Raw genomic sequence first — 57,671 nt, 5'->3', positions numbered from 1 at the left:
GGCCGGCCGGCAGACTCCGGTGTTCTTCGGCTCGGCCGTGAACAATTTCGGCGTGCAGTTGCTGCTGGATTTCTTCGTCGAAAACGCGCCCTCGCCGCGTCCACGCGACACGCTCACCCGCATCGTGCAGCCGGAGGAGGAAAAACTCACCGGCTTCGTGTTCAAGATCCAGGCCAACATGGATCCGGCCCATCGCGACCGCGTGGCCTTCATGCGGGTGTGCTCGGGCACCTACAACGCCGGCATGAAGATGCAGCAGACCCGTACCAACAAGGAAGTGCGCATCGCCAACGCGCTGACCTTCATGGCCAGCGACCGCGAGATCGTGGAAACGGCCTACCCCGGCGACGTCATCGGCTTGCACAATCACGGCACCATCACCATCGGCGACACCTTCACCGAAGGCGAGGCGGTGCGCTTCACCGGCATCCCGAATTTCGCGCCGGAATTGTTCCGTCGTGCCCGCCTGCGTGACCCGCTGAAGATGAAGGCGCTGCAGAAGGGCCTCGCCCAGCTTTCCGAAGAAGGCGCCACCCAGTTCTTCCGGCCGCTGATGTCGAACGACCTGATTCTTGGCGCGGTCGGCGTGCTGCAATTCGACGTGGTGGCCTACCGGCTGAAGGACGAATACAACGTCGACGCCACGTTCGAACCGGTAACGGTGTCGACGGCACGCTGGGTGCACTGTGACGACGAGAAGACGCTGGAAGAGTTCACCGAAAAGAATGCCATGAACCTGGCCATCGACGGCGCCGGCGAGCTGGTCTACATCGCGCCGACCCGCGTCAACCTGCAGCTGACCCAGGAGCGCTGGCCACAGGTGCGTTTCGCCAACACGCGGGAACACGCGGCGGCAGTGGACGCTTAGCCGGTAGCTTGCACAGACGCGGAACGGTCGGCAGGCAGACAGAGCCCGCCCTACGATTGCCGCGCCGTAGGGCGGGCTCTGCCCGCCGGCTTGTCCGGATTCCGCCTTCTTCGTGCTGTGCATCGACGCTGGTCGCTGCTACGTTTGCGACTCTGCTTCAGGGGAATCCGCATGCCCGCCAGCACCATCGCCTTTACCACCCCACCCGACGCGCCGCGCTGGCAGCGCTGGCTGGTGTTGTCGCCGGCAGCACGCATCGTGTTCTTCGCCGCGATGTTGATCGGCTTCGGAGTCGTGGTCGACGGGTCGGTGGCGATGCTGGGATGGACCGGAAAGTCGGCCAACCCGCTGCTGCATGCCGTGGCCGGCCTGGGCACGCGGTTGCTGCCCGCGCTAATTGCCTACTTGATCCTGGTGAAGCTGATCGAGCGGCGTCGCGTTCTTGAATTGTCGCCACGCGACATCCCCGGGTTCGGGGGCGCTGGCCTGGTCTCCGGCGCCGTACTTTTCAGCGTGGTGGTGGCCGTACTGTGGCTGGTCGGCAGCTACCACGTCAGCGGTACCAACCCGCAGGTGGACTGGTTGCCCGCGGTGCTGGTGGCCGGCATCGGCGCGGGCATTGGCGAGGAGATCGTGGTCCGCGGCGTGTTGTTCCGCATCGTCGAGGAAGGCCTCGGCAGCTGGTGGGCCTTGTTGATCTCAGCGCTGTTTTTCGGCGCCGCGCACATCGCCAACCCGGCCGCCACCCTGTGGAGCTCGGCTGCCATCGCGATCGAGGCTGGCATCTTGCTCGGCTTGCTTTACGCTGTCACCCGTTCGCTGTGGACCTGCATCGGACTGCATGCAGCATGGAACATCATGCAGGGCACCGTGTACGGCATCCCGGTGTCAGGCGGGAAGGTTGACGGCTGGCTGGTTTCGCACCGCACCGGACCGGACTGGCTCAGCGGTGGCGCGTTCGGTGCCGAAGCATCGGTGATCGCGCTCGCGACGTGCCTGGCGCTTTCGGCAGGGCTGCTGACTTTGGCATTGCGGCGTGGCTCGCTGGTGCGCTTCAGGTTCGGTCGACGCAGCCGATAAACCCGGGATGGGTGCTGAACCAAACCGGCTGGCGATTGCGGTCTGATCCTTGCGTCAATCATCCTGTTGGCGCGGTGTCGCAACCGGGCGTTCCCATCCATCCGGCACAGGTTTCCCCATGGCCACCACCAACCGACAATCGAGCGCCCCTCCGAGGAGGAATCTGTGGCTGGCCAACCAGCCCTTGCAGCGCAAGGTGATGCTGGCCGTCGGTTTGCTGCTGGTCCTTTTCCTTACCGCCAACATCATCATCATGAGTTCGCTGCGCCAGCAGGAAACCAACCGGAAATGGTCCATCCACACTTATCGCGTGCTGCTGCAGATCGACAACGTACTGCGCGCGGCACAGACCCGTCAGGTCGCCGCACGCGGCTTCCTGCTCACTCCGTCCGCAAGCGAACTTGAACGGTTCACGCAATCCGGACACGATCTTGAACGTCGTATCGGCGATCTGCGCAAACTGGTGTCCGACAATCCGTTGCAGCAGGCACGGCTGGACACCATCGAATCACTTGCCGCGCAGTTGCAGAACGAGGTACTGGAGCGCGGCATCCGCCCGATGCAGCGACTGGACCCCGCCGATCCGGCAACCGGTGCGGAGCGACTGCGAGTCCAGGCCAACTACATCCAGCATCGCACCGTGCGCGTCCGCGATCTGGAAGCCACGCTGAATCAAATGGCGGCCGAGGAAGACCGGCTGCTGGCGGAACGCAACCAGGCGCTGGACCAGAACCTCGATCGGGTCAAGATCATCAATGCGGTGGCCATCGTGCTGGGCATCCTGCTCGCCCTTGCCGTGATACGCCTGACCACGCAACTCGTGGTGCGTCCGCTGCGACGTCTCACCGACAAGATGACCCGGCTGGCCAACCACGATCACGATTTCGACATCCACCGATTGAACCGGCTCGACGAAGTCGGCGAGATCGCGCGGGCGCTGCAGGTATTCAAGCAGATGTCGCTGGACAGCGAGGCGCAGAGCTGGGTGCGCTCCACTGTATCGGATATTTCGCGCGTGCTGCTTCAGGCCACCACACACCGCGAGTTCGCACAATGGTTGATCAATGAGCTGGTGCCCCTTTGCGGTGCGGGCATCGGGCTGTTCTACGCATTCGACGATGCAAGCCAGCGACTGGATCTGCTCGGCAGCTACGGCCTTCGCCTCAGCAACCGCTCGGCCGAGCACTACATGCCGGGCGAGGGTCTGGTCGGTCAGTGCGCGGTGGACCACAAGCCCGTGTTCCTGGAAGACGTGCCGACGGACTACCTGCGCATCGATTCCGGCAGCCTCGATGCGTTGCCCCGCCATATCGCGATCCTGCCGGTGCTCTATCGCGACACGCTGATCGGCGTACTCGAACTGGCCAGCCTCGCCCCGCTGACGTCATTGCAGCGGAAGCTGCTGGACGAACTGCTGCCGCTGGTCGCGCTGACCCTGGAAAACCTCAACCAGGCCGTGCACACACAGGGACTGCTGGCGCAGACGAAGGAGCAGGCAGACGAGCTGCGCGTCTCCGAGCTGGTGATGCGCCAGCAGAAGGAAGTATTGCGCGACCGCAACGAAACCCTGCAGACCAAGACCACCGAGCTTGAAGAGCAGTCGCGCAAACTGATCGCCTCGGAAGACGAACTGCGCGAGCAAGCCGAAGAGCTGCGTTCGTCCAACGAAGAGCTGCGCGAGATGACCGACAGCCTCAATCGGCAGCGTTACGTGCTCGAGGATCTTCAACAGGAAACTGCCGACAAGGCCGCCGAACTGGCCCGTGCCAGCCAGTACAAGTCCGAATTCCTGGCCAACATGTCGCACGAACTGCGCACGCCACTGAACAGCCTGTTGATCCTTTCGCGCAGCCTTGCGGAGAATGAAACCGGCAACCTCGACGAGGAACAAATCGAGTCGGCACGTATCATTCACGACGCCGGCAACAGTCTGCTGCACCTGATCAACGACATCCTCGATCTGTCCAAGGTCGAGGCGGGCAAGATGGAGCTGGTGATCGCGGATTTGACCATCGCCGATCTCGGCAAGCGGCTGCAGCGCACGTTTGCCCATGTTGCCGTCGACAAGAAGCTGGATTTCAGCGTGTCGATCGATCCCGGCCTGCCCGCGGTGCTCGCCACCGACAGCGGCAAGCTGGAGCAGATCGCCAACAACCTGCTCAGCAATGCGTTCAAATTCACTGCGCGTGGCTCGGTGACAGTCCACATCGGGCGACCACCGGACGATCTCGAGCTTCCCGCGGAACTGTCCGGCCGGCGCGTGCTGGCGCTGACCGTGGCCGATACCGGCATCGGCATCCCCGAAGACAAGCTCGGTCGCATCTTCAGCGCCTTCGAGCAGGCTGACGCCAGCACCAGCCGCCAGTTTGGCGGCACCGGCCTGGGTCTTGCGCTTTCGCGGCGGATGGCGCAGCTGCTGGGCGGCGACGTGGTGCTGCAAAGCGAACCCGGTCGCGGCAGTCGTTTCACCCTGCTGCTGCCGGAAGCTCCGCCCAGTCAGGGTCCGCGCGCAGCACGGCTCGAGCACGACGCCAGCGAAAGCGCCCGGCCGCAGCCGTCGCCACATCTGGTGGAGCTCCCCATTCCGGACGATCGTGATTCACTGCAGGCGGGCCAGGTAACCATCCTGGTGATCGAGGACGACCCCGCCTTCGTGCGCATCCTGCTGGACATGATCCACCGCCGCGGCTATCGCGCGCTGGCCGCGATGGATGGAGAATCCGGGCTGCAACTGGCGCGTATCCATCGCCCCAACGGCATCCTGCTCGATGTCGGGCTGCCTGTGATGGACGGCTGGACGGTGCTGGACCGGCTCAAGGCCGACGAGGCCACCCGCTCGATTCCGGTCCACTTCGTCTCCGTCAGTGACGACAGTAGTCAAAGCGTGGAGCGGGGCGCCGTCGGCTTTCTGACCAAGCCGGTCAGTCGCGAATCGATCGCCGCCGCACTGGATCGCCTGTTGTCGCTCGACGAGGGCACGCAGCGACACGTTCTGGTGGTCGACGACGATGCCGATTCGCGCAAGGCGGTGCGCTTCGCGCTGAAGGCGGATCACGTAGGCATCGACGAAGCGGAAAGCGCAGAAGAGGCCTTGCCGAAAATCGCCGCCACGCATTACGACTGCATCGTGCTCGACCTGGGCCTGCCCGGCTTGTCCGGCCTGGAGCTGTTGCAGCAGCTGGGCTCCACCCCGAACGCGACGCCACCGGTCGTGGTGTATTCGGGCCGTGACCTGAGCGAGCAGGAGAGGCGGGAATTGCAGCGCTATGCCGAAGCCATCGTGGCCAAGGGAGCCCGATCCACCGGGCAGCTGCTGGAGGAAGTCGGCCGCTTCCTGCGTGACATCCACGCGCCCGCGACGGTCGAACCGAGCCGTCCGTCCATCGAGGCGCTGGCGGGGCACCGCGTGTTGCTGGTGGATGACGACATGCGCAACCTGTTCGCCTTGTCCAAGGTACTGCGCGGCTGGGGCATGCACGTCAGCATGGCGCAGGACGGCCCCAAGGCGCTCGGCGCCCTGGAAACCGAGCCAGCGCCCGACGTGGTGTTGATGGACATCATGATGCCGGGCATGGACGGCTACGCGACGATCCACGCCATACGCGAAAAACCCCGTTTCGCCACGCTGCCGATCATCGCCATCACCGCCAAGGCGATGGCGGGAGATCGCGAAGTGTGCCTGGACAAGGGTGCCAACGACTATCTGTCAAAGCCGATCGATATCGACAAGCTGGCCGCGACGATCCAGGCCTGGCTGGCGCCGACGGCGTGATTCCGGCCCCATCCACCAGGCCTCATCAACATCGGCTGCCGCTGCACGGACACGTCTTCGGTGGCGGGCCACGCCTCCGTTCAGGTCAGCGAGAGTCGGCAAGCGCTAAGGTGACGTGCTGAAACCTTGAGTCGCGCGGAGACAAGGCTGACGGTGGAACCGAAGATCCTCATTGTCGACGATACGCCCGCCAACCTGGTGGCGATGCGCCGTCTGCTTGCCCGCAGCGGCGCTCAACTGTTCGAGGCCAGTAGCGGCAACCGGGCGCTGGCGCTGTGCCTGGACCACGATTTCGCGCTAATCCTGCTCGACGTGCAGATGCCCGACATGGACGGATTCGAGGTGGCCAGTCTGCTCGGTGAAACGGAACACCTGCGCGACACACCCATCATCTTCGTCACCGCCGCCCACGCCGACGACATCAACCAGCTCAAGGGCTACCGCTCCGGTGCGGTGGATTACATCGCCAAGCCGATCAACGACGTGATCCTGCAGTCCAAGGTCAAGGTGTTTCTGGAGCTGTATGCGGCACGCGCCAAGCTGCAGCAGGCGCTGGCCGACCTGGCCGAGCGCAACCAGCAACTGACGCACGAAATCGACGAGCGCAAGCGGGTGGAGGCGCTGGTGCGCCATCAGGCCACCCACGACCCGCTGACCGGCCTGCCGAACCGCACGCTGTTTCACGACCGCCTGCGTGGCGCCATCCAGCGCGCAAGTCGGCACCAGAATCGCTTCGCGCTGGCCTATATCGACATCGATGGCTTCAAGGCCGTCAACGACCAGCACGGTCATGCCACCGGCGACGCGCTGCTGCAGGAAATCGCCAGGCGGTTGTCCTCGCACCTGCGCGCCAACGATACCGTCGCCCGCCTGGGTGGCGACGAGTTCGCGCTGGTGCTGGAGGAAATCGACAGCCCGCAGATGGCGCTGAAGTTGTGCGAGAAGCTGGGCGCCTCGCTCGGCGAACCTTATGTCCTTGTCGTCGACAACGAGCCCGTCGAGGTACGGGTCGGCGCCAGCACCGGCATCGCCCCGTTCGTGCCGAACAAGCATGCCGATGCCGCTGAAGGGCTCATGCATGCCGCCGATGACGCCATGTACAAGGCCAAGCGAACTGGCAAGAACCGCTGCGTGCTGGCGCCGGACTGAGTCGGCCGGCGCCGTCTGCGCGGATTACGACTCGGCGGAATTGGCCGGGCGCACCTTGAACGCACGCATCTCGTCGGTCTCGAAATCATCCACCGAGATGAACTCGAACACACCCTCGCGCACGCGCCTGAGCAGCGCGGCCTCACTGGCGTCGAGCACGCCGGCCTGCTCGGCCTCGGCCAGTTGGTCCATGTAGTCGTGCGACTTGAACTGGCCCGCCTTGAGCGCCTTGCCGAACTTGCGGTCGACCGGCTCGGCAGCGATCACCTCCGGCAGCAAGGCGTTCATGCGACCCACGGCGTTGTTCGGCGTGGGCGTGCGATACACCCATTCGACCAGCCTGTCGCGCGCTTCGTTCGGCGCGGTGAGCAAGGCGGCGACGCGGCGACCCAGGCGATCCGACGGCGGTACCTCGCGACGACCCAGCGGGAACACCAGTACGCGCAGCAACCACGCCACCGGGCGTACCGGGAAGTTGCGGATCGCGCCGTCCAGCGCGTTCTGGGTCAACCACATGCACTCGTGGAAACCCCAGGCCAGGAACGGACGATCCGCCTCGGGGCGGCCATTGTCCTCGTACTGCTTGAGCATGCTGCTGGCGATGTACAGATAGCTGAGCACGTCACCCAGCCGCGCGGACAGTTTCTCCTTGAACTTCAGCTTGCCGCCCAGCACGCCCATGAACACGTCGGCGCACAACGCCAGCGAGGCGGAATAGCGATCGAGTTTGCGGTAGTAGCGGCGGGTATAGGCGTCGCCGGCGCTCTCGCCGATGCCCGATCCGGTGAGGCTGATCGCGAAGCTGCGCACCGCGTTGGAGATGCCAAAGCCGATGTGGCTGAATAGCAGGCGGTCGAAGGTCTTCAGCTGTTCGCTGCGATCGGTGATCGCCAGCGTCTGCATTTCCTTCAGCACGTAGGGATGGCAGCGAATCGCGCCCTGGCCGAAGATCATCAGGCTGCGCGTCATGATGTTCGCGCCTTCCACCGTGATCGCGATCGGCACGCTGGACCAGCCACGCGCGGCGTAATTTTTCGGGCCCAGTTGCACCGCCTTGCCGCCGTGCACGTCCATCGTGTCGCTGGCCACTTGCCGCGCCCAGTTGGTGGCGTGGTATTTGGCGATCGCCGAGGTGACCGCCGGTTTCTCGCCGCGGTCGACCGCCGCCGCCGTGGCGCGCGACAGCGCGGTAGTGGCGTAGGCCAGGCCACCGATGCGCGCCAGCGCTTCCTCGACGCCTTCGAAACGGGCCACGGCCAGGCCGAACTGCTTGCGCATGCGCGCGTAAGTGCCGGTTGCCAGCGCCGAGGCGCGCATCGCGCCGGTGGCATTGGACGGCAGCGAGATCGCGCGGCCGACCGACAACACTTCCACCAGCATGCGCCAGCCGTGGCCGGCCATCTTCGGCCCGCCAATCAGCACCGACAGCGGCGCGAACACGTCCTTGCCATGCACCGGACCGTTCTGGAACGGGATGTTCAACGGGAAGTGGCGGCGACCGATTTCCATGCCGGGCGTCGAGCGCGGCAGCAGCGCCAGGGTGATGCCGAGATCCTCCACGTCGCCCAGCAGGTGCTCCGGGTCGTACATGCGGAAGGCCAGCCCGACCACCGTGGCGACCGGGGCCAGCGTGATGTAGCGCTTGTCGAAGGTGAGCTTGAGGCCCAGCGTCTCGACGCCGTCGACCATCTGCTTGCATACGATGCCGATGTCGGGAATCGAGGTGGCATCGGAGCCCGCGTAGGGCCCGGTCAGCGCAAAACAGGGAATCTCCTCGCCCACCGCCAGCTTGGGCAGGTAATAGTCCTTCTGCTCGTCGCTGCCGTAATGCAGCAGCAATTCGGCTGGCCCGAGCGAGTTCGGCACGGCCACGGTGGAGGAGACGGTAGCCGACATCGTGGACAGCTTCTGCAGCACCGCCGAATGCGCCAGCGCGGAGAATTGCAGGCCACCGTATTTTTTCGGAATGATCATGCCGAAGAACTTGTTCTTCTTGATGAACTCCCACACGTCCGGCGGCAGATCGGCCAGCTCATGGGTGATCTGCCAGTCGTCGATCATGGCGCAGAGTTCTTCGACCGGACCATCGAGGAAGGCCTGCTCTTCCACGCTCAGTTCCGGCTTCGGCTGCTTCAACAGCTCGTGCCAGTCCGGCTTGCCGGAAAACAGCTCGCCCTCGAAACCGACCGTGCCGGCCTCCAGCGCCGTCTGCTCGGTCTCGGAGAGTTTGGGCGTGACCTTGGCGAACAGCTTCAGCAGCGGCGCGCTGATCTGGTGCCGGCGGAAATCCACCAGCAGCAAAGGCACCGCGATCAGCAACTCGATGATCAGCAGGATCACCATGGTCACCGGCGCACCCGCCAGCAGACCGACCACCAGGGTAGTGGTGATGGTGACGATCGCCCAGGTTCGCAGGCTGCTGCGGTGGTAGGCACAGGCACCGGAGGCAATCAGCGCCGCCAGCAGGGTCAGGATCACGGACATCTGAAACACCTCGTCACGGTTGAACGACGCCGGCTTGTCGCGGCGTCGCGGGGAAATCAAGGCTTTGCACGTAGTGGATCACTTCGCGCGTAAATGCATCGTTGGCGTCGCCGGCCAGCATGTGCGTGGCCTGCGGCAATTCGACATGCCGTGCGTGCGGCACCAGGCGCAGGAACTCGTCGACGGTGGCGCGCGACACCACGTCGCTGCGGGCACCGGACAGCAGCAGCACCGGAATCTCGATGTTCGCGGCAGCGGCGAGCAGTCGCGGCTGATAGCGCTCGCTCTCGTCGACCATGCCGCCGGCCAGCAAGGCCGGATCCCAGTGCCAGCGCAAGCGGCCGTCGCTACCCTCGCGCAGCAACGGGCGCAGTTGCTGCTCGCTCTTGCGTTCGCGCCGCTGTGGCAGATAGGCGGCAATCTGGTCCGCTGCCTCCGCGTAATCGGCGAAACCGTCGGGATGCGCCTGCATGAAACCGAGAATGCGTTCGACCCCGGCGGTTTCCCAACGCGGCGTGATATCGACCAGCACCAGCGCGCGAAACGGTACCGGGCGAACTTCGCCGGCGATCACCATGCCGAGCAAGCCACCCATCGACGCACCCACCAGGATCGGCAACTGCGGTTGTACGGCAGCCAGTCGCAACATGTCGTCGGCGAACTGGTCCATGTGATAGTCGCCCTGTGCCACCCAATCGCTTTCGCCGTGGCCGCGCGCGTCGAAGCTCACGCAGCGGCAACCTGCTGACGCGAGCGACGACGCCGCGCCATTCCATGCACCACGCGTCTGCCCGAAGCCATGCGCGAACAACAGGCACGGGTTGCCGCCTGGATTGCGGGTTTGTATCGCCAGGTCCAGATCGGCGACGCGAAATCGCTCGCCGCTCACGTTGGGAGGGTTGCCGTTTACCATACGGATGAGTATGGATTGACGTGACGCTTGCCGTCAACCGTCGTGGCCAGCGCATTCCGCCATTGGATTCCGGGGACCCGGACCGGCCACATTACAAAATGCACGGCGTATCGCTACCATACGCACATGAATGTGAGCAGCAAGCCGGAACGTACCCGCCTGTCGGCGGAGGATTGGGAAGTTGCCGCCCTCGAACTGATTGCCGAACACGGCGTCGGTGCGCTGGCCGTCGAGGCCTTGGCGCGTCAGCTCGGCGTTACCAAGGGCAGCTTCTATTGGCATTTCCGCACCCGCGAAGCGCTTCTGAATGCCGCATTGGAGCGCTGGGAGCAATTCGGCGAGCGCGAGATCATCGGCCAGATCGAGCAGATGCCCGATCCGCGCCAGCGCCTGCCCGAGCTGTTCCGTCGCGTGGCGCACGAGCTGCAGGCTCATCGCGTGTACGCCGCCCTGCTGAAGGCCCTCGATCACCCCCAGGTCGTGCCGGTCATGGCGCGCGTCTCGCAGCGACGCATGGAGTTTCTCACTACCGTCTATCGTGAAGCGGGGCTGCCGCCGATGGAGGCGCTCAACCGCGCCAGGCTGACCTACGCCGCCTATGTCGGCTTCCTGCAACTCAACTTCACGCTGGGGCTGCCGCGGCTCAACCACGACGAGTTCGATGCCTACGTCGAGCACATGATCGCCACGCTCACGCCCGCCTGAGCCACCCCGGACATCAACGAACGGCGCCTGGTGGCGCCGTTTTTGTTGCGACGTGCCTTGCAATACCAGTGCACGCAAACTACCGTGCCGCTTCCTTTTTTCAATAAACCTTTCGAGGAACACGATGAGCAGCAAGCTGGAAGCGCTTACGCAGTGGGTCGATCAGGTGGCGGCATTGACCCGCCCGGCGAAGATTCACTGGTGCGATGGTACGGACGCCGAGTACCAGTCACTGGTACAGCAAATGCTGGCCGACGGCACCCTGATCGAGCTCAACCAGCAAACTCATCCGGGCTGCTACCTGCACCGCTCCGATCCGAAGGATGTGGCGCGGGTCGAGCAGCTCACCCTGGTCTGCCACCCGAAGCGCGAGGACGCCGGCCCCAACAACCACTGGATGGACCCGGCCGAGGCCCACGCCAAGATCGATGCGCTGTTCGACGGCTGCATGGAAGGGCGCACCCTGTACGTGATCCCGTACTGCATGGGCCCGATCGATTCGCCGCTGTCGCGCTGCGGCGTGGAGATCACCGACAGCCCGTACGTTGTCGCCAACATGAAGATCATGACGCGCATGGGCGCCGCAGCACTGGCGCGCATCGAGCGCGAGGGATTCTTCGTCAAAGGCCTGCATTCCAAGGGCGAGCTCGACCCCGAACGCCGCTGGATCATGCACTTCCCGGCCGAGCTGTCGATCAAGTCCTACGGCTCCGGCTACGGCGGCAACGCGCTGCTGGGCAAGAAATGCCACGCCTTGCGCATCGCCAGCAACCAGGCCCGCAACGAGGGCTGGCTGGCCGAGCACATGTTGATCGTGGGGATCGAGAATCCCCAGGGTGAAACGCATTACATCGCGGCCGCCTTCCCCTCCGCCTGCGGCAAGACCAACCTGGCCATGCTGATTCCGCCGGAAGGCTACCGCCAGGCCGGCTGGAAGGTCTGGACCGTCGGCGACGACATCTGCTGGATGCGTCCCGGTGAGGATGGACGCCTTTACGCGATCAACCCGGAGGCCGGTTTCTTCGGCGTGGCGCCGGGCACCAGCAACAGCACCAACCCGAATGCGCTGAAGAGCATTTCGCACGACACCATCTTCACCAACGTCGCCGTCACCGCCGACAACCAGCCCTGGTGGGAAGGCCTGCCCGGCACGCCGGTCACCGACTGGCAGGGACGTCCATACGACCCCGCCAACGGCCCGGCTGCGCACCCCAACTCGCGCTTCACGGTCAGCGCAAGGCAGTGCCCGACCTGGTCGGAAAAGGCGGAGGCCGCGCAGGGCGTGCCGATCAGCGCCATCGTGTTCGGCGGCCGCCGGCCGTCCCTGCTGCCGCTGGTGATGGAAGCACGCGACTGGAACCACGGCGTGCTGATGGGCGCGGCGATGGGCTCGGAAACCACCGCCGCCGCCACCGGTGCGGTCGGCGTGCTGCGCCGTGACTCGATGGCGATGAAACCGTTCTGCGGCTATCACTACGGCGACTACTTCGCGCACTGGCTGTCGTTCGACCAGCCCGGCGCGAAGCTGCCGAAGGTCTTCCACGTCAACTGGTTCCGCAAGGGCGCCGACGGCAAGTTCCTGTGGCCCGGCTTCGGCGAGAACCTGCGCGTGCTGGAGTGGATGATCGACCGAGCCGAAGGCCGCGTCAGCGGCGTGGAAACGCCCATCGGCATCCTGCCCGCTGCCAGCGAGCTGAAGCTGGACGGTCTCAAGCTTGATCGCGCCAGTCTCGACGAGCTGCTCGCCGTGGACTTTGCCGGCTGGCAGGCGGAACTCGATGCCATCGGCGAGTATCTGCAAAGCTTCGCCCCACGGCTGCCCGAACGCCTGCGCAAGGAACAGCAGCGCGTCGCCCGGGCGCTGCGCGATGACGCGATCCAGTCGCCGCCGCGTGCCGCCTCCGCGTTCTGAAACTCGCGGCATGGGCAGGTCAGGCTGACCTGCCCATGCCGCTGCGGGCCCGGTTTCAAACCCTTTCGGGCGATGCCGCATCCAAGCTGGCAAGATGACTGCCGCCTGCCCTGTCTCCGGAACCCCGATGCCGCCTGTCACGACAGCCGCGCATGACCACGACGACGTGCGCGCCGCGGCCGCCGGCGACCGGCACGCGTTCCAGCGACTGTACGTGTTGCACGCAGGCCGGGTGTACGGAGCGCTGCACCGGCTCGCCGGCTATGACCACGCCCGCGCCGAAGACCTGACCCAGGAGGCGTTCATCCGCGCCTGGCAGAAGTTGCCCGGGTTCCGCCACGAAAGCGCCTTCGGCACGTGGCTCTACCGGTTGGCGATCAATGTGGCCTTGATGGACATCCGTGCCCGTGGCGCCGATCCGGTGCGCATGATGGACGAGGAACACTTGCCCGATTTCGGTGAAACACCGTTCTGCGCCGCCGAACGCGAGGAACTCGAACAGGCGATCGGCCAACTGCCCCCGCGCGCCCGCGCCGTGCTGGTACTGCACGACATCGAAGGCTGGCGACATGAAGACATCGCCGACGAACTGGGCATGGCCACCGGCACGTCCAAGGCACAACTGCACCGTGCGCGCGGCCTGCTGCGCAAGACACTGGGAGAACGCTCATGAACGAATTCCAATGGCGTCGGCAACTGCGCGACCTGCGCCAGCCGCGGATGCCGGATCGCGACCTTTGGCCGGCGATCGAGGCTGCTCTGGACAGCACGGTAGCCGCGGACGAACCCGCCAGCCCGGTACGCGCGCCTGCTCGGCGGCGCTGGATGCTGGGTGCCGGACTCGCGGCCTCGCTGGTCCTGGCGTGCGGCGCAGGTTGGCACATGCTGCAGTCGCCGACCGCGCAGGCCGACCGGATGGCGAACTCGACCTGGAAGCCCGCCGATCCACGCTTGGCAGGCGCCGCCATCGAGCTGGATGCCGCACGCATGGAACTGGAGCTGGCGATCCAGCAAGCGCCCGACTCCGCCGCGCTGCAACGCCTGCTCCATCGTACTGAACGACAACAGACGCAACTGCGCCATCTGGCCGACCGGGCCAGCTGACAACCACGGGAATCACCATGAAAATCACCCGCTACCTTCCGCTGCTGCTTTGCCTGGGCATCGGCCATGCATTGGCCGGCACCCCGATCCAGCTGCAACACGCGGCCAGCGCCAACGCGAAGATCAGCATCAGCAACGTCGCCGGCTCAGTGAATGTCACCGCCTGGGACCGCAACGAGGTACAGGTCAGCGGCGAACTGGGCGAAGGCGCCAAACCGCTGGAGATCACCGGCGACAACGACCACCTGTCGATCGAGGTCGAGTCGCGTGGCAGTTCCGGCTGGTTCAATTTCGGCGGTAGCAGCAAGATGGCGCCGAGCACGCTGGAGCTGCACGTGCCGCGTGGCGCCTCGCTGGATGTGAACGTGATCAGCGCACCGCTGGTGATCGACGGCCTTGCCGGTGGCGCCGTGGAGATCAATACGATCAGCGGCAACGTTCGCATTCATGCGCGCACCCCGTCGCTGCAAGTGGACAGCGTGAGCGGCGCCATCGAGTTTTCCGGCCACGCCGAGCAGGCCTCGCTGCAAACCGTGAGCGGCGAGATCCTGGCGCCGGCCCTGGGCAGCAAGGTCAAGCTGCAGACCATTTCCGGCCGCATCCAGGCCGGCGGCGGCCCGTGGCAGAAATTCTCGTTGAGCACTGTGTCAGGCGACGTGCAACTGAGCGGTGGATTGACCAGCGGCGGCGACGCCGACATCGACAGCATGAGCGGCGATGTTCAATGGCGGTTGCCGGCAGCGACTTCCGCCGTGCTGCATGCCAGCAGCTTCAGTGGCGACCTGCACAGCGACTTTGGTTCGCCCACCCAGGCCAGGCGCGGCCCCGGCAGCTCGCTGGACGCGCGTCTGGGCGCAGGCGACGGCAAGATCCACATCGAGACCTTCAGCGGCGACCTGCGCCTGCGCAAGCAGGACTGAGCCCGGTCCGACGCCACGGGGCAACGACCCGGATAGCAAAACGCCATCGCGTTGGCGATGGCGTTGGCGTTGGCGTCGAGACTCGGGCAACCCCGGGCGTGACGGACCCGAGCTGGCGTCAGAGATCCTGGTGATACTGCACGTAGGGCGTGCGCGACTGGTCCGGTTCCGGGCCGACCGGTGTATTCGCCGGTGTCCCGGACGACCACAGGTTCTGTGCACCGACACTCAACGAACCGCGCCACGGCAGGCGCCAGGTCACGCCCAAGTCGATGCTGTTCCAGCGCCGGTCCGTGTACAGGCTGCCCGGAATGCCCGCCTCCGGCTGCATGGTCCGACCGGTCAACATGCCGCTCAATGGACCGTGATCGACACCAAAGCTCAATGCCTTCTGATCCATCACGCTGACACCGAGAAGGTTGCCCGGCAGCAGATAGACACGTCCGAAACTGGCGCCGAGATCGATACCGGTCTTGTTGCCAAGCGCCAACCGGCCTTTGGCGCTGAGCTGGTTGCTGCTGTCGAAACTGGACAGGCCATCCACCCCGGGCGCCACATTGGGCAGTACGCGCGGCAGCACCACGTTGTGATGAGGCGTCGTGGTCGAGCCGACGCTCACGCCGACGCTGTAATCACCAGCATCGTAGGTGGCACCCACTTCGCTGCCGTATACCTTCAAACCCTGGTTGAGCCACGAGCGCTGGCTGATTTCGGCATGCGCCTGCAGCGGTCCGATGCCATACTGCAAGCCGGTTGCCACGGTGCTGCCGACATGGCCGGGATGCACCAGCAACGGCGACTCCAGTGCCGACCCCTGATTGACCGCATGGCTGCGGCTGGTCTTGAGTATCAGCATGCGACCGCTGTCGTCGTGCCACAGCGGCGTGCTCGTCGCCGAGGCCGCGCCATTCGACTGCACTTGCGGCTGCGCCAGCAGATGCCTGGCCTGCGCTGCATCGCTGCCCACAGTCTGCCCGGCCGCAGCGAGCGGCAACAACAGAATCGACAACAGGGCAGGCAGGCGACGCATGAGCTTCTTCCGGTCACTCCATACAAGATGGGACGACTTCCCCCCGGGAAAGGCGTTCGGGGTGATTGTAGCGCGCTTTACGTTTTACTAACAGCTCAAAACCCGTACCAGCGCACAGTTGTTCGTGGGCATGTGTCAAGCTTTGACACATTCGGTCGGTCCAGGTTCCCGCTATGATCCGGCTGGCAAGATCGCCAATCGACCCTGTATAAATGCCTTTTGACGTTCATTCGTCAAATTGTCCCGGAATCCACCATCCTCAGCATGAGCGCCACACCGACGATCCGATCCTCCCAGCCGCCACACGTGGCAAAGGATCTCGCGACTGTGAACGGAGGCATCGAACGATTGTTCGAGGCCGCCGACGTGGCCAGTGTGGTGGAAATCTGCGAGTTCATGCTGCGTGAATTCGGTATCCACGGACGATTGCACTGGCGAAACCGGGACGATCCCGCCTCCGAGACGGCCGAAACCTGGCTGGATCTGGCCGAAGATCCCCAATCCGCGCGCGTGCTGTCGCTCGGGTCGACGGACAAGGTGCTGTCGGGCGCGGCGCGGGAGTCGCTGGCGCGACTCGGACGCCTGGTCGATATCCGCCTCGCGCAGCTGGCCGAGACCAGCCGCTTGTACGAGGCGATCTCGCGGCTGGCGCTGGCCGAGCGGTTGCAGCGCGCACTGTATGCCATTGCCGACCAGGCAAGCGCCGAGCACGACATGCCGCAGATGATGCGCTCGCTGCATTCCATCGTCAGCAGCCTGATGTACGCGGAGAATTTCTACATCGTCCTGTATGACGCCACCACCGAACATATCCGCTTTCCCTTCTATGTCGACATCGCCGATCCCGACACCCCCGCACTCAACCAGCCGATGCCTCTGCAGGACTGGCTGCACAGCCTGACCTGGAACCTGCTGCAGACCGGCCAGCCGCTGATCGGTTCGATCGACGAGCTGCGGCTGCAGCTGGGCGATCGTTTCAAGCTGTTCGGCCCCAGTTGCGAGCACTGGCTGGGGGTCCCCATGCTGCGCGAGGGGCATGTCGTGGGCGGGATCGTGGTGCAGAGCTACCGGCCTGACACGCATTACTCGCGCAACGACATGGAGCTGCTCAACTACGTGGCGCAGCATGTGCAAACCGCGCTGGAGCGGCGCGAGGCGCACCTGGAGCTGAGTCGCCGGGTCACCGACCGTACTGCCGCACTGCGCGAAGCCAATCGCGTGCTGCGGCAACAGGTGTTGCAACGCCAGCGGGGCGAACGCCTGCAGGCCGCATTGTTCCGCATTGCCGAACTGGCCAGCACTTCCGAAAGCCCGGACAAGTTCTACGCGGCCGTGCACCAGGTGATCAGCGGCTTGCTGTACGCGCGCAACTTCTACATCGCGCTGCAGGACGAGGACACCGACCAGCTGACCTTCCCTTATTCAGTGGACGAGGTCGACCGGGTACGCCCCGCGCGCGCGCATGGCCGCGGCGCCACCGAATACGTGTTGCGCCACGCCAAGCCGCTGCTGGCCACACCGGAGGCGATCGAGGACCTGCACGCGAAAGGCGAAATCACTCATTTCGGCACGCGCTCGGTGTGCTGGCTGGGTGTGCCCCTGATCTGGAATGGTCGGGCGATGGGCGTGCTTGCCGTGCAAAGCTACTCACCGGATCACACCTACAACGAGCGCGATCAGGAGCTGCTGACCTTCGTCAGCTACCACATCGCCAATGCGCTGCAGCGCAAGCAGACGGCCACCTCGCTGAAGCAGGCCAACGCAAGCCTGGAGCGCCGCGTGACCGAGCGCACGCGCGCGCTGGCGCTGGCCAATCGCGACCTGCGCGAACAGATCGCCGAACGCGAGCGCGTGGAGCGCCGGCTGAAATACGAAACCCTGCACGATTCGCTGACCGGCCTGCCCAACCGCACCCTGTTGCTGCAGCGGCTGGACCAGGCGATGCAGCGCTACGCCGGGAATCCCGAGCAGCAGTTCGCCGTGCTGTTCATCGACCTGGACCGGTTCAAGGTCATCAACGATTCGGTCGGCCACCTGGTCGGCGATGACTTGCTGTTCCAGGTCGGCGGACGCATCCGCGCGTGCCTGAAGACCCGCGACGTGGTCGCGCGCCTCGGCGGCGACGAATTCGCCGTGCTGCTGGAGGGCATCACCCATACCGGCAAGGCATCGCTGATTGCCGAGCGCATCATCAGCGAACTGCAGACGCCGTTCCGGCTGGGTACCAAGGAGATCTTCACCTCGGCGTCGATCGGCATCGCCTTGTCGGCACCGCATTACCGCCAGCCGGAAGAACTGCTGCGCGACGCCGATGCGGCGATGTACAACGCCAAGGACGGCGGTCGTCATCGCGCCGCGATGTTCGACGACCGCCTGCGCCGCGAAGCGCTGTCGTTGCTGGACATGGAGAGCGACCTGCGCCATGCGCTGAGTCGCAACGAGTTCGAACCGTACTACCAGCCGATCGTCGAGCTGGCTGACGGGCGCGTGGTCGGCTACGAGGCGCTGCTGCGCTGGCACCATCCCGAACGCGGCTTGCTGCCACCCCACGACTTCCTGCTGATCGCCGAGGAATGCGGCTGCGCCGAGGCCATCGACTGGCAGATCTTCGAACAGGTGTGCGTCCAGGCCGTGCGCCTGATCGGCACCGATGGCTTCATCAGCATCAATGTCTCCGGCCGGCATTTCCGTTCGATCGATCTGGACCAGCGTCTGCTTGCCCTGTTCGACCAGTATGCCGTGCCTACCCGGTGCATCCGCATCGAGGTTACCGAGCACGCCCTGCTGGAGAATCCGACCCAGGTGAAGCGGATGCTGAAGAACCTGCAAAGCCAGGGTGTCGGCATCGCGCTGGACGACTTCGGCACCGGCTACTCCTCGCTCAGCTACCTGCACCAATATCCGTTCGAAAGCCTGAAGATCGACCGTTCGTTCATCATCGAACTTCCTGCGGACGACAGCGACACCCAGGGCCTGGCCCTGGTGCGCGCGATCCAGGTACTGGCCGATTCACTGCACATGAAGGTGATCGCCGAGGGGATCGAGGAAGAATCCCAGCGCCAGGCCCTGCTTCGCGTGGGCTGCCGTTACGGCCAAGGCTTCCTGTTCGCCACGCCGCAACCGGCCAGCACCTGGCTCAATGCCGACAAGCCCTTGCTGCTGGCCTGAAGCCTCGGAAAATCACTGCGTGGTGTCCGGTGCACCAGGTGCCGCACCCTCACTGAGCAAGTGCTCGGCGTCGATGCGGTCAAACGTGTAGCGCTGCGCACAGAACTCGCAGACCACCTCGATCTCGTCATCACGGGCCGCCAGCGTCGCCTCCACCTCGTCGCGACCGAGCGAGCGCAGCATCGCCGCCACGCGTGCACGACTGCAGCTGCAGCCGAACGCCAGCGGACGCGTATCCAGCAAACGCACGGACTCCTCGTGGTAAAGCCGGTACAGCAACGACTCCGCCGGCGTGTCGAGCAGCTCCTGCGCGCCCAGCGTGGCAGTCAGGTGCACGACGCGATTCCAGGCATCCTCGTCCGCCGTGACGTCGTGGCCGCCCTCGTCGGGCATCTTCTGCAGCATCAGCCCCACGGCCTGCTGCGCATCCGCCGCCAGCAGGATTCGCGCCGGCAACTGCTCGGACTGGATGAAATAGCCCTCCAGCGACTCGGCCAGTCCGGCATGGCTCAATTGCACCAGGCCCTGGTAACGCTGTCCGCGATCGACATTGCCCAGCGTGATCGCCATCACCGCATCAGCCAGCTCGTCCAGCGCCAACGGCTCGGGTAGCGGCGCCTGCCAGCGGGCCAGTCCACGCAGGTGGCCCTGGTCGTTGCATTCGGCAAACAGCAGGCGCAGCGCCGAGGCGCTCTTCAGTTCGATCGACAGCGCGCCATCGAGCTTGATGTTGCCGGTCAACAACGCGCTGGCCGCCAGAGCTTCGCCCAGCGTCGCCCGCAGCGCCGCCGGATAGTCGGCGCGACCGGCCACTTCACGCCAGCACGCACCGAGTCGCACCAGGGTGCCGCGCACGCCGGCACCCGGCAGCAGGAATCGAAGCAGAACATCATCGTGGGAGGGGTTTTGCACAGCGGGGTCCCGTCAAAAGCCAATGTCACCAGATGGGGGCGCGGCGACAGGAGGACAACGCCTCTTATACTGAGCTTACCTTGATGTCTGGCTCCTCCATGTCTTCAGTACTCCGCCCACGCCGCTGGCGCAAACTGCTGCGCTGGATCGGCATCCTGGCGCTGGCGTGGCTGGCCGTGACCTGGCTGGCCGTGCTGGTGTTGCGCTTCGTGCCACCGTGGACCTCGGCGGTGATGATGGAACGCCAGGTCGGCGCGTGGATGCACGGCGAAAAGCATTTCCAGCTGCGCCAGCACTGGGTGCCATGGGACAAGGTGTCCCCCTGGGTGCCGCTGGCGATGGTCGCCGGCGAGGACCAGAAATTTCCCTACCATCATGGATTCGATTTCGAATCCATCAACAAGGCGATCGATGCCGCCGATGACGGCAAGCGCCTGCGCGGAGCCAGCACGATCAGCCAGCAGACGGCCAAGAATCTGTTCCTGTGGAACGGACGCAGCTTCGTGCGCAAGGGTCTGGAAGCCTATTTCACGGTACTGATCGAGTTGACCTGGCCGAAGCAGCGCATTCTCGAGGTTTACATGAACATCGCCGAGCTGGGCAACGGGATCTACGGCGTCGGCGCCGCCAGCGAGGCCTATTTCCACACCACGCCCGCACAGCTCAGCCCGGCCCAGGCCGCGCGGCTGGCCGCCGTGCTGCCCAGCCCGCGCCGGCTGCACGTGGATCGGCCCAGCGCCTACGTGATGCGCCGCGCCAACTGGATCCGGCAACAGATGGAGCAGCTGGGCGGGCCGGGTTACATCCAGGGGCGTGCGCCGCCGGAGGCGCCCGAGTAAGCAAATCCTCGCCGGGTCGCCCGTGGTTGGTTAGCATGCAACTGGCTTTCACTGGCGTCCCTCATGCCGCAACTGACCATCGTCGTCCCCGCCTACAATGAATCGGCCGTGCTGCGCGCCTTCCATCGGCGCCTGGTCGAGGTCATCGAAGAGCTGCCGCTGGAATGCCGGGTGCTGTATGTCGACGATGGCAGCGGTGACGAGACCTGGTCGATCATCACCGCCCTGCTGGATGACGATGCGCGGGTCGGCGCGCTCAAGCTCTCGCGCAATTTCGGCAAGGAGGCTGCGCTGACCGCCGGGCTCGATGCCACCGAAAGTGACGCGGTGGTGGTGATCGACGCCGACCTGCAGGATCCACCCGAACTGATTCCTGCGCTGGTCGAGCAGTGGCGAGCAGGCTACGACGTGGTCTACGCCACGCGCACCCGGCGAGACGGCGAAAGCCATTTCAAGCGATTCACGGCGGCGGTGTTCTACCGCAGCATGGAACGCTTGTCCGACACCGCCATCCCCCGTGACACCGGCGACTTCCGCCTGCTCTCCCGACGGGCACTGGATGCGCTCGGCCAACTGCGCGAACGGCAACGTTTCATGAAAGGGTTGTTCAGCTGGATCGGATTCCGGCAGACCGCCGTGCACTACCTGCGCGAACCACGCCACGGCGGAACCACCAAGTGGAATTACTGGCGGCTGGCCCAGCTGGCGATCGAGGGCATCACCTCGTTCTCGACCGCGCCGTTGCGCCTGGCGACCTGGATCGGACTGGCTTCGGCCAGTCTGTCCTTCGTCTACGGCCTGTATGTGCTGACCCGCACCCTGCTCTACGGCGACGCGGTGCGCGGCTACCCGACCCTGATCCTGGTGATCCTGTTCCTGGGCGGCGTGCAGTTGCTGGCACTGGGCGTGATCGGCGAGTACCTGGGCCGAAATTATGCGGAAAGCAAGCAGCGGCCGTTGTATTTCGTCGAGGAACAGCGCCTGCCCCGCACGCCGCCTCCCTGAGCGGCTGGCCACTTCACTACACGACAACCCGAGGGCGCGCTAGACTCGGCTTCGAAGGGCCCCGCCCGGGCCTGTGGGAGACCCAAGCATGAGCCAGGTCAGACATCTGCTGCAAAGCAAGGGCAGCACGATTTTCAGCATCACGCCGGACGCCCCCGTACTCGAGGCGATCAAGCAGATGGCCGAATGCCGTGTCGGCGCATTGCTGGTGATGCGCGACGCCCGGTTGGTCGGCGTGGTCTCCGAACGCGACTACGCGCGCAAGGTCATCCTGCAGGGCAAATCCTCCTCGCAGACGGCCGTATCCGACATCATGACCAGCAGCCCGCTCACCGTCGGTCCGGACACCGACGTGTTCGACTGCATGCGCCTGTGTACCGACAGCCGTATCCGCCACTTGCCGGTGGTCGACAACGAGGCCGTCGTCGGCGTCATCTCGATCGGCGACCTGGTCAAGGCCGTGATCGACGCCCAGGCCGAGCAGATCGAGCATCTGGAGCGTTACATCACCGGTTGAGTGCGGGGATCGAATCGGCAGGGCCGCGCGGCGACTCACGCCCCGGCCTTGTCGACCGCGCCGTCGTGCACGCGCTCGTCCGGCGCCAGATCGGGCGACCAACCAGCGCGCCGCGCCACCACGGCCGCCAGGGTGGCGACCCCCGCGCCTGCCAGCGCGACGCCGCCGACGCCCCAGCCCAGCACGCGCAGTCCGCTTACCGCACTGGTCACCACCAGATCGCCGAAGCGCCAGACCGCGGTCTCGACGAAATTCTTGCCCTTGTAGCGGGTCTCGCGCGGCACGCGCGTGTACAGCGCATCCACCGCCGGCTTGGTCATGCCGTAGGCAAAGCCGCGCGTGATCACCAGCATCACGGCGAGCAGGGGCACCCCATAGCCCAACCACGGCAGGCTGCCGCCGCCGAGCAGCGCCACGCCGCCGAGCAGCGCCACGTTGACCAAGGCGGGCAACAACAAACCCCAGCCGGCGCCGTGGCGAACCAGCAACCAGCGCGTCAGGCTCAACTGCAGCAGCGCGCCGAGCGCGTTGGTTGCCAGGTCGAGGTTGTTGTAGAACGCGGTGCGTGCCACCGCATCGGCGAAGTGCGCCTTGGCGTAATCCGCCACCAACGCGTAAGCCAGCGTGCCGATGCCATCGCCGAACAGCATCAACAGCGCCATGTAGCGCAGGAAGGGACGTGACCAGAGTTCCTTCACGCCCGCCCACAATGAACCCCCAATCGCCTCTTCTCCCTGCCCGCCAGCCTGCGCGCCGTGACTGGCCGACAAGCGCAGCAACAGCATCAGCGACATCGACAACGCCACTGCCGAGACCACCAGCAGCGGCGCCACGCCGATCACCTGCACCAGCAACTTGGTCACCAGCGGGCCGAACACGGCTCCGCCCATCCCGCCCAGCGCGATCAGCGAGAACACCCGCCGCGCCTGGCCACTGCTGAAGATGTCCGCCATCACACTCCAGAACAGCGACACCACGAACAGGTTGAACACGCTGACCCAGACAAAGAACACCACGCCCAGTTCACGCGCGCCGATGCGCTCCTGTGCCATGAACGCGGGCACGAAGGCGAGCAGGCAGACGATGAAGAAACTGTAGCTCCACGCCAGCAACGGACGGCGACGGAATCGCGCGACCAGCATGCCGAATACCGGCGTGATCAGGAGCATCACCGCAAACACCGCGCCGTAGAACAGCGGCAGCGACGTCGAGCCGACAGCACCACTGAGCTGGTCGCGAACCGGCCGGATGATGTAGTACGAGGTCATCACGAAGAAGAAAGCCAGGGCGGACAACATCGGCGCGGCGGCTTGTTCCTCGGCGACGGGACGGGGCAGACTCAAGGGCGCATCCAGTGGAAAGCGCGAAAAGACTACCATGCCGACATCGGTCGCCAGCCAGACCAGGGGATCCCGCTTGAAGAATTACGACTACGTGATCGTCGGCGCCGGCTCGGCGGGTTGCGTGCTGGCCAATCGGCTCAGTGCGAACCCCGCCACCCGCGTGCTGCTGCTGGAAGCGGGTCCGCGCGACTGGAACCCTTTCATCCACATGCCGGCAGGTCTGGCGCAACTGGCAAAACGCGGCTTGGTCAACTGGGGCTACGAGACCGAACCGGAGCCCCAGCTCAACGGGCGCCGCCTGTGGTGGCCGCGCGGCAGGACACTGGGTGGCTCCAGCTCGATCAATGCAATGTGCTACGTACGCGGCGTACCTGCCGACTACGACCGTTGGGCCGACGCCAGCGGCGACCCGCGCTGGTCGTGGCAGCAGGCGTTGCCATGGTTCCTGCGCAGCGAAGACAACAGCCGCGGCGCCAGCGACCTGCATGGCACGGATGGCCCGCTCGGCGTGTCCGACCTGCGTTACCGAAATGCCCTCTCGGATGCCTTCATCGAGGCCGCCGTCAGCGCCGGTCATGCACGAAACGACGACTTCAACGGCATGCAACAGACGGGCTTTGGCCTGTATCAGGTCACCCAGCGCGACGGGGCGCGCTGTTCGACGGCAAGCGGCTTCCTGAAACCCGTGCAAGAGCGCGGCAACCTCACCGTGCGCACCGGCGTGCTGGTGGAGCGGGTACTGCTGGAACAGGGACGCGCGGTCGGTGTGCAGTTGCGGCAAGGCCGGCATGGCACCGAGCGGATCGAGGCGGGCGAAGTGCTGCTTTGCGGCGGCGCCCTCAACTCGCCGCAGTTGCTGATGCTGTCGGGGCTGGGCCCGGCGGACCACCTGCGCCATCACGGCATTGCCGTGATGGCAGACCTGCCCGACGTGGGTGGCCAGTTGCAGGATCATCTCGACATCTGCACCGTGGTCGGCAGTCGCCGCAAACATCTCACCTACGATCGCATCAACCAGCTCGGCACGGCCCTGCGCTGGTGGCGTCATCGCGATGGCCCGGGCAGCTCGAACATCGCCGAAGCCGGCGGTTTCGTGCGCAGCCGGCTGGCCGACGACGAACGCTGCGACATCCAGTTCCATTTCGTGCCGGCACAACTGGACAACCATGGGCGCCACCGCCTGCCCGGCGACGGCTACACCGTGCATGCCTGCTACCTGCACCCGCGCAGCCGCGGACGCCTGCGCCTGCGCTCGGCCGATCCGGCTCAGCGCGTGGCGATCCACGCCAACTATCTCGGCGACGCCGAAGGCCATGACCTGACGCGGATGATCGAGGCAGCGCGGCTGTCACGTGAAATCCTGGCCCAGCCCGCGTTCGATCACTGTCGCGGCGAGCCGGTATTCCCCGAGCGTGAACTGGACAGCGACGCCGACTACATCGACTTCATCCGGCGCAAGGCGGAAACCATCTACCACCCGGTCGGGACCTGTCGCATGGGCAAGGACGACCGCGCCGTGGTCGACAGCGAACTGCGCGTGCAGGGCGTCGAGGGATTGCGCGTGGTCGATGCCTCGATCATGCCCAGCCTGCCTACCGGCAACACCAACGCCCCGACGATCATGATCGCCGAGCGCGCCAGCGCCCTGATTGCCGGAAATCCGTAGCAGCGCACCCTGCGCGATGCCATCCCGATATCCGATCCACGTAGGGCGGGCTCCGCCCGCCATCCCGCCAACGCAAACGAACAACCAGAGCGGCGGGCAGAGCCCACCCCACGTCACGCCGAGATGGGCGGCACCGGGCAATGCAGGCTGGCGCAGATCACTCGCAGCAGCTCGGCTTCTTCCACGCTCACCTGACCGTCAGCCTCGACTGCGCGCAACAGGCTCTGGATCACCAGCTCCTTCGCTATCGGGCTCAATCCGTCCAGGTCATCCAGCGCCCGCTCAAACGGCGCCTGCCACGCGGCGGGCGGCGGCGACCACTCGATGGTCTCGCCGGGGAAAGCCTGTTGCATGGCCAGCAACCAGGCGCGACGCGCACTGGCTTCATCGGAACAACCCGCTGACGCAACGATGGTGCACACCAGAATCAGGCTGTCGCGGCATGCGGGAAGCTTCTTCCGGCCATCGACCGGGGTGCGGCGAGGCTGACGCGCCTCCTGCAGCTGGATTCGCAACAATCTGACCAGGCAATATTCGTTGAGGTCGACCCGGCCATCCACTTTGACCAGGTCGTCGAGCGTGCGCAGCAAGGTCCTCTGCCTTCCGTCCGGCAACTGCTTCAGCGCCGGGAACGCCAGCGACACCAGCGGCAGTCGCGCAATCGGCGACAGTGTCGCCAGTTCGGCCGCCATGGTCTGCACCGCCCGTTGCACGTCGTCGCCAAAGGCATCGGCAACCAGACGCCGCTGCGCAGGCTGCAGGTCGGGCTCCATGGACAGGGCCAAAGCCAGCATCACGGAAAGCGCCGGCTCGGGTTGCTGCACGGCCGTGGTCAGCGTGGCAGGGATGGCCTGGGCCGGGGCAGCGGGTTCGGAACCGGGACCCGCTTCCTCGGTTGGCGCACTCGCGCTTGCCCCCATGCTTCCTGCGCCGGCCAGCACGGCGGGCAGGATTGGCGGCAGGTTCATGCCAGGCACGCCCAATGGACTGCGTGGCTTCGCGGCGGGCGGCACGGCGGGTGGAGTCTGTGCCGCGCGCTGCATCGAGGCGGCGAGCTGTGCCAGTTCTTCCTCGCGGAAGCCCGGCTCCAGCGCACGGATGCGTTCCAGCAAGGGCGGATGGGTGGCAAACAGCGCGTTGAAACTGCCGGCCTCGCCGAACAGCATGTGCGCCACTTCCTGCTTGTTGGCGGCCTGAAGTTGCGATCCCTCGCTGAGGATGGCGATCTTTTTCAACGCACCGGCAATGCCGTCGGTCTGCCGGGTGAACTGCACCGCCGAAGCATCGGCCAGCGATTCGCGCGAGCGCGCCACCGCCGCCTGGATCAGGCGCGCGAAAAAGTAGCCGATGTAGCCCACCGCGATCAGCGCCAGCCCGATCATCCAGACCTGACCCCCGCCACCATCGCGCCGGCTGCTGCGGCCGCCGCCGAACCAGATGATCCGGCGCCCGACGATCGCCAGCACCAGGATGCCGAACAGCAGGCCCATCAGGCGGATATTGAGTCGCATGTCGCCATTGAGCACATGGCTGAATTCGTGCGCGATCACGCCCTGCAGCTCGTCGCGACTGAGGTTGTCCAGGCAGCCCTGGGTGACGCACACGGCGGCGTCGGAAGGCGAGTAGCCGGCAGCGAAGGCATTGATGCCCGCCTCGTCCGCCATCAGGTAGATGTCCGGCACCGGCACGCCGGCCGCGATCGCGACCTCCTCGATCACATTGCGCAAACGACGCAGCGCCGGATCGGTGGTGTCCGGTGGCACCGGCACGGCGCCCACGCTCTCGGCCACGGTCTTGCCGCCGCCGGACAGGCTCATGATGCGGAACAGCGAGCTCAGGCCGATCCCGGCCAGCACGATCAGGCTGGTGGACAGCAGCAGCGGCAGGTTCGAGGCCGCTGGTTCACCGTCCACCGAACGGTGGCCCATCGCCAGCAACACCACGACATCGATGGCCACGACGATGGCGACCACGGCCAACACGAACAAGGCAACCAGCCGCCGACTGCTGCCGCGTACGCGCGCCTGTTGGGCAAAGAAATCCATGGAGGCTCCGGTGAGCGATCATCGGCACCGCGGCCACAGCCGCGGTGCCGCGCCCATCAGCTGAAGGAAACCTTCGGCACCTCGCGCACGGCCGGGTCCTCGATCTTCAGCGGTTCAGCGGCAGTGAAGCCGAAACTGTTGGCCACGAACGAGGCCGGGAACACCTCGCGCTTGTTGTTGTAGGTCAACACCGAGTCGTTATAGGCCTGCCGCGCAAACGCCACCCGATTCTCGGTGGAGGTCAGCTCCTCGGAGAGCTGCATCATGGTCTGGTTGGCCTTCAGGTCGGGATAAGCCTCCTGCAGCGCGAACAAATGGCCCAGAGTCTGGGTCAAAGCATTTTCACTGCTGGCCAGTTTCTGCATCGCGGCCGGATCGCCGGGGTTTGCCTTGGCACCAGCCAGCCCGTCGACCGCCGAATTGCGGGCCTGCACCACGGCCTCCAGGGTGCCGCGTTCATGCGCGAGATAACCCTTGGCGGTCTCGACCAGATTCGGTATCAGGTCATGTCGACGAGTCAGCTGCACGTCGATTTGCGCAAAGGCGTTCTTGTAGCTGTTGCGTGACGTGACCAGTCCGTTGTAGATCGCCACGAAGTACAAGACAATCAGGACGACGACAACCAGAAAAATGATCAGACCCATCGACAATCTCCCCACCCAAGGGCGTGTCCCCACGCCGGAATACCCCAAGAATACCATGCCGTTTCGCAAGTTCTTCCTGCTCGTCGCCGGCGTGTTCGGCCTGGCCTCCATGCCCGTGCTTGCCACCTCGACGGCATCCACAAAACCGTCTCCAGTCACCGCTCCCGTCACCACGACACTGCCGCCGGCACGCGTCAGGAAAACACTCGAGGATTACAAGCGCTGGCTGAATCTGGTTGCCAAGCGCGACGCCGTGGCCGGTCTGGCCACCGCGGTGGTGATCGATGGCAAGGTCGTGTTTGAAGGCACCATCGGCTACGCCGATGCCGCCACCAAGGAGCCGGTGACCCCAACCACGGTGTTCCGCCTGGCCTCGCTGTCCAAGGCGTTTGCCACGGCACTTACCGGCCTGTTGGCGAACGAAGGCAAACTGAGCTGGGACACCAAGCTGATCGACGTGCTGCCCTACTTCAAGCTCAAGGACATGCAGGAGGCCGACCAGGCGACGGTGAGCGACATTCTGGGTCAGAAGATCGGCCTGCCGCGCAACACCTACGACAATATGCTGGAGGGGGATATTCCCTATCAGGAACTGGTGCGCAAACTGGACGAGGTCAACATGACCTGCGGCGTCGGCCAGTGCTATGGCTACCAGAACATAGCCTTCAGCATGATTGGTGATGTCGTGCTCGCGCGTACCGGCGACTTCTTCTACCACCAGGTCGACAAGCGCCTGTTCTACCCGCTGGGCATGGCCACCGCCAGCTACGGCCGCGCGGGGTTGGAGTCGAGCAAGAGTTGGGCACGTCCCCATCATGCGTCACGCCACGGCTGGGTGCCGTTCGAACCGAACGAAACCTACTACCGGGTCGCGCCGGCCGCGGGCGTGAATGCCAGCCTGCGCGACATGGAGAAGTGGCTGATCGCACAAATGGGTGGAAGACCGGACGTCCTTCCCAAGGCACTGCTCGACACACTGCACGCCCCGGGCGTCGCCACGCCGAGCGAGCTGCGTTCCACCGCATGGCGCCGGGCGCGCCTCACCGACGCGCACTACGCATTGGGCTGGCGGGTTTACACCTACGCCGGTGAAACGCTGATCTACCATGCCGGCGCGGTGGCGGGCTACCGCACCATGATCGGCTTCTTTCCCAAGTACCATTTCGGTGTGGTGACCCTGTGGAACTCCAGCGGCCCCACGCCGAGCGGCCTGATGCCGATGGTGTTCGACGAACTGCTTGGCATGCCCCACGTGGACTGGGCGCAGATCGAAAGCGACGCGAAGAAGCCGGCACCGCGCCGGAATCGGCACAAGGCGCATTCCACGCGGCGTCATTGAGCGGCCGGCGGGCAGAGCCCGTCCTACGCGCGGCACCGCGGACTCTGCCGCGACGTGGCCGCCTCAAGAAACAGCAACGGCGCGTGCAAGCACGCGCCGTTGCCGGGGTGAAGCAAGACGTATCGTCAGAGCTTGAATTCGATCCGCTGCTGTCTCGTGCTGGTGACCGGCACCCCGTCCTTCATGGCCGGAGTGAACCGATAGCGCTCCACCGCATCGATCGCGGCGCGATCAAATATCCGGCGAGGTTGCGCATCGATCACCTGGACGTCGCTGGTCGTGCCATCCTTGTCCACGGTAAAGGACACCACGACCCAACCTTGCTGACGCGAGCGCAGGGCTCCGGAAGGATAGTGAGGTGCCGCTGCCTTGGTCAGCACTGCATCGGTGGTGGGGCCTGTTGACGCAGTCGCATCGCTCGGCGCAGCGTTGGCCGACCCGGTCGTCGTGGTGTTGGCCGTCTGCTTGCGAGCCGCGGCAGCCGCAGCCTCCTGTGCCGCCTTTTGCTGGGCAGCCTGTTGTTCCTGCTGCTGGGCCAACTGATCAGCAGCTGCCTTGGCAGCCGCCTGCTGTGCCGCCAGCGCTGCAGCCTTCTGCTCCTCAAGCGCCTGCTGTTGCTGCTGATCCAGGGTCTTTCGCTGGGCGTCAAGTTTCGACCGCAGGATCGTCAGTGTGAAGTTGGTGGGATCCGCCTTGGCCAGCAGGTCAATTTCCCGCTGCGCCTCGGCGAAATCCCGTCCATTGATCGCCTGCTCGGCCTGATTGGCGGCAAACGGAAATGTCTCGCGCAGAGCGTCGGAAGCCACCTTGTTGCCGGGGTCCTTCTCCAGCACCCGCAGGTAGAACTCGAACGCATTGTTGCCCGCTGGCGCCAGATAACGCTGCTGGCTCATCGCCGTGCGCGCTTCGCTCACCAGCTGATTGACATCCATGCCCGCCACGTCGACCGGCGGCGGCGCCGCCCGCTTCATGATGGTGACCGGCGTCGAGGGGTGCCCGCCCGAATCGGCCATGACCAATTCCTGGTGCGGCTTGATGATGAGGAACCATGCACCAATCGCAAGCAGGACAAAAACGGCAATGATGGCAATGTAGGTGGGCCTGACGGCTCCACGCGCACGCTGACGCGTGTCAATCAAGTATCGGGTATCCATGGTCTCTCGCTGAGTGTCGACAGATACCCGCGCTTTTTCCCCCTGTAGGAGCGACGCATCCCCCGGATACGCCGCGGCGCGGATGTGCGAAAGGTAACTCCATTGACCCGGCACGGCAATGGCGGGCAATGCGCGGGGCGACCTGCGGCTGGACGGTGTTGCCCGGCGGTTCCGTGCAATCGGGCGCCGGCGGCATTTCCGGGGACCGGAAACGAAGCGTCCCGGCCAGGCCGGGACGAACTTTCTCGAAGTGCTCTCCCCGCGCTGGGCACCGCGGGGAGAGAAGTCGAAAACACACTCTTATTGGTGGTAACGCATGTTGCGTGTTGCTTACTTCTTCGCCTTGGCTTTGGCCTTGGCCTTCGGCTTTGCGGTCTTGGTGGCCTTGACCACCTTGGCCGCTGCGGCCTTCTTCGGCGCAGCTTTCTTCGCCGGCTTCTTGGCGGCCTTCTTCACCGCAACCTTCTTGACGGCGGCCTTCTTGGCAACCGGCTTCTTGGTCGCAGCCTTCTTGGCCGCCGACTTGCGGGCGACTTTCTTCACGGCGACCTTTTTCGCCGTGGCCTTCTTCGCGGCGACTTTCTTCTTCGCGGCGACCTTCTTCACGGCAGCTTTCTTCGCCGCCGGCTTCCGGGCGACTGGTTTCTTGGCAGCAGCCTTCTTGGCGGCCGGCTTCTTTGCAGCTTTCTTAGCAGTGGATTTCTTGGCAGTGGCCATAGTTCGTCTCAGCTCCTCATCAGTTGGCAGTGGTTGCCCAGTAAAAGCATGCAGGAACGCCTCAACCAGCAAGTCGCTGTTGGTGGCGTGCCGAAGGTTGTTCACTTGACGGTGGGTACGCAGATCAGAAAGACGTCGCAGGACATGAAGTGGAATCGATACCGTGATCTTGCGAACCGCATTGGCTTTCTCACCGTGTTCGACATAAGGCTTGATGAATCTTGCTGTCGCCATAAAACGCATTCCCCGTGATCTGCTGCGAAAGCTATCCCCGAAGATTTCAGCTGTCAATTGATTTTGCACATGAAATTTGCCCACGCCGACCGACCCGAAGCGCGGCAATCCCCACGCCCATGTCGGACATGGCCTTGGTACAGATCAATGAATTGGACGTCTATACGTCCATCAAAATAATGCGCGAATAATGGTTTCATGCATAAATCCCCTTGAAACATGCACTGAACGCATTCGCGTGGCGCAACTCGATTCTTCGTGACTACGTCAGCGAGGCCGATTGGAAAGCAGGTTTTTCGGCGACGCCAACGCCCCCGGGCAGATGAACGGCACGCTACTGAAAAAAATCGGCTGGGCGTCGAACCGGACCGGAAATCCGCCGGTTCGAACCGGACGCAACGCAGCGTATCCGCCTCGATGGTGCTCACACCGCGTACGCGTCGACGAAAATCCCGGTACCGGAAACAGCGAGCGTGCACCGGCAAACACCACGTTCGCTCCGACGGTTTATTGCCACGCTGGTCGATCGACATCGCACGATCGCGTGCTGTCTGCCGGGGATACAAAACCACTTCGCTCACGCGCAGACCGGAAACGAAACCGGCCGCACGCGGCGGCCGGCAAGGTCAATCGTTGACGGACGATTCAGTGGTCGTCGTTCTCGATCAGCTCTTCGTAGTCGTTGGCGTCGAGCAGCTCGTCGAGCTCGGCACGGTCGCTCGGACGCACCAGGAAGATCCAGCCCTCGCCGAAGGCATCTTCGTTGATCGTTTCGGGCTTGTCGTTGAGCAGCTCGTTGATCTCGACTATCTCGCCGGAGACCGGCGCGTAGATGTCGGAGGCGGCCTTGACCGATTCCACCACTGCGACGCCAGTACCGGCCTGGACGGCTGCGCCGATCTCGGGGAGCTCCACGTAGACCAGATCGCCGAGCTGGCCTTGTGCATGGTCGGATATGCCTACCCGAACCAGCCCATCGTCTTCGACGCGGGCCCATTCGTGGGACTTGAGGAATTTCAGATCGCCGGGAATCTCGCTCATGATCGGGTCCAGTCGTTGGGGTGGGTCGGATTGCTGGCGCAGATTCTAGCCGCATGCGCCGTGATGAAATAAGCAAGGCATCGAATCAGATGCCTTCGCAGGCCTTGCCGTCGCGTACAAACGGGTACTTCACCTGGCGCACCGGCAGTTCACGACCGCGGATGTCGACGCGCAGGTCGCCAGCCTCGCCGGCGGGGATACGCGCGAAGGCGATCGCCTTGTCGAGGGTGGGCGCAAAACTGCCGGACAGGATCTCGCCCTCGCCATGGGCGGTGAGAACCTTCTGGCCGTGCCGCAACACGCCCTTTTCATCCAGCACCAGGCCGATCATCTTGCGCGGCACGCCCGAGGCCTTCTGCTGTTCGAGCGCGGCGCGGCCGATGAAGTCGCGGCCTTCGTCCAGCGCGACGGTCCAGCCGAGATTGGCTTCCCACGGCGTGACGCTCTCGTCCATGTCCTGGCCATAGAGGTTCATGCCGGCTTCGAGGCGCAGGGTATCGCGGGCGCCCAACCCGGCCGGCCTCACGCCGGCGGCGTGCAGCGCCTCCCACAGCGCGATGGCATGCTCTTCGGGCACGATGATCTCGAACCCGTCCTCGCCCGTGTAACCGGTGCGCGCCACGAACAGCGGCATGCCATGCGGCCCCTGCGCCGCCGCGGCCGCGAACTTGCCCAGCTTCTCGATACGCGGCCGATCCACCTCGTGCAACAGGTCAAGCACTTTCGCCCGTGCCTGCGGGCCCTGCACCGCGATCATCGCGAACTCCGGGCGCTCCTTCACTTCCACGCCGAACGCGCCGGCCTGCTTGCCGAGCCACGCCAGGTCCTTGGCACGGGTGCCGGCATTGACCACCAGCCGGAAGTGCTGCTCGCCGAGAAAGTACACGATCAGGTCGTCGATCACGCCGCCCTGCTCGTTGAGCATGCAAGAGTACAGCGCCTTGCCGTGCGTCTTGAGCTTGTCGATGTTGTTGGCCAGCAGATGCCGCAGGAAATCCCGCGCGCGCTCACCATGCAGGTCGACCACGGTCATGTGCGACACGTCGAACATGCCGGCCTCGCGGCGCACGGCGTGGTGCTCCTCGATCTGCGAGCCGTAGTTGATCGGCATGTCCCAACCACCGAAATCGACCATCCGCGCGCCAAGCGCACGGTGGGTGGCATTGAGTACGGTCTTTTCGGTCATCGCGACGACGCCTGGCTGGGTAGACGCCCATTATCGCCGCCGGACAGCGGCAATCCAAGCCGTGTCACCACAATGGCGCTCAGTCGTCGGCGCCGTCCTGTTCCACACTGGCCAGCAATTGCGCGGTGAGCTCCTCGGCCAGCTGCTCGGCACGATGCCCGGCGCTGTGCAGGTGGAATTCCGGCGCCTCCGGGCGCTCGTACGGCGCATCGATACCGGTGAAGTTGCGGATCTCGCCGGCACGCGCCTTGCGGTACAGGCCCTTGGGGTCCCGCCGCTCGCATTCCTCCAGCGGCGCGTCGACGAAGACCTCCAGGAACTCGGACCCGTCGAACAACTCGCGCGCCGAACGCCGCTCGCTGCGGTAGGGCGAGATCGCACTCACCAGCACGATCAACCCGGCATCCACCATCAGGTGCGCCACCTCGGCGATGCGGCGGATGTTCTCGACGCGCGCCTCGGGGGTGAAGCCGAGATCCTTGTTGATGCCATGCCGCACGTTGTCGCCGTCCAGCAGGTAGGTGTGGTAGCCCAACGCATGCAACTTGCGTTCGACCAGATTGGCGATGGTCGACTTGCCGGCACCGGACAGGCCCGTGAACCACAAGCACAACGGTCGCTGCGCCTTGCTGATGCCGCGCACGCGCTTGTCGATATCGACATGCTGCCAATGCACGTTGCTGGAACGCCCCAGCGCAAAGTCGAGCATGCCGCAGGCCACGGTGGCATTGTTCTGGCGGTCGATCAGGATAAAGCCGCCGAGGCTGCGGTTGGTCGCATAGGACTCGAAGGCGATCGCGTCGTCCAGTCCCACCGTGCAATAGCCCACTTCATTGAGTTCGAGGTGGCGCGCGGCCAGCTTGGCCTGGTTGTTGACGTCCACCTTGTGCTTGATCGACATGATTCGCGCATTGACCGAGCGCGTGCCGATCTTCAGCCGGTAGGTACGGTTGGGCAGCAGGCTGCCGTCGCCCATCCACAGCAGATGGCAGGTGAACTGGTCGGCTACCGGCGCCGGGCGCAGCGCATCGGCGATCACGTCGCCGCGGCTGGCGTCAAGCTCGCGATCGAAGCACAGGGTGACTGCCTGCCCTTCGCTGGCGCGCTCCAGGTCGCCATCGAAGGTCACGATCCGCTCGATACGCGCACGCTGCACGCCCGGTTGCACCACGATCTCGTCGCCGCGCGCCACGCTGCCGCCGCAAATGGTGCCGGCGTAGCCGCGAAACGAATGATCCGGCCGGTTCACCCACTGCACCGGCATGCGGAAATCGTCGGCGCGGAAGCGCGTGACGTCCGCCGTTTCCAGCGCGTCCAGCAGGCTGCTGCCGTCGTACCAGGCCATGCGGGACGAACGGCTGCCCACGTTGTCGCCATTGAGGGCCGACACCGGCAGGCACTGCACGTGGTCAATACCGAGCGACTGCGCCAGCTCGCGGTATTGCGTGGTGATCGCCTCGTACGCCGCCTGGTCATAGCCCACCAGATCCATCTTGTTGACAGCCAGCACCACGTGACGGATGCCGAGCAGGCCGCAGATATAGGTATGCCGCCGCGTCTGGGTCAGCACGCCCTTGCGCGCGTCGATCAGCACCACCGCCAGTTCCGCATTGGAGGCGCCGGTGGCCATGTTGCGCGTGTACTGCTCGTGACCCGGACAATCGGCCACGATGAAGCTGCGCCTTGCGGTATGAAAATAGCGGTAGGCGACGTCGATGGTGATGCCTTGCTCGCGCTCGGCATCCAGCCCGTCGGTGAGCAAGGCGAAATCGAGCACATCCTCGCCGGCATCGGCGTGCTGCCGGCGACTCTCGCGGGCCAGGGCAACCAGTTGGTCGTCGGACAGCATGCCGGCGTCGTACAGCAGGCGCCCGAGCAGGGTGCTCTTGCCGTCGTCGACACTGCCGCAGGTGATGAAGCGCAGCAGCCCTTTCTCGGGCGCGCCTGCGCCTGCCGCGATCGACGTGTCTTGCGTTTGCGCCTCCATCAGAAGTAGCCCTCCTGCTTCTTGCGCTCCATCGACGCGGTGGGATCCTGGTCGATCACCCGTCCCTGGCGCTCGGAGGTGCGCGAGGCGGCCATTTCGTCGATCACCTTCTGCAAGGTGTCGGCCGAGGATTCCACCGCGCCGGTGAGCGGATAGCAGCCCAGCGTACGGAAACGCACTTCGCGCATCTCGATGGTTTCGCCGTTGCGCAGCGTGAAGCGATCGTCATCGACCATGATCAGGGCGCCGTCCCGCTCGACCACCGGCCGCGGCTTGGCGAAATACAGGGGCACCACCGGGATACCCTCGCGCTGGATGTACAGCCACACGTCCATCTCGGTCCAGTTGGACAGCGGGAACACCCGCACGCTCTCACCCTTGCGGATGAAGGTGTTGTAGTTGCGCCACAGCTCGGGGCGCTGGTTTTTCGGATCCCAGCGATGCTGCGCATTGCGGAAGGAAAAGATGCGTTCTTTCGCGCGAGACTTCTCCTCGTCGCGGCGCGCGCCGCCGATCGCCGCGTCGAAACCGTGCTTGTCCAGCGCCTGTTTCAGCGACTGGGTCTTCATCACGTCGGTATGCACGGTGGCGCCGTGGGTCAGCGGCGAAATGCCCTGGCGCACGCCGTCCTGGTTGATGTGCACGAGCACTTCCACATCCCCCGCTGCCGCGATCTCATTGCGAAACGCGATCATCTCGCGAAACTTCCAGGTGGTATCCACGTGCAGCAACGGCATCGCCGGCTTCGCCGGATAAAACGCCTTGCGCAGCAGATGCAACAACACCGAGGAGTCCTTGCCGATCGAATACAGCATCACCGGATGCCGGAACGCCGCCTGCACCTCGCGGAAGATATCAATGCTCTCGGCTTCGAGATCGTCGAGATGGGAATGCAGCTTGAGCGCAGTGGCCGTCATGGTGTGGCGAACTCTTTGGCAGTTGCGATGGAAAGGGCAACACCGATCGAGCCAGCGACGCCCTGGAACGACACAGTATAGGGCCCGCCCACCTCGCCCACCGGATGGCCGTCCAAACCAGTGCTCATACCGACATAGCCCCACGCCATACCCGACCGCCCTACGCGCCGCCCGGGCGCCTCGCGGGACGAATACCACGTAGGGCGGGCTCTGCCCGCCGGCTTTTGGATGGCGACGCGCGACAACCGCCGCGGGCGGAGCCCGCCCGACGCGCCGCCCAGGCACCTCGCGGCGCGAATACCACGTAGGGCAGGCTCTGCCCGCCGGCTTTTGGGTGGCGATGCACGCGGCAACCGCGGCGGGCGGAGCCCGCCCTACGCGTTTCGGTTGCCACGCGGGACGCCGCGTACGTTTGCTTCAACTCATCACCGGGTAGTCCGGCTCGGCGTCGAGTGTGGCGGCGCATGCGGCGGCCAGTTCCAGCAGGCGCAGGTCGGAGCCGCGTGGGCCGACCAATTGCAGCCCCACCGGCAACCCGCTGGACAACTGGCCCATCGGCAGGCTCACCGCGGGACATCCGGCGAGGCTGGCGAAGCTGGTGAGGTCGGCGACTGAATCGGGTACCGGGCCATCCAGCGGAAACGCCGCTTGCGGCGTGGTCGGCAACACCAGCACATCGACTTGCGAGAACAGGCGCCGCATTTTCAGCGTGGCCGCATCGAGCACGCGGTCGGCCCTGGCGTAGTCCGCCGCACTCTTGCTGGCGGCATAGTCCAGCATCTGGCGGAATCGATCCGACACAGGATGCGCCGCGCCGTCGACAAGGTCGTCGGCAAACGTGCCCAGCATCTCCGCTTCCATCAGCAGCAGTCCGGCGCGGCGCGTGCGCGCGAAGTCCCAGTCGGCGAAATCGACAGTGCGGCGGTCACCCAGCGCATGCGGCAGCCGGGCCATCGCTTGCTCGAACACCTCGATCACCTCGGCCTCCACGCCGATCGCCGCCAGATCCGGCAGCAGACCGGCGCGCAGATGACCCGGGTCCCAATCCGGCAGCGCAAACGCCACCCGTCGCCCGCGCGAACGCGCGTCGTCGGCGTCATAGCCGGCCAGCACCTGCAGCAGCACGGTCAGGTCCTCGACACTGCGCGCGAGCAGACCGACCGAGTCCAGCCGACGCGCCGCCGGCACCAGACCGCGCGTGGAAATTTCGCCGTGGGTGGGTTTCAGCCCGTAGATGCCGCAGTAGCTGGCCGGAATCCGGATCGAACCCAGGCTGTCCGAACCCACCGCCGCCACGGCCAGGCCCGCGGCCACCGCAGCCGCCGCGCCGCCAGATGAACCGCCGGCGCTGTAACCGTGCCGATGCGGATTCTGCGTCGCACCAAAATGTGGATTGTCGGTGGCCGCACCCAGCGCTCCCTCGTCCATGTTGGTCTTGCCGATCACCACGGCACCCGAGGCGCGCAATCGCGCCACCACGTGCGCATCGTTCGCTGCCGGCTGGTTTCGCCCGGGCAGACCGACACGGGTCGGCCAACCCGCCATGTCGAGATTGTCCTTGAGCGCCAGTGGAATGCCATCCAAGCGCCCGATCACGCCGTCGCGTCGACGTCGATCGGCCATGTGGGCCTGCTCCTGCATCAGGCCGGAGTGCTGGTCGACATAACAGTTCAATTTCGGATCAAGTCGCTCGATCGCCTGCTGGTAAACGTCGGCCAGAGCCTCGGGTTGAACCCGCCCTGCCGCCAGCCAGTGCAACAACTGGCACAACGAGGCGCGTCGCAGGTCGATATCGGCAATCGGCGGCATCGAATTCATGAACTCTCCTTGCAAATCCGTTCCGATTATCACCGCGTCACCTGCAAATATTGCAAGCGGTGACGCAACACGCATTGCCGCAATGCGGCAAAAACGCCAGAATGCAGGACAAGACCATACCAAGACGCACGGCGAGCGGCCGTGTCCAACGATGCCAGTGGAGTCCGCCATGAGCGAACGCGAAACCATGGAATACGACGTCGTCGTGGTCGGCGCCGGCCCCGCCGGGTTGTCGTTTGCGATCCGCCTGAAGCAACTCAAGCCCGATGTCAGCGTATGCGTGATAGAAAAATCCTCGACCATCGGCGCGCAGATCCTGTCCGGCGCGGTGATCGAGCCGCAACCGCTGGATGCGTTGTTGCCCGGCTGGCGTGACAATCCGCCGCCGATTTGCGTGCCGGCGGGTACGGACGAGTTCTACCTGCTCAGCAAGACCGGCGCGCGCAAGCTGCCGCTGCCGCCGGGCATGCACAACCACGGCAATTTCATCGTGTCGCTGGGCGCGATGTGCGCGTGGATGGCACCCCAGGCCGAGGCGCTGGGCGTGGACGTGTTTCCCGGCTTCGCCGCCGCCGACACCATCCACAACGAGGACGGCTCGGTTGCCGGCGTGCGCATTGGCGACATGGGCGTGGCCAAGGATGGTTCGCACAAGCCCGGCTACACCGAAGGCATCGACATCAAGGCCAAGGTCACCGTGCTGGCCGAGGGCGCACGCGGCAGCCTGACCAAGCAGTTGGTCAAGCGCTTCAAGCTCGACGCCGACAGCGATCCACAAGGCTACTCGATCGGCATCAAGGAACTGTGGCAGCTGCCTGCCGGTCGCGTGACACCGGGCAAGATCGTGCACAGCTTCGGCTGGCCGGCCGACAGCCGCACCTACGGCGGCGGCTTCCTCTACCACCTGGACGGCGACCGCGTTGCGCTGGGTTATGTCAGCGGGCTTGATTACAGCGATCCCGAATACAAGCCCTGGGAGGCGTTCCAGCAATGGAAACACCACCCGCTCATCAAGCCGTTGCTGGAAGATGGCAACATTCTCTCTTCAGGCGCGCGCGCGCTGGCCACGGGCGGTTACCAGTCATTGCCCAAGGTGGAAATGCCGGGCGCACTGCTCATTGGCGATACGGCCGGATTGCTCAATGTGCCCAAGATCAAGGGCACCCATCAGGCGATCAAGAGCGGCATGCTTGCCGCCGAACACCTCGCCGGCAAGCTCGACAGCACCGGTTTCGACGCAAAATTGCGCGGCTCGGAAGTGATGGTCGAGCTGAAGAAGGTGCGTAATGTGAAACCGGGCTTCAAGAAGGGTCTTTGGTTCGGCATGCTCAATGCCGCATGGGAAACCGCCACCGGCGGCTTGTCACCGTGGACATTGAAGAACAAGGCCGACTGGTCCACCCTGCACAAACTTGGCGAACATGAAGAACCCAAGCGAGATTACGTGCAGCGCACCTTGCCCCCGCGTGACCGGCTTGCCGGCGTCTATTTCGCCGCCACCGAACACGACGAAGACCAGCCCGTACACCTGCACGTAGCCGACACCGATATTTGTGCAACCACGTGCGTGGAAGAGTACGACAACCCCTGCACGCGGTTCTGCCCCGCCGCAGTCTACGAAATGGTTGAAGACGCCGAAGCCAAACACGGCAAGCGCCTGCAGATCAATGCAGCGAACTGCGTGCACTGCAAGACCTGCGACATCAAGGACCCGTACGAGATCATCACCTGGGTCACGCCCGAGGGCGGTTCGGGGCCGAATTACCAGAATCTGTAGGCGCGCGAACCAGGGGCAGCAACGGTTCCCAGGAGTCGGCGGACGGCGCCCGCCCTATAGCGCGGAGATCACGGAATCTCAGCGAGGCCAAGCGCGGCCATGGTAGGGCGGGCTCTGCCCGCCGCCCCCGTCCGCGATCTCCGATCGAAAGCCCACAACAGCCAAGCTCAACCTGAAAGATCGGCCGGTGCCTCGCCTTCACGATGGCACATGCCGTCCAGCAGCCCACGCAGCATGCAGCGCAGATTGCGCAAGCGCGGCCCGATCAGCACGCCGAACAGCAGCAGCTTGACCAGCACGCGCGGCACGTCCTGCGCGATCCAGGCACGCGGCGTGTGCGGCAGGCGGTACAACAGCACCCGATTGCGCATCATGTAATACAGCCGCAGCGGCCCGTGCACCACCACCTGCCCCAGGCCGAATGGCAGCGCGCGGCGGGCATCACCCAGACGGTGGTGCATCGTCGCCGCACACACGCCATGCAGGGTGTAGCCCAGCGCCTGTGCGCGAAAGCCCCACTCCAGATCGACATTGTCGATGAACAGCCCGGCATTCATGAAACCGACCCGTTCCAGCACAGCCAGCGGAATCAGCATGCCGGAGCTGATCAGGAAGTCGCAGGCGATCGTCTGCGCGGGAAATTCACACCACAACTTGCGACTGAGCGGAAAGCGCACACGCACGAACGGCGCATCGCGGTGCTCGCGCAGGTCGTGGAAACGCGGACCCACCGCCGCCACCGGGCCCGCCGCCGACAACGCCACCAAGGCCGCGCGCAAGGAATTGACCATGCCCTCACCCGGCTCACTGTCCTGATCGAGCAGCAGGACATATCGGTAACCGCGTTCACGCGCCCAATCGATGCCCAGATTCTGTGCCGCCGCCAGACCAGCATTGTGCGGTTGCCTGAGCAGCGCACCACCGGCGGCGAGCAGCTTCGAAGTCAGGGCCGGCTGCCAGTCGCCATCGCTGGCGTTGTCCACCAGCACCACCGAGGCAGCCTGGGTCGTCATCGCCTCGACCAGTTTCGCGATGACGCGAGGATCAGGGTGGTAGCTGACAACCACGGCGCAGACGTCCGGACAGGATTGCTCAGTCATGGCGCAGCAGGTCTCTCAGCATCGAACGACCGCCGGTACCGTAGCGCCGGTAACACCCCTGGCCTGCCTCGCGCAGGATCGCCGGCACGCGTCGCCAGCGCGCCAGTCGGCCGATGGCTACACGCCGCTCGAAATGCACCCGCTTGTGTTCGATCTGCCGCGCACGTTCAGCGGCGTCCGCAAATGGCGCCTGCCGCAGGAATTGCTCCAGTTGCCGCAAGCGCTGTGCCTCCTCCGCCAGCAACTGCCCTCGCGGCAGCCGCAGCTCACGCCACTTCGTGGCCAAGGTGCGCTTGCTTGCGCCGATCTGGTTGGCGCCGTGCTGGCGATAGTCGATCAAGGTGTCCTCAATGAAGTCGACACGCCCCACGGCCGACGCCACGGCAGCGAGCCATTCATCGTGAATCCAGCCCGCCGCCACCGGCAAGGCGATCTCGATCAGTTCGCGCCGCAACGCCGCCGTCGCGCCCGTCACGAAACTGCGACGCAACACCACGTCGAACGCGTCACCGGCATGAATGGTTTGCTTTTCCTGCGCGGTCAGCTGCAGGGCTTCGAACATCGAACAGTGCAACGAACGGCCCGCCGCGTCCACCAGGCGCGCATCGCTGTGCAGGAGCAGCAACGACGGATCAGCCTCGAACGCCGCCGCCATCCGCGCCAGCTTGTCGTCATGCCACACATCATCCTGATCGCACAGGAACAGCAGCTCTCCTTGCGCCCGACACAAGCCCTGCGAGAAATTCTCGACGTAACCGAGGTTGCTCGGGTGACGACCTAGCTGCACCGCGATCCCGAGTTCACCGGCGCGCAGGACAAATTGTCGCAACAGGTCCATCGTCGCATCGGTCGAGTCGTCATCACCGATCACGATCTCGTCTGGCAGCAGCGTCTGCGCCAGCAGACTGTCCAGCTGCGGCTGCAGGTAGGCCGCGCCGTTGTAGGTGCAAATCACGATGGAAACGCGGGGTCGGGGCATCGTCACTCAATAACCAGGGATGGCAAGGCCTCGAGCACGGCAGGCCCGCGAACATACTTTAAAACACCGAAACGCCCACGCCGGCGTCACCAGTCTCACCCAACATGGCACAAACCGCGCCTGACGGGTCGTTAGCGCATCTTAACGAGACCGCGCATGACAGAAACGGACTACTCGAATATCCAACCAGTGATTTGGCCCGACTGGCGCGTCGACTCGGTTAGAATAGGCCGCTATCTAGTATGCCACTGCGTCCTTCGGGACACCTTGTTGGAAGGAATCGTTGATGAAAATTCTGGTCGGCTACAAGCGCGTCGTGGATTACAACGTACGCATCCAGGTCAAACCCGACGGTAGCGGCGTGGTCACCGATGGCGTCAAGCTGTCCGCCAATCCGTTCGACGACATCGCGCTGGAAGAAGCGTTGCGCCTGCGCGAGAAGGGCGTCGCGGACGAAGTGGTCGTGGTCGGCATCGGCCCCGCCGATCTCACCGCGCACCTGCGCAACGGCCTGGCGATGGGTGCCAATCGCGCCATCCACATCACCACCGCCGAAGCGGTACAGCCGCTGACCGCCGCGCGGGTTTTCCTCAAGCTGATCGAAAAGGAGCAGCCGGGGCTGGTGATCCTGGGCAAACAGGCGATCGATGACGACGCCAACCAGACCGGCCAGATGCTCGCCGCGCTGTGGGATCGCCCGCAGGCCACCTTCGCCGGCAAGGTCGAGATCGCCGACGGCAAGGCCACGGTCACCCGCGAGGTCGACGCCGGCCTGGAAGTGATCGAAGCCGAACTGCCGGCCGTAATCACCACCGACCTGCGCCTGAACGAGCCACGCTTCATCAAACTGCCGGACATCATGAAGGCGAAATCCAAGCCGATCGACGTGATCGAGTTCGGCTCGCTCGGCGTCGAATCGCACGATCACCTGAAAGTCACCCACTACGCGCCGCCACCCAAGCGCAGCAAGGGCGTGATGGTCAAGGACGCCGCCGAGCTGGTAAGCGCGCTGAAAGAAAAAGGCCTGCTGTAACCCACGACCCGTAGGGCGGGCACTGCCCGCCATCGCCCCACGCAAAAGCGACAGGCTGGCGGGCGGTGCCCGCCCTGCAAGAATCCATGCCCCATTCGAGACGAGAGGTTGTCCACATCATGAGCAAGATCCTGGTCATCGCCGAACACCTGGGTGGCAAACTCAACGCCTCCACCGCGCGCGCCGTGAGCGCCGCCAGCGCGATCAAGCCGGACGCCACCGACGTCCTGGTGCTGTCCGACGCCCCCGAAGCCATCGCGACCGAGGCAGCCAAAATCGAGGGCGTCAACCGGGTACTGACCATCGCCCGCGGCGAAAACGCGCACTCGCTGGCCGCCGTGCTGGCTCCGCAGGTCGCCAAGGCCGCCGACGGATACAGTCATGTCTTCGTGCCCTCCACCACCTTCGGCAAGGACCTCGCCCCACGCGTCGCCGCGCTGCTCGGTGTCGCCCAGGTCAGCGACATCATGAGTGTCGAGGGCAGCCACACGTTCAAGCGTCCGATCTACGCCGGCAACGCGATCATCACCGTCGAGGCCGACCCCGCACACACCGTCGTCGCCACCATCCGCACCGCTTCGTGGGCTGCTGCCGCGAGCGGCAGCAACAACGCTCCGGTCGAAGCGCTGACGGTCGACGCAAGCCTGCCCACCCACACCCGCTTCATCGAACTGCAGCAAGGCAGCAGCGATCGCCCCGACCTGCAGAGCGCCGGCAAGGTCGTCTCCGGCGGCCGCGGTGTCGGCTCGAAGGAAAACTTCGACATCATCTACAAGTTCGCAGACAAGATCGGCGCAGCCGTTGGCGCCTCCCGCGCCGCCGTCGACGCCGGCTACTGCCCCAACGAAATGCAGGTCGGCCAGACCGGCAAGATCATCGCCCCCGAGCTGTACATGGCCATCGGCATCTCCGGCGCCATCCAGCACCTCACCGGCATCAAGGACGCCGGCACCATCGTGGCGATCAACAAGGATGGCGAGGCGCCGATCTTCGAGGTTGCCGATTTTGGACTGGTGGGGGATTTGTTCAAGATTGTTCCGGAACTGGAAGCTGCAATCGGCTGAGCTACGCGCCGACAGAGCAGCCAGATGCGCGATTGCCGTTAACTCGCTGAAAGATGGATCTCCATGACTACTACCATCCCGGTCAATGCGCTTGACCGCCACATCGCACCCATTGCCTCTCGCCTTGAGCAGGTTGCTGCGGCTGTCATCGCCAGCGGTTATTACGTCCTCGGACCCAACGTCAAGGCGTTCGAGAGAGAATTTGCCGACTGGTGCGGAGTAGCCGAATGCGTTGGTGTTGCCAACGGCACCGAGGCACTCGAACTCGGGCTTCGAAGCCTCGGCGTCTGCGAGGGTAAAAGCGTTGCAGTTGTCGCGAACGCAGCAATGTACGGAACCACCGCCGTCTTGGCCTGCGGAGCGGAGCCTGTGTTCGTCGACATCGATCCAGTCACCTCACTGATGGATCCGGGCGCACTCGAACGAGCTTTGTCCGGTCGCAAGCTTGATGTCGTCATCGTCACGCATTTGTACGGTCGACTTGCCGACATGAATGCGTTCGCGAACCTCGCATCCAGGCATGGATTTGCCATATTCGAAGATTGCGCCCAAGCGCATGGGGCCACCGATTCGAAAGGCCGCAGGGCGGGAAGTTTCGGCAACGCCGCCAGTTTCAGCTTTTACCCCACCAAGAACCTCGGCGCGCTCGGCGATGGCGGCGCGATAGTAACCAATGACGAGAAAGTCGCGGAAACCGTTCGCAAACTGCGCCAATACGGGTGGGCCTCGAAATACTGCAATGAACTTCAAGGAGGCAGGAACAGCCGCCTGGACGAACTGCAGGCTGCGTTCCTCCGCACGATGCTGCCGCTGCTGGATGGATGGAACGCGCGCCGACGAGATATCGCCAATCGCTATTCAACTGAAATCCAGCACCCGGCCATCTCCATGCCACCGCCGGGCGGAGAAGAGTTTGTTGCACATCTATATACGGTCCATACCGCCGATCGATCAGGTTTGCGACAACACTTGGCCGAAGCAGGAGTGCAAAGCGAAGTGCACTACCCAGTCGCGGACTACCGCCAGCCCTTGTTCGGAAAGCGTTTCGCCCAGTTGGCGTTGCCGGTCACGGATAAGACATGTGAAACGGTACTCACACTGCCATGTTTTCCAGAGCTGACAGACAACGAGGTTTCGTTAGTCATTGAGGCGTGCAACCGATGGTAAAGCCACGCTATTCGGTGGTCATCCCGGTCTACAAGAATGAGGAGTCGATCGAGCCATTGCTGCGGGCACTCGATGAATTGGCAGCAACGCTGGACGATCTTTTGGAAGTTGTATTCGTCGTGGATGGCAGCCCTGATTCTAGTTTTGCCTTGCTGGAGGCGGGACTGCACGAGGTCTCGTTCAAGGCCAAACTGATTCTGCTCTCGCGAAATTTCGGTGCATTTCCTGCCATTCGCTGTGGGCTCGTTGAGGCATCAGGTGACTTCGTTGGCGTAATGGCTGCTGACCTTCAAGAGCCTCCTTCGCTGATGAGCAAATTCTTCTTGGCGCTTTCAACCAAGCCGTTGGACGTGGTTTTCGGTCAAAGGCTCGGTCGACACGATCCTGGCGTCAGCAAACTGGCTTCAAGCCTGTTTTGGTCCACCTACCGCCGGTTTGTGCAACCTGATGTGCCACCTGGCGGAGTCGACGTATTCGCGCTTACTGCCAAGTTCCGCGATCGCTTGGTCGCAATGAGCGAGGCAAATGGAAGCCTTTTAGGCCTCTTGTTCTGGATGGGCGGTCGGCGAGAATTTGTCGGATACACGCGACTCGAGCGCGAACACGGCAAGAGCACGTGGACCTTGAGGAAGAAGATTACCTACCTCTTGGACAGCGTATTCGCATTTTCTGACTTGCCAGTTCGTGTGTTGATAGGAGCTGGCTTGGCGGGGCTCTTCGTTGCAGTGCTGCTCGGAATGATCGTCTTTGTTGCCCGCGTTTTTGGTGCCTATGACGTTCCCGGCTACGCAGGATCCATGCTTGCCATCCTTTTCTTCGGCGCACTCAATACGTTCGGCATCGGTATCGCCGGTAATTACGCATGGCGGGCTTATGAAAACACCAAACAACGGCCGTTGAGCATAGTTTCAATGAATCTGGACTTTCCGGAAAAGACACCCTCGCAAGAATCACAAGGCACCGACAAATGATGCAGTCGTCAACCAACGTGGATTCCACAGCAATCATCGGTCAAGGTTGCTCCATTGCCACCGGTGCAGTCTTGGGTCCCGACGTCGAGCTGAAGGATCATGTAGTCGTCGGTTTCGGCGCGGTACTGTTGAATTGTTCGGTCGGCAACGGCTGCGAGATCGCTGCTGGTTGTGTCCTCGATGGCAATGGGCCCTCAAAGGACGCCCGTCTAGTTCTTGAGGCCGGGGTCGTCGTCCTGGCTGGTGCGGTCATATCTGAACCGGTTCACATTGCGACTGGTGCACGTATTCTGGCTGGTGCAGTGATCACACGGGATGTCCCACCTCACGCAGTCGTAGCCGGCAACCCGGCACAAATTGTTGGCTACACACTCTCGGACGCCGCGAAAGGAATTTCCTCGCAACGAGATCAGCAGGCGCCACAAGGTCCCTCTGTCACCACAGCACGGGTTCGAGGCGTAACGTTGCATCACTTTCCCAAGATCCTCGACCTCCGTGGAAACTTGACTGTCGGCGAGTTCAGTCGAACGGTGCCTTTTGATCCCAAACGCTACTTCATGGTGTTCGGCGTACCAAACGCCGAGGTGCGCGGTGAACACGCACATCGGCAATGCAAACAATTCCTTATCTGCGTCCATGGTCAGTGCAGCGTGCTTGCCGACGATGGTCTGGAACGAGAGGAGTTCCTCCTCGATGACCCGGCGGTCGGCCTGTATTTGCCTCCCATGACGTGGGGCGTTCAATACAAGTATTCGAGTGACGCTGTTCTTCTCGTTTTCGCTTCGCACTACTACGACAGCGCGGAGTACATTCGCTCCTACACTGAGTTCCGCGCGCTCGCCCTTGGCAAATCATCGAGGTGACCTCATGAAAAATGTCTTTGGTATCCATCCTTCGGCCATTATTGGCGATGGCGTCAATATCGGAAAGAACGTTTCTTTAGGTGCAAATTCAATCATCTATGACAACGTTACATTGGGAGACAATACGGTTGTTGGTGCCAACTGCATCCTGGGCGAACCAAACGCTGGAATCTATTCGGATGACGCGAATTATGAGAACCCTCCGCTGATCATCGGTGCCCGCTCGCTGATTCGATCGGGAACGACAATCTACGCCGGATCGCAGCTGGGCGACGGCTTTGAATGCGGCCATCGCGTCACCATTCGCGAGAAGGCGAGAATTGGAACCAATGTCCGTATCGGTACGCTATCGGATATTCAGGGTCACTGCGAGATTGGCAACTACGTGCGGTTCCACAGCAACGTCCACATTGGCCATAAAAGCGTGGTCAGGGATTACGTGTGGATCTTTCCCTATGTCGTACTTACCAATGATCCGCATCCACCATCGGAAACGTTGCTGGGTGTGACGGTCGAAGAATTCGCGGTCATCGCCACCATGTCAGTCATTCTCCCGGGTGTCACGGTGGGTCGCGATTCACTCGTGGGCGCGTCATCAATGGTTCGAAAGGACGTGGAACCGGAAACGGTCGTTGCGGGTAATCCAGCGAAGCCTGTAGCCTCCATACACGACGTGAAATCCAAGGCCGACGGAGCCAACGTTTATCCTTGGCGCGAAACCTTTGATCGCGGCATGCCATGGCAAGGCATTGGTTACGAGCAGTGGCGTGCCATGCAAAATGCGTGAGGCAAACGCGCGAAGAAGCAATCTCTTGGCTGCCGTTGTCGCATGGCTCCGGAGCATGGTCGAAAAGCATCGCTTTGTGCGATTTCTTATATCGGGCGGCTTCAACACCGTAGCAACCTATGCGATGTATCTTGCCATGTTGCAAGTGACAAGCTACCAAATTGCGTACACGATCGCATATGTTTTCGGCATCATCGTTGCATTCGCCGTAAACCGTTTTTTTGTCTTCGGCGCTCACCGCGGCTGGCGTTCCGTCATTTACTTTCCTTTCGTCTATCTCGCCCAGTATCTGGCCAGTCTTGCAATCCTCTGGTTCTGGGTGAGAAGGCTGCAAATGCCGGAGGAGCTGGCACCGCTTGCCTCAATAGTGCTTACACTGCCTCTGACATTTTTTCTTTCGAAACTCGTATTTCTCCGGCCATCCAAACGAGCGCGAAGCAGATCCGAATAGTTCAAATTGCGCGAATCGCACCATGAATTTGCGATGGCGTAGTGGACCACCTCGAAATACCTCCATTCCGCATCCAGCCGACTAAGGGGCGTCAAGAACGCGGCTTTTCGAAGGCGGACTGGTGGTTGGATCACGGACAGGGTTCGTCCCGACGATCACTCGCTCGGACGACTCATGCAGACAACTGCCAGATTGCCGCTGAGGACGGTAGTCGACTCCTTTGCCGGCCAGATCGGAGCGTCCTTGCAGTAGGCTGCAGCCCTGACGTACTCGGCATCATTCGCGTCTTGAATCGGGTAGCCGTAGAACTCGCTCAAGGCGGTGGCTTTGGACCAACGGGCCCAATAAGCCGACATGTTCATGTAGCCCCGCTGCGTGCTTAGTCCGTGCCAGGCATCTGGGCCACGGACGATCGCGACATGCTGGCCGGGCACCAGGGACATGCGCGCATCCAGCGCCGCAGCAATGACCATGTCACGTCGATTCACCCTGACCTGATCGGCCGCGACCGTGGCACTTATTCCGGTGTAGGAGAGCAGCAGCACGCCGAGGGCACCGTACATGATCCTCTTGCCCCGCTCGCGCAGGTAGAGCAGGAAACACAGGCCACCGAAGGCGGGAAGCAGGGCAAAACCCACCAGCACGCGCGGCACGGGCCCAAAATCGCGACCGACCAGGATCACGCCAATGCTTGCCACGCACGCGAGCACAAAGACCATAGGCACCATGATGAACTTTATTCGACGGCTGCCGTCAACGAGACACAGACCGAACCCGGAAATCCACAGAAGGACCGTGGCGACCGATGCAATTGAGGCCTTCGCGATCAGGTCACCTGCAAAGAACTCCCGAACTACCAGCAGGGCGTCACGATACCGCTTGGGTATCTCGTCAAGGGCAATCAGTGTTGCCCTGCCGTCCTGATGCGTATGCATGACCAAATTGAGTAACTTGAGGACAATCAGGTAGGTCACCAGGGACGCAAGGATAATAAACACTCCCCTGATTTCGATCTTCCGCAAGTCGTCGCGCACCGCACCTTTGAGACGCACCGGGTCGATACACGCGATCAGGAGGGTAAGCAGCCAGGCAATGGCCAGAAAGTTCACGAATGTCTGGTAAATACTCAGAGCAAGGGCAATGAGCAAAGTGGAGGCAACAAACCTTCCGCGGATTACCCCAAGGTAGTAGCCGCCAATGCCCAGGCAGGTGGAAAGCGCATAGACCGGTGCTGCATCGCGAAACGTCAGAATTTCAGCATTGTATGGATGCGCGAGGAAAAGAGCAGCACCCATCGTGATCGCTGGCACATGGCTGTCGTGCGTCTTGAAGAGAGTGCTCCACAACAAGACTGCAGACACACACAAAAGAGGCAATGCGATCAGGACTGCAGCATACTGTGGGACTGGCCCGTAGAGTCCCAAACCTCTCAGCAGCTCAAAAAGGAGATAGGATCCCGGCCTGCCCTGACTAGCTAAAAAGTCGTAACTCGGAAAGCTACCTGCATTGGAATATGCATCGACCGAAAACCCGAAATAGAACAGGAAGGGCGCACGTACCAGAAAAACAATCGCCAGCAACAAAATCCATGCGTAAATGGAAATATCGAAGACTTTACGCTGATGATTCATATCCCTTCCTTGCCCACAAATACCCCTTGGAGATGACGGCCACACCCCCCAACGGAGGTGTGGCTCGGTCAAAGAAACTTGTACAGACCCTATTTCTTGCTAACTACAACATTGCATCCGTAGTTGTTCTTTGCACCCTCGGCCATTTTCACGCTCAGCACGGCCACACCTTTGTCTGCGCCCCAGCCAGCCAGCGTCACAGCCTCTCCCTTGTACTCGCCGCTCGCCAATTCCTGACCATCAGCCGACCTCAACGCGTAGTCGATGGGGAACGCACATTCAGTGCCTTCGGACGTCAGGCCATATCCGGGCTCGTTCGGCGCCAACTTGACTGACACCGGGCGAGTGCTGGCACCAGGAAAGAACGCGGTGATACGCGCTGAATCCGGTCCGTAGGCCAGGAACACGGGATAGTCCAGCTTCATTGCCGCCTCTTCGCTCGCGGACGGATAATCCCTCTGGACCGCACCTTGAGCTACTGGCGCCGCTTGCGCTGCAGCCGCACTGGAATGTGCATCAGCAGGACCGCCACCCGCCGGCGCCTCCGGGCCACCGCTGCAAGCAGCGAGGCCGACTGTCAATGCGGCGAGCGCAACAACTGACTTGATGGAACCGTTCATGCCTGATCTCCTGGAGTGATGATGGCAACCAAGCTCTGGTCGCCGCAAATTGGTCAATGCGAATAGGCCAATACACCGATGCAGTGCATTGCGCCAATCGCGCCGCGTGGTGTTCGAGGTACGGAAAAAGCCGCTTGACGCAAGACACGGACCGCTGGCACCGCGGCCATCGACTCGCGTTGCGTTGACACGGGATGCACCGCATAATTCTCGGTCATGTCGACAATTACCAATTGGACCTAGTGCAGGCCGGTTATCGTAGCGCTTTCGGGGGCGAATCTGTCGGGTAGATCTGAACGAAATCGAACTCGTTCGCTTCCCCACCGAAGCAACCGCAAGCTCCGCCGTGCTTGCCCGCCTTGAACACGTTGAATCGCTTGGCTCGAGCGCCCGCGCAGACGCGATCCTCATTGCAAACACCTGGACCTTGTCGACGAGCAAGGTCATATCATCCTGGAGAAATGAATGAAAGTCCTGGTCACTGGGGGTACCGGCTTCATCGGGTCGCATACCTGCGTCGAGCTGCTCGAACGTGGCCATGAGGTGTTCATTCTCGATAACCTGTCGAACAGCAAAGCCGACGTGATCGAGCGGATTGCCCAAATCAGCAGTCGCAAGCCGCAACTCACGATCGGTGACATTCGTGACAAGGAAGCGGTGGGTCAGCTCCTGAGCAGTGCACGCATTGAGGCAGTCATCCATTTCGCTGCACTGAAAGCAGTGGGTGAGTCCTGTGAGCAACCTTTGCGTTATTTCGACAACAACATCAGTGGGACTTTGGGCCTGCTCCAGGCCATGCAGGCCACCGGCACCAAACATTTCGTGTTCAGCTCTTCGGCGACGGTCTATGGTGAACCGGATGCCTGCCCCATTCCCGAAACAGCGGCCACCCGCGTTACCAATCCTTATGGCCGCACCAAACTTGTCTGCGAGCAACTCATATCTGACTTGACGTCGGCAGATCCAGACTTTCATGCGGCAACCCTGCGCTATTTCAATCCGGTGGGAGCCCATCCGTCCGGCCTGATCGGCGAAGATCCCGCCGGCATCCCCAACAATTTGATGCCATATGTCGCCCAGGTCGCTGCCGGCCAACGCGAGTATCTCCAGGTCTTCGGAAACGACTATCCCACCTGCGATGGCACCGGCGTACGCGACTATATCCACGTTGTCGATCTGGCCATCGCCCACGTCGACGCGCTGGATTACCTCTGTCGAGAGCAGCAGAGCCTTACCGTGAACCTCGGCACAGGACAGGGATGCAGCGTCCTGGAAGTTGTGAGGGCGTTCGAAGCTGCCAGTGGTCGACCAGTGCGCACGCGGATCGTTGCACGCCGCCAGGGTGATGTCGCGACTTGCTACGCCGATCCTGCACGGGCCCATCTCTTGCTGGGTTGGCGGGCCGAGCGCGATCTCGGCCAGATGTGTGCCGATGCCTGGCGCTGGCAAAACTTCCGTGCGCACGGCAAGCCAAGCTGACAACGGGAGAGCCTGGCTCAGGCTACAGATGCCGAACGGCCTCGACCAGGTTCACCGGGCACAGACGGCGGGCTGGGCCAGAATCCAGGCGAAACTCACGCGTGCGCTGAAATCGCACCGCGAAGCTTGACGTCGCTCTGCATCGGGGGTGCGTGCGCAGAGCTACCGATTCGCTTTGGCTAATCGGCCGCATCCAGCCGCTGGCGGGTGAATACATACATCGGGCTCGTGTTCTCGAACTGCTCGCCCGGCGGATGGTCGACAGGCATGAAAACCAGCCGGTAGTCATCACGCCGCAAGAAGGCCCGATAACCGAACGGATGCGTTGGACGGATTCGCGTCGCGAACTCCGGCAAGAACTGGTCGTAAAGCTCCACGACGATGGCGCGCGGGGGTGATTGTCGAAGCGTCGCACGCGCTCCCTCCAGAGCATCGATCTCTGCACCCTCGATATCCAGCTTCCAGATATCCGTGGCACCATGGGCGTCGCTCAGGTCGTCAATTGTGCAGACGTCGACCTCATGTGTCGCCGGAATGTCTCCAAATACTCCCGGAAACAGGGCAATCATTTCGGGCTTGATGCTTGACCCTTGATTGTGTGTTGACGAGACGATGATGCTGGTGCGCCCGGCTTTGGCCGAGATGGCAGACTGGACAGGTTCGATCGAGGGGAGCCCCAGTCTTTTCAGGCGATCGAAGAGTTCTGGCACGGGTTCCACGGCCAGCACCTTGGATGCCCCCGCCTCGATGAGTTCCAGTGCCGTGAAGCCGATGTTCGCGCCAGCATCCAGGACGCGGTCACCCTCATGAACGAGCACCCGGAAGATTTCGCTGTCAATGTCCGACTGCGGGTAACGGACGTTCATCAGCAACTTTGCCGCATAGCACCGCTCGTGCCTGTTTCTCAGGTCCAGGACGATGCTTGAGCCGGGAAAATCGAACGTGACATATCCCGTTTGGCGCAGAAATGGCTGAAGATCGTCGATGTGCATTGTTCACTCGCTGGGCCAAAGGGTGCTGCAATTATCCGTTGCCGCACCTGCGTTTCAGGAAACGGCGTGAGCGGACTTACGATGTGTTCCTGGCGACGCGGATCCGAGAGCAGCGGCCGCAGCAGCGGTCAAGCCACCGGCAACTCCGCCACCCCCCGAATTCATTTCGTCTGGAGCCAGTCGCCGCTCATGTGGGCACGCGACGGCTTGTCTCCCGAACCAAACGAATTTTTCGTGGGAGAGTGCGCAGAACAGTGGTTCAGCGTACTCGATATGTCAAAGATCGTCTCGATTGCCGCTGATCAGTCGACTCGCTCTCAACTCTGCGTCCGTAGTCGCGGCGCCGCAGGTTTGCGCCACGCACGCCCCACTCGACTCCACCACGTGTCGGCTCACTCGCCGGCATTGACCTGGCCAAATGCTCGGCGAGCTTGTGTCGGCCAAAACTTGAGGACCGGGCCACAGGATACCGGCCCAGCACCGTCAGCATCGCCGCGGCGGCGAGAACGTGACGGTCGGTCGTGATGGTCAGCCATGATTGTTCTATCCGGACATGCCTCAATGTCGCCGGAATTTTGCGAGCAGCCGCCCGAGAAGCGAACGCCATGACTGCGGCATGGGTACTCTGCGTCCTATTGCCTGCGCGGCGCCGAAAAGTCCCACCGTTCCCGCCGAATTGAAACGACCGGTCTTGACGAACCGGGCCACGGCTCTGAACGTCCGCGTCCAGCGCCAGGAGCGGCTGCGCAACACGTCCTGCATGCGCGCGGCAAGTTCATTTTCCCGCACCGAGAGATCCCGCAGTGCCGCTTGTGCCCGCAAGTATTCGTCACGAAAGTAGTGTGCATCATTGCCCACGACAGTAAGTTGTTCACTATGCGCCTGCAGGCGTTCGGACAAGTCCCGCTCACGGGACAAGGCGGCTTGCAGATCGGCGTCGACTCGGGCCAACTGACCACGGAAATAACGAGCGTCATGACCGACGATGCTCAGTCGGTCATTGCAAGCTTGCAGTCGCAGGGACAACGCGCGCACTTGTGCCAACGGGTCCGACGTGGCGAAGGAGGACTGAACGCCTCCCCTGCCTTCCAGACCCGCATGTTTGCCTGTCGTGGAGGTCCGCTCCTCGGAGGTGTGACGGCGCAAGTCAACCTTCCCGGCTGTGTCGTTTCGCGCCTCATCAAGCTGCCACCGCCGGGCGACGAGCATCAAGATGAAATCGCCGAAGATCGTGTCGAGACACCCATTTCCGTGGACACTTATGCGGGAGAGTTGCCCCAGGTCACCGACCAGACACAGTCCCAATTCCCGGCTCAGATCCGGAGGTATCGGGGACTTGGTGGCAAAGACCAGGGCGTCAGCATTTTGTTTCAGGCGGAGCGCCGCTACCTCCCTTTTCATGGAAGCCACGTCCACTGCGCACAATGCGATGGTCGCGGGCGCACTCATTGCCTTGCCTCCTGAAACCGGGCCGCCACGCGAACCGGTCTCATCGAGCTGTCCATGGTCGAAATCTCCGCCCATCACCAGTGCTTTCGGACGTGCCGCCGCAAGCAGGTCGGCGCTCTTGTCGTCTGCGTACAGATAGACTTGCATGGAGTTCAAGCGACCTCCCTTGCCCCGGCCTTGCACAGCGCAAAGACTTCGGCCACACGTGCCGAGAAGGCTGCTGCTCCATGCTGGGTGTCGACAAGCCGGCGACCGTTGGCCGACATCAGTGCAGCCGCCTCCCGGTTTTCATAGAGTTCGCCCACTGCACGGGCATATCCATGCACAAGAGAGTGCTCGTCGCCTCCCTCGATCAACCAGCCGGTGACGCCGGTCTTGACGGCTTCCCCAATGCCCCCGACATTCGGGGCGATAACCGGCAAGCCCGCAGCCAAGGCTTCCAGCAGGATGTTGGGGAGCCCGTCGTAACCGCTGGTGTACAGAAACGCATCGTACGACCCGACGGGAAGCTCATGAAACCCGGCAAAACTTCCACGGTACCTGATGCCGGACGATTCAGCCTGAAACACGGCCTCGGGATCAATACCGGGATCCGGAGTGCCGTATGCATCAATGGCGACGTCCAGGCCTCGCTCCTTCAGGAGCCGGGCAATGGACGGAAGCAGCTCCGGGCACTTTTGCGGACAGATACGCGACGCCCAGAGCAATCGACGCCGCGGCCCAGTCGGTTCCCTGGGCGGAGGAGTCGCTTCACAGCGTGTGTAGACCGTCTCGTACTTGGATTGCAGCGTTCCCAGAACCAGCTCATCAGCCCGCACGGTGGCAACACAGTCGCTCACCACTTTCCAATAACTCGGAAGGTGTCGACGCATGACCTTGATACCCCACGGACCGCGGAAAGACCTGCCTCGCCATTGCGTGATGTCGTCGCAAAAACGGTAGTAGATGGGCCTGAACCTGCCCGCAAGCACGGAGGCATACGCATCGAACAGGCGGTGCCCGAACACCGACGACTTGATATGCAGCCGGGCCCCCTCCACCGACACGGCAAGCATGGCCCTCATCACCATCGCATCGCGGCAAGAATCGTCAAGCAGCGGAAAAGCGTTGTAGATGTCAACGAAAACGGCAGACAAGGGGAGCTTTGTCGCCCACTCATGACCATTGGTGGACTCGCCCGCGATCACCAGCATCTTTGCGTCTGGCTGTTGCTCGGCAATTTCATCCAGGATATGCAGGATGTACTTTTCCGCTCCACCCGGCTTCAGCCACGGCAACAACACAATATCGGTAAATTGTTCGCTCCCCAGCATCCGGTAGAAACTCTCCAGCTGCATGCCCCAATGCTTGCGATTCCACGGCAGCGGACAATAGCTGTGCGCCGACTCCACCCTTGCTGGCTCTATTTCCGGTTCCAGGGAAGCTGCCTCCCGGAGATATTCAACCAGGACCCTGGACTGGAAGAAGCTCCTGGTATTGTCGCTGTCGAAGACTTGTTGACGGCGGTCCATGAACTTGTGCCAATCCCCGGCCCTTTCACGACTTGCCCGCATATCGGCCAGAAAGTGCGGCACGTCGAACAGGCGGCTGGGCGGAATCAACCGTGCCGAAGCTGCATCCGCCTGACGCAACAGGCTGCCCGCACGTTGCCGGTAGAAGAATGCCGTGCCCGGGGCAACTGCCATGTCATACCCCATGGCGCGCAACTCACAATTCATGTACCAGTCTTCGTAGGCGAATCCCGATGTCACGGGCAGATCGTCGTAGCCAATCAGCTCGAAGACCGCACGGTTTACGAAGATTCGCGACACGTAGGGGTGTTGATACGCAAAATCCGCAGCAGTCAGGTATTCGGAACCTACGTAGCGACAGTTGAAGTAGTTGTCGCCGAACGCACACAGATATTCCAGGAAAACCGCCACCTTGCCATGCGCATGCGACCGCGCCGTATCCAGCAACGCCACAATGCAGTTGGGCGACACCAGATCGTCACCATCCGACGTCCAGACGAACTCGCCACGGGCACAAGCTATACCTGCATTTCTGGCAAGGCCGAGGGAGCCTACGGAAACCTCCACCACCTCGACGCGAGAGAAGGCCGGAAGCTCGACAGAATGAAACACCTCGCGAGTGGCGTCATCCGCGCGGTCGAAAACTGCCACAAGTTCCACACTGATGCCCCGCAATCGGGCCGTCTCAGCGCACCGCTGCAGCGAGTGCAGGGTCGGCGCAAGCAGAAGCGCCTCTCGATGCATATTGAGAACTACAGTGACATCTATTGGGCCCATTTCTATTCCATCCATCCTAATTCATCCATTCTGATCCTTAACAACGTCAGCTTCCCGATGCCTGCCAACAGTTGGCCTGCCAATCACTGGACGCTCACAGCGACTTCATCCACATGTATGGGCAATGACGTCCAGGTAGCTCGACGGCGTCATTGAACGCCACCGCGCTCGCATGTTCGCTGCGGGCGCGGGACTCGTGTTCAACGAAAACGCGCACGACGTGCGCGACCACCGCCGATCTTCACGTTTCCGCTGAACGCATGCACTCGGCAATTTCCCCATGCATTTCACGCGTTCAGCGACACTAGCCGCTCACGGGCACATCTCCTTCAGTTCCTGCCCCGCCCCCATCAGTGGTCGGCCCATCGCCATTTTCGTCCGCTTTGGTCGCGAGGTCCATCAGCTCAGACAATCTGGCGACAAAGGCTTCTCTGCGTCGTGTCCTGGTGATGTTCTCGCGCATCGCTGCGACAGCTGACGCGCGCAGCGAAGGGTTCGCGACCAAGCGGTGAATGGCAGCTACGTATCCTGCCGCATCCTCGCAAGACTCT

Annotated in this window: 46 protein-coding genes (2 of these 46 cut by a window edge); 24 read left to right on the top strand and 22 right to left on the bottom strand. The window is 63.4% G+C overall.

Going from position 1 to position 57,671, the window contains the following annotated elements:
* The 4 genes from AC0L58_RS03270 to AC0L58_RS03255 form a co-directional block, all read left to right on the top strand.
* Positions 1-868, top strand: the 3' portion of a protein-coding gene (locus AC0L58_RS03270; RefSeq protein WP_473686646.1) for a peptide chain release factor 3. Its footprint begins 734 nt before the window's first position; the window shows 868 of its 1,602 coding nt (coding positions 735-1,602); its start codon lies beyond the left edge, outside the window; its stop codon occupies positions 866-868.
* A gap of 171 nt (positions 869-1,039) precedes the next feature.
* The gene (locus tag AC0L58_RS03265; protein ID WP_473686644.1) at positions 1,040-1,948 is read left to right on the top strand and encodes a lysostaphin resistance A-like protein; all 909 of its coding nucleotides are present in this window, start codon (positions 1,040-1,042) and stop codon (positions 1,946-1,948) included.
* Positions 1,949-2,066: 118 nt separating this feature from the next.
* A complete protein-coding gene (locus AC0L58_RS03260) occupies positions 2,067-5,720 on the top strand; it encodes a response regulator (protein WP_473686642.1) in 3,654 nt (1,217 codons plus the stop codon).
* A 153-nt stretch (positions 5,721-5,873) separates the two neighbouring features.
* A complete protein-coding gene (locus tag AC0L58_RS03255) occupies positions 5,874-6,869 on the top strand; it encodes a diguanylate cyclase domain-containing protein (protein ID WP_473686640.1) in 996 nt (331 codons plus the stop codon).
* Positions 6,870-6,893: 24 nt separating this feature from the next.
* On the opposite strand, the gene AC0L58_RS03250 is transcribed toward AC0L58_RS03255, so the two are convergent.
* Together AC0L58_RS03250 and AC0L58_RS03245 are read right to left on the bottom strand one after the other, a co-directional pair.
* Positions 6,894-9,353 carry an acyl-CoA dehydrogenase gene (locus AC0L58_RS03250; protein WP_473686638.1) on the bottom strand — a complete coding sequence of 820 codons (2,460 nt, stop codon included), beginning with the start codon at positions 9,351-9,353 and terminating at the stop codon, positions 6,894-6,896.
* Between the two features lie 13 nt (positions 9,354-9,366).
* Positions 9,367-10,266, bottom strand: a complete 900-nt coding sequence (locus AC0L58_RS03245; protein WP_473686636.1) for an alpha/beta fold hydrolase — start codon at positions 10,264-10,266, stop codon at positions 9,367-9,369.
* A 126-nt stretch (positions 10,267-10,392) separates the two neighbouring features.
* Between AC0L58_RS03245 and AC0L58_RS03240 the strand changes: the two genes are divergently transcribed.
* From AC0L58_RS03240 to AC0L58_RS03220, 5 genes are all read left to right on the top strand, one after another.
* Positions 10,393-10,971 carry a TetR/AcrR family transcriptional regulator gene (locus tag AC0L58_RS03240; RefSeq protein WP_473686634.1) on the top strand — a complete coding sequence of 193 codons (579 nt, stop codon included), beginning with the start codon at positions 10,393-10,395 and terminating at the stop codon, positions 10,969-10,971.
* Positions 10,972-11,095: 124 nt separating this feature from the next.
* A complete protein-coding gene (locus tag AC0L58_RS03235; protein ID WP_473686633.1) occupies positions 11,096-12,883 on the top strand; it encodes a phosphoenolpyruvate carboxykinase (GTP) in 1,788 nt (595 codons plus the stop codon).
* Positions 12,884-13,010: 127 nt separating this feature from the next.
* Positions 13,011-13,556 carry an RNA polymerase sigma factor gene (locus tag AC0L58_RS03230; RefSeq protein WP_473686631.1) on the top strand — a complete coding sequence of 182 codons (546 nt, stop codon included), beginning with the start codon at positions 13,011-13,013 and terminating at the stop codon, positions 13,554-13,556.
* Entirely contained in the window at positions 13,553-13,987 is a 435-nt protein-coding gene (locus AC0L58_RS03225) for a hypothetical protein (RefSeq protein WP_473686629.1), read from the top strand. Before AC0L58_RS03230 ends, AC0L58_RS03225 begins: the two co-directional genes overlap by 4 nt.
* A 17-nt stretch (positions 13,988-14,004) precedes the next feature.
* A complete protein-coding gene (locus AC0L58_RS03220; RefSeq protein ID WP_473686627.1) occupies positions 14,005-14,907 on the top strand; it encodes a DUF4097 family beta strand repeat-containing protein in 903 nt (300 codons plus the stop codon).
* A 118-nt stretch (positions 14,908-15,025) separates the two neighbouring features.
* Here the strand turns inward: AC0L58_RS03220 and AC0L58_RS03215 are convergent, their stop codons facing one another.
* Entirely contained in the window at positions 15,026-15,937 is a 912-nt protein-coding gene (locus AC0L58_RS03215; RefSeq protein WP_473686625.1) for a hypothetical protein, read from the bottom strand.
* 264 nt (positions 15,938-16,201) lie between these two features.
* On the opposite strand from AC0L58_RS03215, the gene AC0L58_RS03210 reads away from it, so the two are divergent.
* Entirely contained in the window at positions 16,202-19,105 is a 2,904-nt protein-coding gene (locus tag AC0L58_RS03210) for a bifunctional diguanylate cyclase/phosphodiesterase (protein WP_473686623.1), read from the top strand.
* A gap of 12 nt (positions 19,106-19,117) precedes the next feature.
* Here AC0L58_RS03210 and hslO read toward each other — a convergent pair whose 3' ends face one another.
* Positions 19,118-20,017, bottom strand: coding sequence for an Hsp33 family molecular chaperone HslO (gene hslO / locus AC0L58_RS03205; protein ID WP_473686621.1), 900 nt, complete (start codon positions 20,015-20,017; stop codon positions 19,118-19,120).
* A gap of 98 nt (positions 20,018-20,115) precedes the next feature.
* Between hslO and mtgA the strand changes: the two genes are divergently transcribed.
* From mtgA to AC0L58_RS03190, 3 genes are all read left to right on the top strand, one after another.
* A complete protein-coding gene (gene mtgA, locus AC0L58_RS03200) occupies positions 20,116-20,856 on the top strand; it encodes a monofunctional biosynthetic peptidoglycan transglycosylase (RefSeq protein WP_473686619.1) in 741 nt (246 codons plus the stop codon).
* Positions 20,857-20,919: 63 nt separating this feature from the next.
* A complete protein-coding gene (locus AC0L58_RS03195) occupies positions 20,920-21,861 on the top strand; it encodes a glycosyltransferase family 2 protein (RefSeq protein ID WP_473686617.1) in 942 nt (313 codons plus the stop codon).
* 88 nt (positions 21,862-21,949) lie between these two features.
* Positions 21,950-22,378 (top strand): CBS domain-containing protein, encoded by a 429-nt coding sequence (locus AC0L58_RS03190; protein WP_473686615.1) that lies wholly within the window; start codon positions 21,950-21,952, stop codon positions 22,376-22,378.
* A 35-nt stretch (positions 22,379-22,413) separates the two neighbouring features.
* Here AC0L58_RS03190 and AC0L58_RS03185 read toward each other — a convergent pair whose 3' ends face one another.
* Entirely contained in the window at positions 22,414-23,676 is a 1,263-nt protein-coding gene (locus AC0L58_RS03185) for an NTP/NDP exchange transporter (RefSeq protein WP_473688543.1), read from the bottom strand.
* A gap of 79 nt (positions 23,677-23,755) precedes the next feature.
* Between AC0L58_RS03185 and AC0L58_RS03180 the strand changes: the two genes are divergently transcribed.
* Positions 23,756-25,387 carry a GMC family oxidoreductase gene (locus AC0L58_RS03180; RefSeq protein WP_473686613.1) on the top strand — a complete coding sequence of 544 codons (1,632 nt, stop codon included), beginning with the start codon at positions 23,756-23,758 and terminating at the stop codon, positions 25,385-25,387.
* Positions 25,388-25,500: 113 nt separating this feature from the next.
* Here AC0L58_RS03180 and AC0L58_RS03175 read toward each other — a convergent pair whose 3' ends face one another.
* On the bottom strand, positions 25,501-27,432 hold the full coding sequence (locus AC0L58_RS03175) for a M48 family metallopeptidase (RefSeq protein WP_473686611.1): 1,932 nt from the start codon (positions 27,430-27,432) through the stop codon (positions 25,501-25,503).
* Between the two features lie 56 nt (positions 27,433-27,488).
* Positions 27,489-28,076, bottom strand: coding sequence for a LemA family protein (locus AC0L58_RS03170; RefSeq protein ID WP_473686609.1), 588 nt, complete (start codon positions 28,074-28,076; stop codon positions 27,489-27,491).
* Between the two features lie 55 nt (positions 28,077-28,131).
* On the opposite strand from AC0L58_RS03170, the gene AC0L58_RS03165 reads away from it, so the two are divergent.
* Entirely contained in the window at positions 28,132-29,415 is a 1,284-nt protein-coding gene (locus tag AC0L58_RS03165) for a serine hydrolase domain-containing protein (protein ID WP_473686607.1), read from the top strand.
* A gap of 125 nt (positions 29,416-29,540) precedes the next feature.
* On the opposite strand, the gene AC0L58_RS03160 is transcribed toward AC0L58_RS03165, so the two are convergent.
* From AC0L58_RS03160 to AC0L58_RS03130, 7 genes are all read right to left on the bottom strand, one after another.
* Entirely contained in the window at positions 29,541-30,569 is a 1,029-nt protein-coding gene (locus AC0L58_RS03160; protein WP_473688541.1) for an energy transducer TonB, read from the bottom strand.
* A gap of 330 nt (positions 30,570-30,899) precedes the next feature.
* A complete protein-coding gene (metJ, locus tag AC0L58_RS03155; RefSeq protein ID WP_473686605.1) occupies positions 30,900-31,604 on the bottom strand; it encodes a met regulon transcriptional regulator MetJ in 705 nt (234 codons plus the stop codon).
* A gap of 561 nt (positions 31,605-32,165) precedes the next feature.
* Positions 32,166-32,561, bottom strand: a complete 396-nt coding sequence (gene gcvH / locus AC0L58_RS03150; RefSeq protein WP_473686603.1) for a glycine cleavage system protein GcvH — start codon at positions 32,559-32,561, stop codon at positions 32,166-32,168.
* An 85-nt stretch (positions 32,562-32,646) separates the two neighbouring features.
* Positions 32,647-33,747: a glycine cleavage system aminomethyltransferase GcvT gene (gene gcvT, locus AC0L58_RS03145; RefSeq protein WP_473686601.1), complete on the bottom strand. Its 1,101-nt coding sequence runs from the start codon at positions 33,745-33,747 to the stop codon at positions 32,647-32,649.
* 79 nt (positions 33,748-33,826) lie between these two features.
* A complete protein-coding gene (cysN, locus tag AC0L58_RS03140) occupies positions 33,827-35,734 on the bottom strand; it encodes a sulfate adenylyltransferase subunit CysN (RefSeq protein WP_473686599.1) in 1,908 nt (635 codons plus the stop codon).
* Positions 35,734-36,651, bottom strand: coding sequence for a sulfate adenylyltransferase subunit CysD (cysD, locus tag AC0L58_RS03135; protein ID WP_473686597.1), 918 nt, complete (start codon positions 36,649-36,651; stop codon positions 35,734-35,736). Before cysD ends, cysN begins: the two co-directional genes overlap by 1 nt.
* Positions 36,652-37,068: 417 nt before the next feature.
* Positions 37,069-38,469 carry an amidase gene (locus AC0L58_RS03130; protein ID WP_473686595.1) on the bottom strand — a complete coding sequence of 467 codons (1,401 nt, stop codon included), beginning with the start codon at positions 38,467-38,469 and terminating at the stop codon, positions 37,069-37,071.
* 169 nt (positions 38,470-38,638) lie between these two features.
* Here AC0L58_RS03130 and AC0L58_RS03125 point away from each other — a divergent pair, with 169 nt between their 5' ends.
* A complete protein-coding gene (locus AC0L58_RS03125; protein ID WP_473686593.1) occupies positions 38,639-40,246 on the top strand; it encodes an electron transfer flavoprotein-ubiquinone oxidoreductase in 1,608 nt (535 codons plus the stop codon).
* Between the two features lie 167 nt (positions 40,247-40,413).
* Here the strand turns inward: AC0L58_RS03125 and AC0L58_RS03120 are convergent, their stop codons facing one another.
* Together AC0L58_RS03120 and AC0L58_RS03115 are read right to left on the bottom strand one after the other, a co-directional pair.
* Complete coding sequence (locus AC0L58_RS03120; RefSeq protein WP_473686591.1) at positions 40,414-41,346, bottom strand: glycosyltransferase family 2 protein; 933 nt, start codon at positions 41,344-41,346, stop codon at positions 40,414-40,416.
* Complete coding sequence (locus AC0L58_RS03115) at positions 41,339-42,325, bottom strand: glycosyltransferase family 2 protein (protein WP_473686589.1); 987 nt, start codon at positions 42,323-42,325, stop codon at positions 41,339-41,341. Before AC0L58_RS03115 ends, AC0L58_RS03120 begins: the two co-directional genes overlap by 8 nt.
* 286 nt (positions 42,326-42,611) lie before the next feature.
* Here AC0L58_RS03115 and AC0L58_RS03110 point away from each other — a divergent pair, with 286 nt between their 5' ends.
* The 7 genes from AC0L58_RS03110 (at position 42,612) to AC0L58_RS03080 (ending at position 48,661) form a co-directional block, all read left to right on the top strand.
* Positions 42,612-43,358 carry an electron transfer flavoprotein subunit beta/FixA family protein gene (locus tag AC0L58_RS03110; protein WP_473686587.1) on the top strand — a complete coding sequence of 249 codons (747 nt, stop codon included), beginning with the start codon at positions 42,612-42,614 and terminating at the stop codon, positions 43,356-43,358.
* Between the two features lie 119 nt (positions 43,359-43,477).
* On the top strand, positions 43,478-44,422 hold the full coding sequence (locus tag AC0L58_RS03105; protein ID WP_473686585.1) for an electron transfer flavoprotein subunit alpha/FixB family protein: 945 nt from the start codon (positions 43,478-43,480) through the stop codon (positions 44,420-44,422).
* A gap of 63 nt (positions 44,423-44,485) precedes the next feature.
* Positions 44,486-45,589: a DegT/DnrJ/EryC1/StrS family aminotransferase gene (locus tag AC0L58_RS03100; RefSeq protein ID WP_473686583.1), complete on the top strand. Its 1,104-nt coding sequence runs from the start codon at positions 44,486-44,488 to the stop codon at positions 45,587-45,589.
* On the top strand, positions 45,583-46,560 hold the full coding sequence (locus AC0L58_RS03095; RefSeq protein WP_473686581.1) for a glycosyltransferase family 2 protein: 978 nt from the start codon (positions 45,583-45,585) through the stop codon (positions 46,558-46,560). The genes AC0L58_RS03100 and AC0L58_RS03095 overlap by 7 nt, the downstream gene beginning before the upstream one ends.
* Entirely contained in the window at positions 46,557-47,423 is an 867-nt protein-coding gene (locus AC0L58_RS03090; RefSeq protein ID WP_473686579.1) for a WxcM-like domain-containing protein, read from the top strand. The genes AC0L58_RS03095 and AC0L58_RS03090 overlap by 4 nt, the downstream gene beginning before the upstream one ends.
* 4 nt (positions 47,424-47,427) lie before the next feature.
* Positions 47,428-48,210, top strand: a complete 783-nt coding sequence (locus tag AC0L58_RS03085; RefSeq protein WP_473686577.1) for an acyltransferase — start codon at positions 47,428-47,430, stop codon at positions 48,208-48,210.
* A gap of 55 nt (positions 48,211-48,265) precedes the next feature.
* Complete coding sequence (locus tag AC0L58_RS03080; protein WP_473686575.1) at positions 48,266-48,661, top strand: GtrA family protein; 396 nt, start codon at positions 48,266-48,268, stop codon at positions 48,659-48,661.
* A 155-nt stretch (positions 48,662-48,816) separates the two neighbouring features.
* Here AC0L58_RS03080 and AC0L58_RS03075 read toward each other — a convergent pair whose 3' ends face one another.
* A complete protein-coding gene (locus AC0L58_RS03075; RefSeq protein ID WP_473686573.1) occupies positions 48,817-50,292 on the bottom strand; it encodes a glucosyltransferase domain-containing protein in 1,476 nt (491 codons plus the stop codon).
* An 89-nt stretch (positions 50,293-50,381) separates the two neighbouring features.
* The gene (locus tag AC0L58_RS03070) at positions 50,382-50,912 is read right to left on the bottom strand and encodes a hypothetical protein (protein WP_473686571.1); all 531 of its coding nucleotides are present in this window, start codon (positions 50,910-50,912) and stop codon (positions 50,382-50,384) included.
* Between the two features lie 465 nt (positions 50,913-51,377).
* Between AC0L58_RS03070 and galE the strand changes: the two genes are divergently transcribed.
* Complete coding sequence (galE, locus tag AC0L58_RS03065) at positions 51,378-52,391, top strand: UDP-glucose 4-epimerase GalE (protein WP_473686569.1); 1,014 nt, start codon at positions 51,378-51,380, stop codon at positions 52,389-52,391.
* A gap of 179 nt (positions 52,392-52,570) precedes the next feature.
* Here the strand turns inward: galE and AC0L58_RS03060 are convergent, their stop codons facing one another.
* From AC0L58_RS03060 to AC0L58_RS03045, 4 genes are all read right to left on the bottom strand, one after another.
* A complete protein-coding gene (locus tag AC0L58_RS03060; RefSeq protein ID WP_473686567.1) occupies positions 52,571-53,383 on the bottom strand; it encodes an FkbM family methyltransferase in 813 nt (270 codons plus the stop codon).
* A gap of 558 nt (positions 53,384-53,941) precedes the next feature.
* Positions 53,942-54,979, bottom strand: a complete 1,038-nt coding sequence (locus AC0L58_RS03055) for a hypothetical protein (RefSeq protein WP_473686565.1) — start codon at positions 54,977-54,979, stop codon at positions 53,942-53,944.
* A 5-nt stretch (positions 54,980-54,984) separates the two neighbouring features.
* A complete protein-coding gene (locus AC0L58_RS03050) occupies positions 54,985-57,135 on the bottom strand; it encodes a glycosyltransferase (protein WP_473686563.1) in 2,151 nt (716 codons plus the stop codon).
* A 289-nt stretch (positions 57,136-57,424) separates the two neighbouring features.
* A protein-coding gene (locus AC0L58_RS03045) for a glycosyltransferase family 4 protein (protein WP_473686561.1) crosses the window boundary here: on the bottom strand, positions 57,425-57,671 show its final stretch. The gene runs 1,277 nt beyond the window's last position; only the last 247 of its 1,524 coding nucleotides appear in the window; its start codon lies beyond the right edge, outside the window; it ends in the stop codon at positions 57,425-57,427.

This window comes from Rhodanobacter sp. G2-10 (assembly GCF_055809185.1).
The sequence above is the reverse complement of the archived record's forward strand: the minus strand, read 5'-3'. Positions and strand labels throughout refer to the sequence as shown.

Excerpts from the sequence above, each read along its gene's own strand:
- AC0L58_RS03265 (WP_473686644.1), top strand. The coding sequence starts at position 1,040 with ATGCCCGCCAGCACCATCGCCTTTACCACCCCACCCGACGCGCCGCGC.
- AC0L58_RS03260 (WP_473686642.1), top strand. The coding sequence starts at position 2,067 with ATGGCCACCACCAACCGACAATCGAGCGCCCCTCCGAGGAGGAATCTG.
- AC0L58_RS03250 (WP_473686638.1), bottom strand. The coding sequence starts at position 9,353 with ATGTCCGTGATCCTGACCCTGCTGGCGGCGCTGATTGCCTCCGGTGCC.
- AC0L58_RS03245 (WP_473686636.1), bottom strand. The coding sequence starts at position 10,266 with ATGGTAAACGGCAACCCTCCCAACGTGAGCGGCGAGCGATTTCGCGTC.
- AC0L58_RS03240 (WP_473686634.1), top strand. The coding sequence starts at position 10,393 with ATGAATGTGAGCAGCAAGCCGGAACGTACCCGCCTGTCGGCGGAGGAT.
- AC0L58_RS03235 (WP_473686633.1), top strand. The coding sequence starts at position 11,096 with ATGAGCAGCAAGCTGGAAGCGCTTACGCAGTGGGTCGATCAGGTGGCG.
- AC0L58_RS03230 (WP_473686631.1), top strand. The coding sequence starts at position 13,011 with ATGCCGCCTGTCACGACAGCCGCGCATGACCACGACGACGTGCGCGCC.
- AC0L58_RS03225 (WP_473686629.1), top strand. The coding sequence starts at position 13,553 with ATGAACGAATTCCAATGGCGTCGGCAACTGCGCGACCTGCGCCAGCCG.
- AC0L58_RS03220 (WP_473686627.1), top strand. The coding sequence starts at position 14,005 with ATGAAAATCACCCGCTACCTTCCGCTGCTGCTTTGCCTGGGCATCGGC.
- AC0L58_RS03215 (WP_473686625.1), bottom strand. The coding sequence starts at position 15,937 with ATGCGTCGCCTGCCTGCCCTGTTGTCGATTCTGTTGTTGCCGCTCGCT.
- AC0L58_RS03210 (WP_473686623.1), top strand. The coding sequence starts at position 16,202 with ATGAGCGCCACACCGACGATCCGATCCTCCCAGCCGCCACACGTGGCA.
- mtgA (WP_473686619.1), top strand. The coding sequence starts at position 20,116 with ATGTCTTCAGTACTCCGCCCACGCCGCTGGCGCAAACTGCTGCGCTGG.
- AC0L58_RS03195 (WP_473686617.1), top strand. The coding sequence starts at position 20,920 with ATGCCGCAACTGACCATCGTCGTCCCCGCCTACAATGAATCGGCCGTG.
- AC0L58_RS03190 (WP_473686615.1), top strand. The coding sequence starts at position 21,950 with ATGAGCCAGGTCAGACATCTGCTGCAAAGCAAGGGCAGCACGATTTTC.
- AC0L58_RS03185 (WP_473688543.1), bottom strand. The coding sequence starts at position 23,676 with ATGTTGTCCGCCCTGGCTTTCTTCTTCGTGATGACCTCGTACTACATC.
- AC0L58_RS03180 (WP_473686613.1), top strand. The coding sequence starts at position 23,756 with ATGCCGACATCGGTCGCCAGCCAGACCAGGGGATCCCGCTTGAAGAAT.
- AC0L58_RS03175 (WP_473686611.1), bottom strand. The coding sequence starts at position 27,432 with ATGGATTTCTTTGCCCAACAGGCGCGCGTACGCGGCAGCAGTCGGCGG.
- AC0L58_RS03170 (WP_473686609.1), bottom strand. The coding sequence starts at position 28,076 with ATGGGTCTGATCATTTTTCTGGTTGTCGTCGTCCTGATTGTCTTGTAC.
- AC0L58_RS03165 (WP_473686607.1), top strand. The coding sequence starts at position 28,132 with ATGCCGTTTCGCAAGTTCTTCCTGCTCGTCGCCGGCGTGTTCGGCCTG.
- AC0L58_RS03160 (WP_473688541.1), bottom strand. The coding sequence starts at position 30,569 with ATGGATACCCGATACTTGATTGACACGCGTCAGCGTGCGCGTGGAGCC.
- gcvH (WP_473686603.1), bottom strand. The coding sequence starts at position 32,561 with ATGAGCGAGATTCCCGGCGATCTGAAATTCCTCAAGTCCCACGAATGG.
- gcvT (WP_473686601.1), bottom strand. The coding sequence starts at position 33,747 with ATGACCGAAAAGACCGTACTCAATGCCACCCACCGTGCGCTTGGCGCG.
- cysN (WP_473686599.1), bottom strand. The coding sequence starts at position 35,734 with ATGGAGGCGCAAACGCAAGACACGTCGATCGCGGCAGGCGCAGGCGCG.
- cysD (WP_473686597.1), bottom strand. The coding sequence starts at position 36,651 with ATGACGGCCACTGCGCTCAAGCTGCATTCCCATCTCGACGATCTCGAA.
- AC0L58_RS03130 (WP_473686595.1), bottom strand. The coding sequence starts at position 38,469 with ATGAATTCGATGCCGCCGATTGCCGATATCGACCTGCGACGCGCCTCG.
- AC0L58_RS03125 (WP_473686593.1), top strand. The coding sequence starts at position 38,639 with ATGAGCGAACGCGAAACCATGGAATACGACGTCGTCGTGGTCGGCGCC.
- AC0L58_RS03120 (WP_473686591.1), bottom strand. The coding sequence starts at position 41,346 with ATGACTGAGCAATCCTGTCCGGACGTCTGCGCCGTGGTTGTCAGCTAC.
- AC0L58_RS03115 (WP_473686589.1), bottom strand. The coding sequence starts at position 42,325 with ATGCCCCGACCCCGCGTTTCCATCGTGATTTGCACCTACAACGGCGCG.
- AC0L58_RS03110 (WP_473686587.1), top strand. The coding sequence starts at position 42,612 with ATGAAAATTCTGGTCGGCTACAAGCGCGTCGTGGATTACAACGTACGC.
- AC0L58_RS03105 (WP_473686585.1), top strand. The coding sequence starts at position 43,478 with ATGAGCAAGATCCTGGTCATCGCCGAACACCTGGGTGGCAAACTCAAC.
- AC0L58_RS03100 (WP_473686583.1), top strand. The coding sequence starts at position 44,486 with ATGACTACTACCATCCCGGTCAATGCGCTTGACCGCCACATCGCACCC.
- AC0L58_RS03095 (WP_473686581.1), top strand. The coding sequence starts at position 45,583 with ATGGTAAAGCCACGCTATTCGGTGGTCATCCCGGTCTACAAGAATGAG.
- AC0L58_RS03090 (WP_473686579.1), top strand. The coding sequence starts at position 46,557 with ATGATGCAGTCGTCAACCAACGTGGATTCCACAGCAATCATCGGTCAA.
- AC0L58_RS03085 (WP_473686577.1), top strand. The coding sequence starts at position 47,428 with ATGAAAAATGTCTTTGGTATCCATCCTTCGGCCATTATTGGCGATGGC.
- AC0L58_RS03080 (WP_473686575.1), top strand. The coding sequence starts at position 48,266 with ATGGTCGAAAAGCATCGCTTTGTGCGATTTCTTATATCGGGCGGCTTC.
- AC0L58_RS03075 (WP_473686573.1), bottom strand. The coding sequence starts at position 50,292 with ATGAATCATCAGCGTAAAGTCTTCGATATTTCCATTTACGCATGGATT.
- AC0L58_RS03070 (WP_473686571.1), bottom strand. The coding sequence starts at position 50,912 with ATGAACGGTTCCATCAAGTCAGTTGTTGCGCTCGCCGCATTGACAGTC.
- galE (WP_473686569.1), top strand. The coding sequence starts at position 51,378 with ATGAAAGTCCTGGTCACTGGGGGTACCGGCTTCATCGGGTCGCATACC.
- AC0L58_RS03060 (WP_473686567.1), bottom strand. The coding sequence starts at position 53,383 with ATGCACATCGACGATCTTCAGCCATTTCTGCGCCAAACGGGATATGTC.
- AC0L58_RS03055 (WP_473686565.1), bottom strand. The coding sequence starts at position 54,979 with ATGCAAGTCTATCTGTACGCAGACGACAAGAGCGCCGACCTGCTTGCG.
- AC0L58_RS03050 (WP_473686563.1), bottom strand. The coding sequence starts at position 57,135 with ATGGATGGAATAGAAATGGGCCCAATAGATGTCACTGTAGTTCTCAAT.